46 protein-coding genes, 1 tRNA gene, 2 pseudogenes and 1 CRISPR repeat array are annotated in these 57,671 nt (G+C 63.7%); of the genes and pseudogenes, 14 read left to right on the plus strand and 35 right to left on the minus strand.

Annotated features, from left to right (window positions below; all coding sequences use genetic code 11):
* Positions 1-115 precede the first annotated feature (115 nt).
* From ribD to ABIE58_RS14175, 3 genes are all read right to left on the minus strand, one after another.
* The gene (gene ribD, locus ABIE58_RS14165) at positions 116-1,240 is read right to left on the minus strand and encodes a bifunctional diaminohydroxyphosphoribosylaminopyrimidine deaminase/5-amino-6-(5-phosphoribosylamino)uracil reductase RibD (protein ID WP_502950103.1); all 1,125 of its coding nucleotides are present in this window, start codon (positions 1,238-1,240) and stop codon (positions 116-118) included.
* Positions 1,218-1,691: a transcriptional regulator NrdR gene (gene nrdR, locus ABIE58_RS14170; RefSeq protein ID WP_354545366.1), complete on the minus strand. Its 474-nt coding sequence runs from the start codon at positions 1,689-1,691 to the stop codon at positions 1,218-1,220. The genes ribD and nrdR overlap by 23 nt, the downstream gene beginning before the upstream one ends.
* A gap of 130 nt (positions 1,692-1,821) precedes the next feature.
* Positions 1,822-2,391, minus strand: a complete 570-nt coding sequence (locus tag ABIE58_RS14175) for a hypothetical protein (RefSeq protein ID WP_354545367.1) — start codon at positions 2,389-2,391, stop codon at positions 1,822-1,824.
* A gap of 169 nt (positions 2,392-2,560) precedes the next feature.
* Here ABIE58_RS14175 and ABIE58_RS14180 point away from each other — a divergent pair, with 169 nt between their 5' ends.
* From ABIE58_RS14180 to ABIE58_RS14200, 5 genes are all read left to right on the plus strand, one after another.
* Positions 2,561-3,007: a tellurite resistance TerB family protein gene (locus tag ABIE58_RS14180; protein WP_354545368.1), complete on the plus strand. Its 447-nt coding sequence runs from the start codon at positions 2,561-2,563 to the stop codon at positions 3,005-3,007.
* 694 nt (positions 3,008-3,701) lie between these two features.
* Complete coding sequence (locus tag ABIE58_RS14185) at positions 3,702-7,250, plus strand: Hint domain-containing protein (RefSeq protein ID WP_354545369.1); 3,549 nt, start codon at positions 3,702-3,704, stop codon at positions 7,248-7,250.
* 260 nt (positions 7,251-7,510) lie between these two features.
* Positions 7,511-8,881 (plus strand): DUF2927 domain-containing protein, encoded by a 1,371-nt coding sequence (locus ABIE58_RS14190; RefSeq protein WP_354545370.1) that lies wholly within the window; start codon positions 7,511-7,513, stop codon positions 8,879-8,881.
* 3 nt (positions 8,882-8,884) lie between these two features.
* Entirely contained in the window at positions 8,885-9,052 is a 168-nt protein-coding gene (locus ABIE58_RS14195) for a hypothetical protein (RefSeq protein WP_354545371.1), read from the plus strand.
* Between the two features lie 7 nt (positions 9,053-9,059).
* On the plus strand, positions 9,060-10,244 hold the full coding sequence (locus ABIE58_RS14200) for a vWA domain-containing protein (RefSeq protein ID WP_354545372.1): 1,185 nt from the start codon (positions 9,060-9,062) through the stop codon (positions 10,242-10,244).
* Positions 10,245-10,260: 16 nt separating this feature from the next.
* Here the strand turns inward: ABIE58_RS14200 and ABIE58_RS14205 are convergent, their stop codons facing one another.
* From ABIE58_RS14205 to ABIE58_RS14240, 8 genes are all read right to left on the minus strand, one after another.
* Entirely contained in the window at positions 10,261-11,646 is a 1,386-nt protein-coding gene (locus ABIE58_RS14205; protein ID WP_354545373.1) for an alkaline phosphatase D family protein, read from the minus strand.
* 165 nt (positions 11,647-11,811) lie between these two features.
* Positions 11,812-12,741, minus strand: a complete 930-nt coding sequence (locus ABIE58_RS14210) for an AEC family transporter (RefSeq protein WP_354545374.1) — start codon at positions 12,739-12,741, stop codon at positions 11,812-11,814.
* A gap of 4 nt (positions 12,742-12,745) precedes the next feature.
* Positions 12,746-13,543 carry an MBL fold metallo-hydrolase gene (locus ABIE58_RS14215; RefSeq protein WP_354545375.1) on the minus strand — a complete coding sequence of 266 codons (798 nt, stop codon included), beginning with the start codon at positions 13,541-13,543 and terminating at the stop codon, positions 12,746-12,748.
* Entirely contained in the window at positions 13,543-14,334 is a 792-nt protein-coding gene (locus ABIE58_RS14220; RefSeq protein WP_354545376.1) for a TatD family hydrolase, read from the minus strand. The genes ABIE58_RS14215 and ABIE58_RS14220 overlap by 1 nt, the downstream gene beginning before the upstream one ends.
* 21 nt (positions 14,335-14,355) lie before the next feature.
* The gene (locus ABIE58_RS14225) at positions 14,356-15,486 is read right to left on the minus strand and encodes a DNA polymerase III subunit delta' (protein WP_354545377.1); all 1,131 of its coding nucleotides are present in this window, start codon (positions 15,484-15,486) and stop codon (positions 14,356-14,358) included.
* Positions 15,483-16,109 (minus strand): dTMP kinase, encoded by a 627-nt coding sequence (gene tmk, locus ABIE58_RS14230; protein ID WP_354545378.1) that lies wholly within the window; start codon positions 16,107-16,109, stop codon positions 15,483-15,485. Before tmk ends, ABIE58_RS14225 begins: the two co-directional genes overlap by 4 nt.
* The gene (locus ABIE58_RS14235; protein ID WP_354545379.1) at positions 16,106-17,269 is read right to left on the minus strand and encodes a D-alanyl-D-alanine carboxypeptidase family protein; all 1,164 of its coding nucleotides are present in this window, start codon (positions 17,267-17,269) and stop codon (positions 16,106-16,108) included. The genes tmk and ABIE58_RS14235 overlap by 4 nt, the downstream gene beginning before the upstream one ends.
* A gap of 16 nt (positions 17,270-17,285) precedes the next feature.
* A complete protein-coding gene (locus tag ABIE58_RS14240) occupies positions 17,286-18,182 on the minus strand; it encodes an SPOR domain-containing protein (RefSeq protein ID WP_354545380.1) in 897 nt (298 codons plus the stop codon).
* A gap of 213 nt (positions 18,183-18,395) precedes the next feature.
* Between ABIE58_RS14240 and ABIE58_RS14245 the strand changes: the two genes are divergently transcribed.
* The 3 genes from ABIE58_RS14245 to ABIE58_RS14255 all read left to right on the plus strand — a co-directional run bounded on the left by ABIE58_RS14245 (position 18,396) and on the right by ABIE58_RS14255 (position 20,961).
* Positions 18,396-18,483, plus strand: a tRNA-Ser gene (locus ABIE58_RS14245).
* 325 nt (positions 18,484-18,808) lie between these two features.
* A complete protein-coding gene (locus ABIE58_RS14250; RefSeq protein WP_354545381.1) occupies positions 18,809-19,036 on the plus strand; it encodes a helix-turn-helix transcriptional regulator in 228 nt (75 codons plus the stop codon).
* A 119-nt stretch (positions 19,037-19,155) separates the two neighbouring features.
* A complete protein-coding gene (locus ABIE58_RS14255; RefSeq protein WP_354545382.1) occupies positions 19,156-20,961 on the plus strand; it encodes a DUF927 domain-containing protein in 1,806 nt (601 codons plus the stop codon).
* A 183-nt stretch (positions 20,962-21,144) separates the two neighbouring features.
* Here ABIE58_RS14255 and ABIE58_RS14260 read toward each other — a convergent pair whose 3' ends face one another.
* The 12 genes from ABIE58_RS14260 to ABIE58_RS14315 all read right to left on the minus strand — a co-directional run bounded on the left by ABIE58_RS14260 (position 21,145) and on the right by ABIE58_RS14315 (position 34,117).
* The gene (locus tag ABIE58_RS14260) at positions 21,145-21,936 is read right to left on the minus strand and encodes an alpha/beta fold hydrolase (protein WP_354545383.1); all 792 of its coding nucleotides are present in this window, start codon (positions 21,934-21,936) and stop codon (positions 21,145-21,147) included.
* Entirely contained in the window at positions 21,933-22,631 is a 699-nt protein-coding gene (locus ABIE58_RS14265) for an ABC transporter ATP-binding protein (RefSeq protein ID WP_354545384.1), read from the minus strand. Before ABIE58_RS14265 ends, ABIE58_RS14260 begins: the two co-directional genes overlap by 4 nt.
* A 3-nt stretch (positions 22,632-22,634) precedes the next feature.
* Positions 22,635-23,375 carry an ABC transporter ATP-binding protein gene (locus ABIE58_RS14270; RefSeq protein WP_354545385.1) on the minus strand — a complete coding sequence of 247 codons (741 nt, stop codon included), beginning with the start codon at positions 23,373-23,375 and terminating at the stop codon, positions 22,635-22,637.
* On the minus strand, positions 23,372-24,400 hold the full coding sequence (locus ABIE58_RS14275; protein WP_354545386.1) for a branched-chain amino acid ABC transporter permease: 1,029 nt from the start codon (positions 24,398-24,400) through the stop codon (positions 23,372-23,374). The genes ABIE58_RS14270 and ABIE58_RS14275 overlap by 4 nt, the downstream gene beginning before the upstream one ends.
* Complete coding sequence (locus tag ABIE58_RS14280) at positions 24,393-25,277, minus strand: branched-chain amino acid ABC transporter permease (RefSeq protein WP_354545387.1); 885 nt, start codon at positions 25,275-25,277, stop codon at positions 24,393-24,395. The genes ABIE58_RS14275 and ABIE58_RS14280 overlap by 8 nt, the downstream gene beginning before the upstream one ends.
* Positions 25,278-25,303: 26 nt before the next feature.
* Entirely contained in the window at positions 25,304-26,476 is a 1,173-nt protein-coding gene (locus ABIE58_RS14285) for an ABC transporter substrate-binding protein (protein WP_354545388.1), read from the minus strand.
* Between the two features lie 29 nt (positions 26,477-26,505).
* Entirely contained in the window at positions 26,506-27,306 is an 801-nt protein-coding gene (locus ABIE58_RS14290; protein ID WP_354545389.1) for an enoyl-CoA hydratase/isomerase family protein, read from the minus strand.
* 19 nt (positions 27,307-27,325) lie between these two features.
* Positions 27,326-28,873, minus strand: a complete 1,548-nt coding sequence (locus ABIE58_RS14295) for an AMP-binding protein (protein ID WP_354545390.1) — start codon at positions 28,871-28,873, stop codon at positions 27,326-27,328.
* The gene (locus tag ABIE58_RS14300; RefSeq protein ID WP_354545391.1) at positions 28,866-29,375 is read right to left on the minus strand and encodes a (2Fe-2S)-binding protein; all 510 of its coding nucleotides are present in this window, start codon (positions 29,373-29,375) and stop codon (positions 28,866-28,868) included. The genes ABIE58_RS14295 and ABIE58_RS14300 overlap by 8 nt, the downstream gene beginning before the upstream one ends.
* A complete protein-coding gene (locus ABIE58_RS14305; RefSeq protein WP_354545392.1) occupies positions 29,363-30,190 on the minus strand; it encodes an FAD binding domain-containing protein in 828 nt (275 codons plus the stop codon). The genes ABIE58_RS14300 and ABIE58_RS14305 overlap by 13 nt, the downstream gene beginning before the upstream one ends.
* Positions 30,187-33,147, minus strand: coding sequence for a xanthine dehydrogenase family protein molybdopterin-binding subunit (locus ABIE58_RS14310; RefSeq protein WP_354545393.1), 2,961 nt, complete (start codon positions 33,145-33,147; stop codon positions 30,187-30,189). Before ABIE58_RS14310 ends, ABIE58_RS14305 begins: the two co-directional genes overlap by 4 nt.
* 103 nt (positions 33,148-33,250) lie before the next feature.
* Entirely contained in the window at positions 33,251-34,117 is an 867-nt protein-coding gene (locus ABIE58_RS14315; RefSeq protein WP_354545394.1) for a helix-turn-helix transcriptional regulator, read from the minus strand.
* A gap of 494 nt (positions 34,118-34,611) precedes the next feature.
* Here ABIE58_RS14315 and ABIE58_RS14320 point away from each other — a divergent pair, with 494 nt between their 5' ends.
* The 3 genes from ABIE58_RS14320 (at position 34,612) to ABIE58_RS14330 (ending at position 36,651) form a co-directional block, all read left to right on the plus strand.
* Positions 34,612-35,079, plus strand: a complete 468-nt coding sequence (locus ABIE58_RS14320) for a helix-turn-helix domain-containing protein (protein ID WP_354545395.1) — start codon at positions 34,612-34,614, stop codon at positions 35,077-35,079.
* Positions 35,080-35,165: 86 nt separating this feature from the next.
* Complete coding sequence (locus ABIE58_RS14325; protein WP_502950104.1) at positions 35,166-36,362, plus strand: IS256 family transposase; 1,197 nt, start codon at positions 35,166-35,168, stop codon at positions 36,360-36,362.
* A 97-nt stretch (positions 36,363-36,459) separates the two neighbouring features.
* Positions 36,460-36,651 (plus strand): hypothetical protein, encoded by a 192-nt coding sequence (locus ABIE58_RS14330; protein WP_354545397.1) that lies wholly within the window; start codon positions 36,460-36,462, stop codon positions 36,649-36,651.
* Positions 36,652-37,520: 869 nt separating this feature from the next.
* Here ABIE58_RS14330 and ABIE58_RS14335 read toward each other — a convergent pair.
* Together ABIE58_RS14335 and ABIE58_RS14340 are read right to left on the minus strand one after the other, a co-directional pair.
* On the minus strand, positions 37,521-39,584 hold the full coding sequence (locus ABIE58_RS14335; protein WP_354545398.1) for a hypothetical protein: 2,064 nt from the start codon (positions 39,582-39,584) through the stop codon (positions 37,521-37,523).
* A 170-nt stretch (positions 39,585-39,754) separates the two neighbouring features.
* Positions 39,755-40,267, minus strand: a complete 513-nt coding sequence (locus ABIE58_RS14340; protein WP_354545399.1) for a thermonuclease family protein — start codon at positions 40,265-40,267, stop codon at positions 39,755-39,757.
* 973 nt (positions 40,268-41,240) lie between these two features.
* Between ABIE58_RS14340 and ABIE58_RS14345 the strand changes: the two are divergent.
* Positions 41,241-42,642 (plus strand): annotated as a pseudogene (locus ABIE58_RS14345) (IS256 family transposase).
* 155 nt (positions 42,643-42,797) lie between these two features.
* Here ABIE58_RS14345 and ABIE58_RS14350 read toward each other — a convergent pair.
* Entirely contained in the window at positions 42,798-43,073 is a 276-nt protein-coding gene (locus ABIE58_RS14350; RefSeq protein ID WP_354545400.1) for a helix-turn-helix transcriptional regulator, read from the minus strand.
* A gap of 240 nt (positions 43,074-43,313) precedes the next feature.
* On the opposite strand from ABIE58_RS14350, the gene ABIE58_RS14355 reads away from it, so the two are divergent.
* Both ABIE58_RS14355 and ABIE58_RS14360 read left to right on the plus strand, forming a co-directional pair.
* The gene (locus tag ABIE58_RS14355) at positions 43,314-45,080 is read left to right on the plus strand and encodes a DUF262 domain-containing protein (RefSeq protein WP_354545401.1); all 1,767 of its coding nucleotides are present in this window, start codon (positions 43,314-43,316) and stop codon (positions 45,078-45,080) included.
* Positions 45,077-45,487: a hypothetical protein gene (locus tag ABIE58_RS14360; RefSeq protein WP_354545402.1), complete on the plus strand. Its 411-nt coding sequence runs from the start codon at positions 45,077-45,079 to the stop codon at positions 45,485-45,487. Before ABIE58_RS14355 ends, ABIE58_RS14360 begins: the two co-directional genes overlap by 4 nt.
* Positions 45,488-45,642: 155 nt before the next feature.
* Positions 45,643-47,375: direct repeats of the CRISPR family, unit length 31 nt; unit sequence GTTTCTATCCGCGCCCCCGTGAGGGGGCGAC.
* Between the two features lie 187 nt (positions 47,376-47,562).
* On the opposite strand, the gene cas2 is transcribed toward ABIE58_RS14360, so the two are convergent.
* From cas2 to ABIE58_RS14405, 9 genes and pseudogenes are all read right to left on the minus strand, one after another.
* The gene (gene cas2 / locus ABIE58_RS14365) at positions 47,563-47,853 is read right to left on the minus strand and encodes a CRISPR-associated endonuclease Cas2 (RefSeq protein ID WP_354545403.1); all 291 of its coding nucleotides are present in this window, start codon (positions 47,851-47,853) and stop codon (positions 47,563-47,565) included.
* A gap of 2 nt (positions 47,854-47,855) precedes the next feature.
* Positions 47,856-48,869: a type I-C CRISPR-associated endonuclease Cas1c gene (gene cas1c / locus ABIE58_RS14370; protein WP_354545404.1), complete on the minus strand. Its 1,014-nt coding sequence runs from the start codon at positions 48,867-48,869 to the stop codon at positions 47,856-47,858.
* Positions 48,866-49,558, minus strand: a complete 693-nt coding sequence (gene cas4 / locus ABIE58_RS14375) for a CRISPR-associated protein Cas4 (protein ID WP_502950105.1) — start codon at positions 49,556-49,558, stop codon at positions 48,866-48,868. The genes cas1c and cas4 overlap by 4 nt, the downstream gene beginning before the upstream one ends.
* Positions 49,482-50,396 (minus strand): type I-C CRISPR-associated protein Cas7/Csd2, encoded by a 915-nt coding sequence (gene cas7c / locus ABIE58_RS14380; protein WP_354545406.1) that lies wholly within the window; start codon positions 50,394-50,396, stop codon positions 49,482-49,484. The genes cas4 and cas7c overlap by 77 nt, the downstream gene beginning before the upstream one ends.
* Positions 50,393-52,225 (minus strand): type I-C CRISPR-associated protein Cas8c/Csd1, encoded by a 1,833-nt coding sequence (gene cas8c / locus ABIE58_RS14385; protein ID WP_354545407.1) that lies wholly within the window; start codon positions 52,223-52,225, stop codon positions 50,393-50,395. Before cas8c ends, cas7c begins: the two co-directional genes overlap by 4 nt.
* A complete protein-coding gene (gene cas5c, locus ABIE58_RS14390; protein ID WP_354545408.1) occupies positions 52,222-52,878 on the minus strand; it encodes a type I-C CRISPR-associated protein Cas5c in 657 nt (218 codons plus the stop codon). The genes cas8c and cas5c overlap by 4 nt, the downstream gene beginning before the upstream one ends.
* A gap of 278 nt (positions 52,879-53,156) precedes the next feature.
* Complete coding sequence (gene cas3, locus ABIE58_RS14395) at positions 53,157-55,355, minus strand: CRISPR-associated helicase Cas3' (protein ID WP_354545409.1); 2,199 nt, start codon at positions 55,353-55,355, stop codon at positions 53,157-53,159.
* 178 nt (positions 55,356-55,533) lie between these two features.
* Positions 55,534-56,796, minus strand: coding sequence for a tyrosine-type recombinase/integrase (locus ABIE58_RS14400; protein WP_354545410.1), 1,263 nt, complete (start codon positions 56,794-56,796; stop codon positions 55,534-55,536).
* Positions 56,797-56,999: 203 nt separating this feature from the next.
* Positions 57,000-57,539, minus strand: a pseudogene (locus ABIE58_RS14405) (IS5 family transposase); the annotation flags it as partial.
* Positions 57,540-57,671 lie beyond the last annotated feature (132 nt).

Genomic DNA, 57,671 nt, shown 5'->3' on the forward strand with positions numbered 1-57,671 from the left:
GCTCATCCTCCTCGCCAACACCGTCCTCAAGCGCGACACGCCATGGCAACCAAACCCGCCGTCCTGAGACGGTTGCTTGATTCCGCGCGGGGGACCCGATGGCCCCGCCCCGGCATCACCCCGCTCGCGCCCAGCGGTGCATCACATCGCCGCCAATGGCCCGCGTCTCGATGAGGTCGAACCGCGCCGCCTCGTCGAGCCGCGACAGGCCCAGCGCGCCCAGCCCCGGCAGCCCCTCGGCCCCGATGGCAAACCCGGCGGTAAAGCCTATCAGCTCATCCACCAGCCCCGCGCCCAGCAGCGAGGCCGCGAGCGCGCCGCCGCCCTCGCAGAAGACCCGCGTCAGCCCCGCCGCGCCCAACGCGCGCAGCATCGCGCCCGCATCCACCTGGCCCGCCACCACCGCGCAGGGCAAGAGCCGCGCACCAAGGCCGCGCCACGCCTCGGCCAGCGCCGGGTCAGCCCCGTCACCGTGGCAGAGCCAGAGCGGCACCTCGCGCGCGCTGCGCGCAAGCTGCGACATCAGCGGCAGATCGAGCCTGCGCGACACCACCACCCGCACCGGTTGCCGCGCCACGCCCATGCCGCGCGCGGTCAGCATCGGGTCATCGGCGCGCGCCGTGCCCGCGCCGACCATCACCGCATCGTGGCGCGCGCGCATGGCATGGACCGCGCGCCGCGCCTCCGGCCCCGTGATCCACTGGCTATGCCCCGAGGCGGTGGCGATGCGCCCGTCGAAACTTGACGCGAGCTTGAGCGTGACAAAGGGGCGGCCCAACTCGTTGCGAATAAGGAATCCGGCGTGATCGCGCGCCGCCTCCTCGGCCAGAACACCCGTGGTCACCGCGAGGCCCGCCGCCCGCATCATCTCGAAACCGCGTCCCGAGACGCGCGGATCGGTATCGTCGAACGGGGCCACGACCCGCGCCACCCCCGCCGCGATCAGCGCCTCGGAGCAAGGCGGGGTGGCGCCGTGATGCGCGCATGGCTCCAGCGTGACATAGGCGGTGGCCCCGCGCGCCTGCGCCCCGGCCTGCGCCAGCGCCTGTGGCTCGGCATGAGGCCGCCCGCCGGGGGCCGTTACCCCGCGCCCGACGATGCGGTCGCCCTGCACGATGACGCAGCCCACCGCCGGGTTGGGCGCGCATTGCCCCATGCCCCGCCGCCCCAGCGACAGCGCCAGCGCCATGAAGCGGCGATCGGCCCCGGTCACCGGCTTAGTCTTGGGCGGGCGCGCCATCCTCGGGGCGCAGCTCGCTCACGAAGCGGTCGAAATCATCGGCTTCCTGGAAATTCTTGTAGACGCTGGCAAAGCGTACATAGGCCACGGTGTCGATCCGGGCGAGGGTCTCCATCACGATCTCGCCGATCACCTTGGAGGGGATATCTGTCTCGCCCATGCTCTCGAGTCGCCGGACGATGCCGGAAATCATCTGCTCCACGCGCTCGGGATCAATCGGACGTTTCTGCATGGCGATGCGGATCGAACGCTCAAGCTTGTCGCGGTCGAAATCCTCGCGCCGACCGTTGGTCTTGACCACCACGAGATCGCGCAACTGCACCCGCTCATAGGTGGTGAACCGCCCGCCACAGGCCGGACAGAACCGCCGCCTGCGGATTGAGACATGCTCTTCGGCAGGGCGTGAATCCTTGACCTGCGTGTCGATATTTCCGCAAAACGGGCAGCGCATCCCCCGTCCCCCTTTTCTGTTCTGCCTCTGGGATCATGGGTCTGATGCCCGTTTATCCACAGGCACTATAGGACAGCCGCAAGGTTTTGGGTAGAGGGCATTTGCCGCCCCCAGATCAAGGGGCACGCGCCTATTTGCGCCCGCGCAGCACCGCGCGCGGGGACCGCAGGTCGCGCAGCGGGGCCAAGAGCGCGCGCCACAGGCCGTGCCGAACCGGCTCCGGGTGATGCGCCTGCGGCACACGATGCCAGCCGTCGTCAAAGAGCGGGGCCAGCCTCGCCTCGCTCAGCACCCAGCGCCCGCAGCGCCCCTCTTGACGGTCGGCGCGCTGATAGCCAAGCCAGCGATCGAGCACCGCCCCGCAGGTGAGCCGCGCTGCGGGCAGCGGCAGGTAAAACCCGCTGTTGATGCGCAGGCAGATATTGTCGAGATGCCGCGCGACCGGGCGATACTCCTCGGGCACATGCGGCTTGGGCAGGTAGTTGAACCGCTCGGGCGCGCCGTTGAAAAAGACACAAAGCGCTGCGGCAAGATCGAGATCGCGGCGCGCCATGACCCGCCCCAGCCCCGCGCAGGGGGCCTCTGACCAGTCCAGCGCATCGAGCGCATCGGCCAGCGCCTCGCCCGAGAGGTGCGCGAGCACGTGCCCTTGGGGCCGCGCTCCGCTATGCCTTGGACGCGCCGAATCCGATCTTGCCATGTCGTGCTATCCTCCAGCGGGAATTTCTGCACCCAGAGTCGCGCGTCAAGACGCACTTTCTGAGGAACAATCATGGCAACGTTGCGGCACGGGCACGGGGCGGGGCGGCGCGCGGCGCAGGGGCAATTTTCCGCTTTGGCGCGGCGGTGCCGCTCGCTATGGTCATGTTATGTGGCCCCGTATCCTCCATGCGCTTTCCGCGCCCAAACCCATCCCCCTGCCAGAGCCGGACGAGCGTCTGGCGCTTGGGGCGCTGATGGTGCGTATCGCAAAATCCGACCGCGATTATGCCCTGGCCGAGATACAGCGCATCGACCGGCTGCTTGCCGCGCTCAACGGGATCGGCCCGATCGCGGCGGCGCGGATGCGCGCGGATTGCGAGCGGCTTGAACGCGCGGCCCCCGATACCGATCTTTTCGGCCACATGATCCGCGACCGCGTGCGCATCGACGCGCGCCTCGCCGCGCTCGAGGCGCTGTGGGAGGTGGTGCTGTCGGATGGCGATTGTGCGGCAGAAGAGATCGCGGTGCTCGACGCCGCCCGCGAGGCGATGGGCCTGAGCGAGAGCGACAGCGCGGCAGCGCGCGCGCTTGCCGAAACCCAGGGCCAGGGTTAACGCAACCACCGGGGTAGCGGGCCCGCGAATCAGCGGCTGTGCGACAGACCCGCCGCTCATTACGCGCCATACGGCGACAATGCCCCGTATTGGCCGCCATTGCCCTCGCCGCGCGAACGATCCCGTTAACCCTTTGCCGCACCCGGCGGCAGCCCCGCGATCTGCGGTTGTGCGGTTCGCGAACGGAAACAATTGCCCCCCCCGCGACGCGGTTCATCGGGCAAAAGCCGTGATCTGAGTGCTATATCATGAGTATAAGCGCCATGTTTGCGCAGTTTCAGCGAAACAATGGCCTCCGGCAAACTTGGTGCGTAAAGCGCAATGATGGCAGAAACTGCCCCCATGTCACCGCATCGGTCACATTTGCGTCAAGTTTCCTCTTGGGCAAAATCCGGCAGTAAAGTAAAACCACTGCAAGCCCAACTGGGGGGTGATGTTCATAGGTCACGGGGGCGACCATCATTATCCGCAACGCGATGTATCGCGTGCCGGAGAGATGTTCGCCACGGTGCCGGTCGATGATCCGACCGCACAAAATGCGCGGCGCGTTCGCGTGGCGGGGGCATTCCTCTCAGGCTATTGGGATTGTGAGGGTCGCCCCTGCCGATGCGGCATCATCTGCGGTTTGGGACACTTGATTTGAACACCGTAGAACCGGTCGATCTGGCCGCTTCGCGCATTTGGGAGTTGAGATATGCCTGTGAACAGAGTCGAAGGCGACAATGGTGCCAACCTGATCGACGATGCGTTCCTGACCGACCCGGAGGGCGACCGGATCGACAACAACGACGCGCCCGACGCATCCAACGATGATACGGTCGAGGGCCTTGGCGGCGACGACACCATCGTCGCAGGCGAAGGTAATGACACGGTCTATGCCGGATCGGGCAGCGACTCGGTCGAGGGTGGCGCTGGCAGTGATCTTCTAGTGGGCGATTCGGATAACCCTGCATCCGGCGGTCGCGAGGTATTCGAGTGGTCGCTTGCCCCCGATCCGAACGACGCCGATCCGATCGAGGGCGGCGACGCGATCGCGGGCTTCACCCAGAATACCGGCTCTGTCGATGTCACCTTTGCGGTGCTCCAGGCGACCGGCCCTGTCGATACGCTCTTTGCCGACAACGCGCAGAACGTGGACGGCGTAGTGACCGACGGCACCCCCGCCAATGACAGCAGTTCGCTCTCGGCGGATGTCGCGGCGACCGGCGGTACCGATCTCAAGCTGCAATTTTCGGCGGATGTGACCGATGTGTCCTTCCAGATCAACGATCTTGACGGGCTGGAGGACGTGCAGATCTTCGCCTTCGACGCGGCCGACAACCTCGTGCCCGTCACCCTCACCGGCGGCAGCGCGGTGTCGGTGGTCAGCGGCGAAGAGGCCGAAGGCAGCGGCACCGGCACGGATGCCGACGCGGCCAACAGCCTGACGGTGAGCATTCCCGGCCCGGTCTCGCAACTGGTGGTCCGCTACACCGATCCCGACGGTGCGCAGGATGGCATCAATGTCACCGATGTCTATTTCAACACCGTCCCCGGCACCATCGACACCGGGGCTGCGGGCGATGACACGCTGCTGGGCGGCGATGGCGATGATACGCTGCTGGGCGAGGATGCCAATGACGTGCTGACCGGCGGGGCCGGGGCCGATTCCATCGCGGGCGGCGCGGGCGAGGATACTATCCTAGGCGGCACCGCGGGCGACGTGGCCGATGGCGGCAGCACCGGCATCGACAATGACACGCTCGACCTGAGCGGCTCGGGCCCGCTACGCGTGGCCGAGGAAACCGCCGATCCCGACGGCAACTCCACCTCCGGGCGCATCGAGTTCGTCGATGGCGGCGGCGCGGTCACCGGCGAGATGACCTTTGCCGAGATCGAGACCCTGATCCTGCCCGACAGCGGCGGCGCGCCCGTGACCACCCCGGACACGGCCACCACCGACGAGGATACCGCCGTCGATATCCCGGTTCTCGCCAATGACAGCGATCCCGATGGCGACCCGCTCACCGTGGGCACCGCCACCGCCACCAACGGCACGGTGACGATCAACCCCGACAACACGCTCACCTACACGCCGAACCCCGATTTCAACGGCACCGACACCATCACCTACACCGCCGATGACGGCACCGGCAACACCACGCCGGGCTCGGTGACGGTGACGGTCACCCCGGTAAATGACGCGCCGGTGGCGGGCGATGACAGCGCCTCGACCGATGCCGATACCGCGGTGACGGTCGATGTGCTGGCCAATGACAGCGATGTGGATGGCGACCCGCTCAGCGTGACCGCTGCCACCCCCGGTGCCAACGGCACCACCACGGTTAACGCAGACGGCACGATCACCTACACGCCCGATGCGGGCTTTACCGGCACCGACACGTTCGACTACACGGTCGAGGACGGCAATGGCGGCACCACAACGGGCACCGTTACAGTGGGCGTCGGCGGCGTGGCCCCGCGCGACGGTATCGTGGACGGCACCGCCGGTGCCGATCTCATCGACACTGCCTATGCAGGCGATCCCGACGGTGATTTCGTCGATGCGGGCGATGCGATCCTGCCCGGTGCCGCGCCCGATGATGACAGCATCCGCGCGGGCGATGGCGACGATACAGTTCTGGCAGGCCTGGGCGATGACGAGGTCGAGGGCGGCCGCGGCAGCGACAGCATCGAGGGCGGTGCCGGCAACGACACGATCGATTCAGGTGTGCCCGTGGCCGATGGCCCGCTGCCCGATCTGGGCTTTCCGCCCAACGTGCCCGCCGATCCGATCCCCGGTGACGATCTCGATTTCGTCGATGGCGGCGCGGGCGATGATGTCATCTCGACCGGCGACGACGCCGACACCATCCTTGGCGGCGCGGGCAATGACAGCATCGACGCCGGTATTGACGCCGACAGCGTAGAGGGCGGCGACGGTGCGGATACGATCATCGGTTCCGAAGGCTCGGACACGATCAGTGCGGGCGCAGGCGATGACCTTGTCTTTGGCGGGCTTGACCCGGCCTTCCCGGATGCGCTCAACATCCCCGATGCCACCGATCCGGTGCTCGACAATGGCGATGATCTCCTCACCGGCGGTGCGGGCAACGATACGATCTTTGGCCAGGATGATAATGACACCATTTCCGGCGGCACCGGCGATGATTTTGTCGACGGAGGCATCGACAACGACTCGCTCGAAGGCAATTTCGGCAACGATACCGTCCTTGGCGGCGATGGCGACGATACCATTCGGGGTCTGTTTGACAATGACAGCCTTGAAGGCGGCGCCGGGGCCGATGTCATCAACGGCGGCGACGGGGCGGATATCGTCTCGGGCGGCGATGGCGATGACGAATTGCGCGGCAATAACGGCAATGACACCCTGTCGGGTGCCGCCGGGGCCGATTTCATGGCCGGTGGCAATGATCGCGACGAATTCCTTGCAGTAACTGCGGGCGATGAAATCGACGGCGGCTCGGGCGACAGCACTGCCGACGGGGTCGAGGACGATATCGACACGCTCGACCTGCGCGGCCTTGGCCGGTTCGACATCGTCGGAGAGACGGTGGACGCGGATGGCGATTCGACCTCTGGCACGGTCAACTTCCTTGCCGCTGATGATACCGTCACCGGTGCACTGACCTTTACCGAGATCGAGAACCTGATCCCCTGCTTCACCCCCGGCACGCGTATCGCGACGCCGCGCGGCGAAGTGCTGGTAGAGGATCTGCGCGAGGGCGACCGCGTCATCACCCGCGACAACGGCTTGCAGGAGGTGCGCTGGGTCGGCACGCGCGCGCTTGGCTCTGCCGATCTGATGGCATCGCCGCATCTGCGCCCGGTGCGCATCAGCGCAGGGGCGCTTGGCCATGGCCTGCCCGAGCGCGACATGATCGTGAGCCCGCAACACCGCGTGCTGCTCACCTCCGAGCGCGCCGCGCTTTATTTCGGCGAGCGCGAGGTTCTGGCGGCGGCCAAGCACCTGACCGGCATGGAGGGCATCAGCGAGTTGCGCGCCACCAACGGGGCAACCTATATTCACTTCATGTGCGACCGCCACGAGGTGGTGCTGTCGGACGGGGCCTGGACCGAAAGCTTTCAGCCCGGCGAGCAGGTTCTCGATGGGATGGGCGACGCCTCGCGCGAGGAGATATTTACCCTCTTCCCGGAACTGCGCGACACGACGGGGATCGAGGCCTATCACGCCGCGCGCCGCTCGCTCAAACGCCACGAGGCGCGGCTTTTGGTGGAGTAACCGCCAACCGGCCTGCCCCGGCCCGCGGGGATGCGCCGCACCGGCTCAAAATCGAAACAATCCCGGCCACTCGCCGGGATTGTTTCCGTTTGCGCGGGCAATCCACGCAAACCACCCCGCCCGGCTCAGGCTTGATCGACGACAGGCCCTGTGTCACAGTTTTGCCTTGGCGGTTCCTTGACCAGAACAGGAAGGGCGGCCAGTTCTGGTTCCCGTCGCCCTTGCCGACACTGACCGGGAAACATGAAGACGGGGGAACCATGCGCCGAGTCGTCCTGCCCATCTGCCTCTTCCTCGGGGCCTGCGTTCCGGGCGCCTACCAGTCGAATACCGCCTCGCGCGCGGCCATGCCCGATGACAGCATTCTGCCCCCGATGAAGGGATTTTCCGCGCCAAGCCCGGTGCCGCCGCAACGCGCCAACCGCGACATCCTGCGCGATTTTCTCGATCTTTCCTTCCAGATGGAATCAGGGCGGATGCTGCAACGGTTCTCGCGCTTCGAGGGGCCGATCACCGTGCGCGTTACCGGCCAGGTGCCGATCACCCTGATGGCCGATCTCAACCGGGTGATCCACCGGCTGCGCAGCGAGGCGGGCATCGACATAAGCCGCGTCACCGAGGGCGCAGCGAGTATAACCATCGAGGCGGTGCGCCGCGACGAGATCCGCCGTAACCTGCCCAGTGCTGCCTGTTTCGTGGTGCCCAATATCGACAGCCTGGCCGAGTATCGCCGCGCGCGCGGCACCCGTCTCACCGATTGGACGCGCATCACCCGGCGCGAAAAGATCGCGATTTTCGTGCCAAATGACGCCAGCCCGCAGGAAACGCGCGACTGTCTGCACGAGGAACTGGCGCAGGCGCTGGGGCCGCTCAACGATATGTATCGCCTGTCCGACAGCGTGTTCAACGACGACAATGTGCACGCGGTGCTGACCGGCTTCGACATGCTGATCCTGCGCGCCTATTACGCGCCCGAATTGCGCGCGGGCATGTCGCGCCGCGAGGTTGCCGACCGCCTGCCCGCCATCCTCAGCCGCCTCAACCCCAAGGGCGACGGGATCGCACCACGCTTTGCCGGGACGACGCCGCGCGCGTGGATCGAGGCGATCCAGACCGCGCTTGGCCCCGGCGCGCGCGCGCGCGCGCGCCGCACCGCCGCGCTTGACGCGGTGCGCATCGCGCAGGCCATCGGTTGGACCGATCACCGCCGCGCCTTCAGCCATTTCGCGCTCGGGCGGCTGGCGCAGGCCAGCGACCCCGATTTCGCCCGCGCGCAATTCGCCATCGCCGACCGGTTCTATCAGACGGTGCCCGGCACCGGCCTGCACCGCGCCTATGTCGCGGCGCAGCTTGCCAGCCACGATATCGCGCTCGGGCGCGGCGAAGACGCGCTGGCACGGCTTGGCCCCCATGTCGCCGTGGCCGAACGTTTCGAAAATGCCGCCCTCATCGCCACGCTCAAGATGCTTCAGGCCGAGGCGCTTGACCTTGAAAACCGCGTGGCCGAGGCACAGGCGGTGAGGCTGGACAGTCTCGGCTGGGCGCGCTACGGCTATGGGGCAGATTGGGCGGTGCAGGCCAAGCTGCGCGAAGTGGGCGCGCTCAACCCGCTCAGGGGGCCGAACGGATAAGCGATGATCGTCATTCTTGGTGCGATATTTGGGGCCGCAGGCGGCGGCATCCTCGCCTGGCGGCGCAAGGGAAAACCCGCGGACATGGCGCTTTACGCCTTTGTCTTCGGGCTGCTCTTTGCGATCGCGGGGCTGTTCCTGACCCTGATCCTGCACCGCGCCGCCATGTGAGGCGGCGATGTTCCTGCCCTTCTTCGAAACCCTTCGGGCGGGCGGCGTGCCGGTCTCCTTGCGCGAATACCTGACCTTTCTCGAGGCGGTGCGCGCAGGGCTTGTGACCTATGACATCGAAGCGTTCTACTATCTCGCCCGTAGCGCGATGGTGAAGGACGAGCGCCATATCGACCGCTTCGATCGCGCCTTCGCCCAGAGCTTCAAGGGGCTGGAAAGCATCAGCGCAAGCGAGGTGCTCAACGCCGTGGACCTGCCCGCCGACTGGCTGCAAAAAATGGCCGAAAAGCACCTGACGCCCGAGGAAAAGGCCGAGATCGAGGCGCTTGGCGGGTTCGAGAAATTGATGGAAACGCTCAAGGAGCGGCTGCGCGAGCAGGAGGGCCGCCACCAGGGTGGCTCCAAATGGATCGGCACCGCGGGCACCTCGCCCTTTGGTGCCTATGGCTACAACCCCGAGGGCGTGCGCATCGGCCAGCACGAGAGCCGCCACCGCCGCGCCGTCAAGGTCTGGGACAAGCGCGAATTTCGCAATCTCGACGACAGCGTGGAGCTTGGCACCCGCAACATCAAGGTCGCGCTCAAACGCCTGCGCCGCTGGGCGCGCGACGGCGCGCATGAGGAGCTTGACCTCGACGGCACCATCCGCGCCACCGCCGAGAATGGCTGGCTCGACGTGAAAACCCGGCCTGAGCGGCGCAACGCCGTCAAGGTGCTGCTGTTTCTCGACGTGGGCGGCTCGATGGACCCGCATATCAAGGTGGTGGAAGAGCTTTTCAGCGCCGCGCGGGCCGAATTCAAGCATCTCGAATATTACTATTTCCACAACTGCCTTTACGAGGGCGTCTGGCGCGACAATGCCCGCCGCTGGGATGCGCAGGTACCGACATGGGAGGTGCTCAACACCTATGGCCCTGATTACAAATGCATTTTCGTGGGCGATGCCAGCATGAGCCCCTACGAGATCGCCTATCCCGGCGGCGCGAACGAACATTGGAACGCCGAGGCCGGGCAAGCGTGGCTGGAGCGCGCCCGCGCGCAATGGCCCGGTCACCTGTGGATCAACCCGGTGCCCCGGCGCGAATGGGATTACACCCGCTCCATCGCCATGATCCGCGAGATTTTCGATGATCGCATGGTGCCGATGACCCTCGAAGGGCTGGACCGGGGGATGAAGGCGCTGCTGCGCTGAAATCGCGGCAGGCCAGCTATGGGATCGGCAACGGCGCGCTGCGGCCGCTGTCCTCCAACTCCCACTCTGCCTGCCATCTCCCGGCGCATCGGCTCAGCACCAGGTAATTCCGCTCTGCCACGTAATAGCCGCCCTGCCCCGCGATCCGCTCTATCGTGATCGGATGCCCCGCCAGCGGGGCCTCGCCCAGCCGCGACAACAGGTCGAGCACCCGCGCCCAGAGCCTGGGCGGCGCACGATGCGCGATGCCCGACGCCACCAATTGATGCAGGTAAAGACCGTCGCCCAGATCCATCACCGCCCGCGTAGCAAGGTGAATCTCTCCCGACACGGCAACGATGTCATGGCGGCTTGCGCGTGCCAAGTCGCGCACCAGTTCCAGCATCCGCCGCCATTCGCCGCGATGCGCCCGGCTTTGCCATTGGTCGCGCAGATCATCCTCGTATTTCTGCATTCGCGGCACCAGAACCATCGCCCGCTCCAAAAGCGACAGGCGCGGCCCCAGCAGCGGCACGCTTGACATCAAAAGGCTCTGACCCGTCTGCGTGCGCGCGGCCTCGGCATCCATCATCTGCCAGCCACCCTCGCCCATGATCTGGTGCCGTGTCCGCTCGGACCGCATATCGGGGGCGAGAATACGCAGGTCACCGCGCCGCACCGCCCAGCCCAGATGCGCGCCCTCGGGATCGGCAAAGCGCGCGGGCAGATCGCCATCGCGCGCGGCGTGCTGGAAGATCAGGAAACTCTCGCGCGCCACCTCAAACAGGCATTGCCCCACCGGCGAACATGTGCGCGAACTCGGCAAGGAGCCCCAGCCGTCGCAAATGTCGTGATCGTCCCATTGCATGAGCGAGGGCACCCGCGCCGCCAGCCACGCGAATTGCGGCGCGCGGTAGAGCGCGGCATAGCGCTCGAAGAACCGCGCCCGCAGATGCGCGCGCAAATCTGCCAGCTCGGCGGGGCGCGGCGCGCGTGGGATGCGCTCGGGCCAGCCATCGCTCAGCGGATGGCCCTGTGTCACCTCGTCGGCATAAATCTGGTCGCCACCATGCAGCAGCAACGCGAAGGGTGCGCGCTCATGCTCGGCCTGCAACCGCGCCCACATGGCGTTGCGCTCGGACAGGGCGCGGTCCATATCCCCGGTTTCCTCGCCGTTGCACGACACATAGGCCAGCCGCAGGTCGCCCGAAAAATCGGCGGCAAGCGGGTAGTCCTCGCCGTTCCAGCGATAGCCCGCCCCCGGCGCACAAGCCACGCAGAACCGCGCCCGCCACACGATCCCCGCGCCATAGGCGGCAATCTGCTCGGGGGCGCTCTCGCTGGCATCGGTCCTGACCGGCGGCGGCGTCACCCCCGGCGCGGCGATGAACAGCGCGGCCAGATGCAGGCGCGTCTCGCTCATGTCATCAAGAAGCAGAACCGGGCCTGTTATGTCGTTCTGCATTATCTCAGCATGCCCTTTCCCGGTGACCGTCAGCGCATGACTGCGCGCGATTTTGCCCAAGGTCCAACCGAAGCCGCAGCGCAACCCGCGCAGGCAGGGTGCAGGGGCCCGCATAGCCCGGCATCATGGCAGCACCGACAGCCACAGCCACGCCGTGCCCACCGTCAGCCCCGTGGCAATCAGCACGCTCGACGCCGCCACGCGCCGGGCCTGGCCATACATGTTGGCAAAGATATAGGCGTTGACGCCGGGGGCCATTGCCGCCGTCACCACCGCCGCGCGCAGGCCCTCCACCGGCAGGCCAAGCCCGCGCCCCAGCCCGTAGGTGATCAAGGGATGCGCCACCAGCGACACCGCGCAGACATAGAGGATCACGCGCATATCGCCCTCGGGGCGGTATTGCACCAGCACGCCGCCGAGGCCAAAGAGCGCCGCCGGCAGCGCCGCGCGTACCATCAGGTCGAGCGCGTCATTGACCGGGCCGGGGATCGGCAGCCCTGACAGGTTGACGGCAAACCCCGCCGCGATGCCCATGATGAGCGTGTTGGAAAACATCGCCCGCCCGACCTTGGCCGCGACCCGGCCCGCCGATTGGCCGCGCGCGCGCACCACCTCCATCGCGGTGATGCCGATGCCGTAGCAGAACGGCGAATGCACCGCGATGATGGCGAAATTGGCCGACAGCGCACCGATGCCATAGGCCCGCTCCATGATCGGCAGGCCCAGCAGGACCGAGTTCGAGAACAGCCCGCAAAAGCCGATGGCCACCGCGTCCTCCCACGACCTGCCAAAGATCAGCCGTGCGCCGAAAAGGCCCAGCAGGAACCCCGACAGCGCGCCCGCGTAAAAGCTCAGGAGCAGGCGCCAGTCGAAACTCTGCGCCAGATCAAGTCGCGCCAGCGCCGTGAACAGTAGGCAGGGGACGGCGAATTTCTGCGTGAAGGTCATCAGCCCGTCGACACCCGCCGCGCTGAACCAGCCCCGCCAGACCGCAAGATAGCCGAACCCGATCACCAGAAAGACCGGAACGATGACCTCCAGAAGCGCCTGCACCGGCTTAGACCGGGTAGCGGATCACCATCCCGTCATGGGCGGGGGTGATGTGCTCGGGTGTCTCCGCCGCGACGGTCGCGTAATCCATGTCGATATGCATGTTGGTGAGCACCGCGCGGCGCGGGGCCGCGCGCGCGATCCAGTCCAGCGCCAGATCAAGATGGGCGTGGGTGGGGTGCGGCGTGCGCCGCAGCGCGTCGAGCACCCAGCAATCCAGCCCTTCAAGCATGGGCCAGACCGGCGCAGGGATCTCCACCACGTCGGGCAGATAGGCCAGCCCCTCGATGCGAAAGCCAAGCGCGTCAATCGCGCCATGCCCCACCTTGAACGGGGTGAGCGTGATCGGCCCGCCCGCGCCCTCGACGGTAAAGGCTCCGTCGATCGTGTGCATGTCGAGGATCGGCGGATAGGGGCTGTCCTCGGGCTGGGTAAAGACATAGCCGAAGCGGGAATAAAGCGAGTTTTGCGTGTCGCCATCGGCCCAGACGGGAAGGCGCGTGCGCATGTTGAAGACGATCATCCGCAGATCGTCGATGCCGTGGACATGATCGGCGTGCGCATGGGTATAGGCCACCGCATCGAGCGTGCCGATCCCCGCATCAAGAAGCTGCGCGCGCAGGTCGGGGGTGCTGTCGATCAGCACGCGGGTGATGCCGTCTTCGGTCTCGCGCTCCACCAGCATGGAACAGCGCCGCCGCGTGTTGCGCGGGTTGTCGGGGTCGCACGCGCCCCAATGCCCGCCAAGGCGCGGCACCCCGCCCGACGATCCACAGCCAAGGATGGTAAAGCGCAACTCGCCCATCACAGAACCGCCTTGGTGAACAACCGCTCGAAATTGGCCTCCGTCTGCGCGGCGAATTCCGCGAAGTCCATGCCGAAAACCTCGGCCCCCTTCTGCGCGGTGTAGAGCGTATAGCCCGGCTCGTTGCGCCGCCCGCGATGGGGAGGCGGCGCCAGATAGGGCGCGTCGGTCTCCACCAGGATGCGTTCCACCGGGGCGCTTGCGAAAATATCGCGCAGGTCTTGGCTGCGCGGGAATGTCGCGATCCCCGACATCGAGAGATAAAACCCCAGATCAAGCGCCGCCCGCGCCAACCCCGCACCGGACGAGAAGCAATGCAGCACGCAAGTATAGGCCCCGCCGCGATATTCCTCGGTCAGGATGCGCGCCATGTCCTCGTCGGCATCGCGTGCGTGGATGATGAGCGGCAGGCCGGTCTCGCGCGCCGCCGCGATATGGATGCGCAGGCTTTGCTGCTGCACCTCGGCGCTTTCGGCGGTGTAGTGGTAATCAAGGCCGGTCTCGCCGATACCCACGAATTTCGGATGCGCGGCAAGCGCCACCAGGTCGTCAACCGTCACCATCGGCTCCTCCGCCGCGCTCATCGGGTGGGTGCCTGCGGCGTAGAAGACGTTTGAATAGCTCTCGGCAATCGCGCGCACCTGCGGCTCCTGCCGCAGCCGCGTGCAGATCGTCACCATGCGGTGCACCCCCGCCGCGCGCGCGCGGTCGATGACCGCGTCACGCTCGCCGTCGAAATCGGGGAAATCCAGGTGGCAATGGCTGTCGGTTATGCGGATATCGGTGCTCATGCGTCCCCCGCGCGGGCCGGGTCAGCCCCCGGCGGTCTGCTTCATCCTGAGCACGGTATCTAGGACAAGCGCGGCAGGGTCAAGATTGACCGCCAGCCCGTGACGCGCCCGCGCGCCCACCTCCTCGGCGGTTTGCGCCCAGGCGCGCGCGCGCCCCGCATCAGGGGCCAGCCGCGCCAGCAGGGCGGCCTCGCCTTGGGTGGCCTCGGTCGCGGGGGGGGCACCGGTGGCCCCGGTCCGCGCGAGGCGGGCGAGAAACAGATCGAACAGAGAGAACAGGAGTTCGCGCCGCGCCTCGGCCCCGCGCTGCGCCACGCTGTCGGCAAGACGCAGCGCGCGCGCGCGGTCAAGCCGGGGCAGGCTGTCCATCAGCGCCGCGATCTCGGCATATAGCGCCACGCCATCCAGCGTCACAAGCCGCACCGCCGCGCCCACCGATCCCGCGGCCAGCTCGGAAAGCGCCGCCGTGGCCGCCGGGTCATCGCCGGGGCCGATCCCCGCCGCCGCCAGCGCGCGGGCCATGTCCTGCGGCCCCAAGGGTGCCAGCCGCAGCATCCGGCAGCGCGAGCGGATCGTCGGCAACAGGCTTGACGGCTGATGCGCGACCAGGAGCATCACCGTGCGCGCGGGCGGCTCTTCGAGCATCTTAAGGAGCGCGTTGGCGGCCTGCGTGTTCAATTCATCGGCGGCATCGACGATCACCACCCGCCGCCCGCCATCGGCGGCGGATAGGGCAAAGAAATTGCCCATCTTGCGCACCTCGGCCACGCGAATCTCCTGCGCCAGCCGGTCGCCCTTGTCGTTGGGGCCGCGCCGCAGCAGGAACAGCCCCGGCTCCGACAGCGCCCGCATCCGCCGCGCCACGGGGTGCTCGGGGTCCACCTCGAGGCTGGCAGGCGGGGGCGGCGCGCCGAAAAGGCCATCCTCCTGCGCCCCGCCCCGCGCCAGCAGGAACCGCGCGATGCGCCAGGCCAGCGTGGCCTTGCCCACCCCGCGCGGCCCGGTCAGCATCCAGGCGTGGTGCAAACGCCCCGAGGCATGGGCGTCGAGAAACGCGGCCTCTGCCGCCTCCTGCCCGAACAGCCGCGCGGTCTCGCGCGGGTGCGGCGCGCCCTCGGCGCGGTCCGGCTCTGGCAGGGTATCGCCGCTCATGCCAGCCGCGCGGCGACCACGCGCGCCACCTCCGCCGCCACCACCTCCGGCGCACGCGCCCCGTCGATCACGACGACGCGCCCGGCGGCTTCCTGCGCCAGCGCGAGAAACCCGGCGCGCAACCGCTCCTGCAAGCCCAGCCCGAAGGCTTCGAACCGCGCCTCGCCATCGCCCCGCGCTTCGGCACGCGCCAGCCCGGTCGCAGGGTCGATGTCGATGAGCAGCGTCAGGTCCGGCTCCTGCCCGATGACCAGCCGGTGCAACGCGTCCACCAGCGGGCGCAGATCGGCGCGGCCCACGCCTTGATAGACCCGCGTGCTATCGGCGAAACGGTCGCAGATCACCACCGCGCCCCGCGCCAGCGCGGGCGCGATCACCCGCTCCAGATGGTCGCGCCGCGCGGCAGTGAAAAGCAGCACTTCGGTCTCGGGCGACCAGCGATCCCCCGCACCCGTGAGCAGCAGATTGCGAATCTCCTCGGCCCCCGCGCTGCCGCCCGGCTCGCGCGTCAGCACCACCTCGCGGCCCGCCTCGCGCAGCCGTTCGGCCAGAAGACGCGCCTGCGTGGACTTGCCCGAACCGTCGATGCCCTCGAAACTGATGAAGAGGCCCTGCCCGCTCAAGAGGCCCCCTCGGGGCCCTCGCGCAACCGCTCCAGCACCTGCCCCGCCACCATGCGCAGCCGCGTCATGAACCCGCCCGGTGCCACCGCCTCGGTCGCCACCAGCGGCACCCGCGTCTCGGGCAGGCCCTCGGGCGCAAGCACCAGCTCGGCCAGCGCATCGCCCTTGGCCACCGGCGCGCGCACCGGCCCGGTATAGACCACCTGCGCCGCCAGGCTCTCGCTGGCCAGCACCGGCAAGAGCGTCTCCACATCGGCGGCCGGCGCAAGCCCGACCTCGCCCGCCTCGCCCATCCAGACCGGCGCACGCGCCACCACCTCACCCGCGCGCAGCACCGTCTTGCGCGCGAAATGCCGGAACGCCCAGTTCACGATCGCCTCGGATTCGCGGGCGCGCGCGGCGGCGCTGTCAAGCCCGGTGATGGCAAAGATCACCCGCCGCTCGCCCTGCACCGCCGATCCGACAAGCCCGTAGCCCGCCGCCTGCGTATGCCCGGTCTTGAGCCCGTCGGCCCCGATCCCGAGGCCGAGAAGCGGGTTGCGGTTGTGGACATTGGCAGGCGCGCGCCCGTCAAAGCGAAACTCGCGCTCGGCAAACATCGGGTAGAACGCGGGAAAATCCTCGATGATGTGCCGCGCCAGAAGGCCGAGGTCGCGCATCGACATCACATGCCCCTCGGCGGGCCAGCCGTTGGAATTCTTGAACACCGAATTGGTCATGCCCAGGGCCTGCGCGCGTTGCGTCATGTAGCGGGCAAAGCCCGCCTCGGTGCCGTCGGGGCTGAGCGCCTCGGCGATCACGGCGCAGGCGTCATTGCCCGACAGGACGATGATCCCGCGCAACAGATCCTCGACGCGCACCCGGTCGGTGGTGTCGAGAAACATGGTCGAGCCGCCATAGCTCATCGCGTGCTGCGATACCGGCAGCCGCTCGTCGAGCGACAGGCGGCCATCGCGGACCGCCTCGAAGGCCACGTAGAGCGTCATCAGCTTGGACATCGACGCAGGCGGCAAGGGCGTGTCGGCATTCTTGCTCAAGAGCACCGTGCCTGTGGTCGCATCCACCACATAGGCCCCGCGCGCGCTCGTCTCAAAGGCCAGAGCCGGGACCGCGAGGCCAAGCGCGACAAGCGCCGCCAGACAGCCCTTCATGAATGTCATCACCGCATCCCCCCGTTCAGTTCGTCACCGGATAGGCATCGGCAAATCCGATCCCCTTAATCTTTTTCAGCACGGCGGCGCGATCAGAGGCAGAGGCCGCAGGCCCCACCACCACCCGCCAGAAACGTTTGCCCTGCGAGTTCTGATCGAACACCGTGGGCACCATGCCCGCCTGCCGCAGCGCGGTGGCGGTGTTGCGGGCGTTTTGCTCGACGCTGAATATGCCCACCTGCACGTAGGGCTTGGCAAGCGACGCGGCGGCGCGCTCTGGCCTTGGCGCGGGCGCGGCGGTCTCTGTGGCTTTTGCGGCGTTCGCGGTCTCTGCCGCTTCCGCCGCCTCAATGGCAGCAGCGGCGGTGCCGGTCACCGGGTCAAGATCGCTGGCCTCGACCTCGGGCGCGGACGCGATATCCTGCGGTGCCGCATCCTCGGCTGTCGCGGCCTCCTCGGCCGGGGCCTCCTCGCGGCGCAGCGCGGTCACGTTGAGCTGTTGCGGCGATCCGGCGATCAGCCCCAGCGCCGAGGCCGCATCCGACGAGACCTGAAAGGCCGGTCCCGGCACCTCGCGCTGACGCCGGAACAAGGCACCGATTACAAATTTTCCATCGGCGGTGTTGCGGATGATGACGCGCTCGGGCTCTGTCACGTCCGGATGCGCCACCCAGACGCCGCCGAGCGAAGGCCGCCCGTCCCACAGCCCCATGTCGGTTGCCTGAAACACCTCGGGGGCCTCGACATCGCGCTCCACCAGCCGCGTCGCGCGCGGGCCGTCCCCCGCCGCCGCGCCTACCCCGCCCGCCTGCGGCTGGAGCAGGGTGAATTTGCCGCTCTCGTCGCATCCCGCCACCAGCAGCACCCCCGCCACCAGCACCAGGCCGCGAACCGCGTTTCCGCCTCGTGTCACTCGTCCCATGCCATGCCTCTCGCCTGTGCGCCGCGCGGGCTTGTCGTTACCCGCCTTGTTGCGGCGCAGTCTAGCCTGTCCCGCGCGGCGTGAAAAGCGCCCAGCCCGGCCCTGCGCGGATTTCCACGACGCGGCACGCCATCGCGCAACAACACTTCCAGAATCGCGCGCACGCCGCTAAGGCACGTCATCGCTCGCCCGTCCGCGCGGTCGCGGCGATGCGGAAGGGTGGCAGAGTGGTCGATTGCACCGGTCTTGAAAACCGGCGATGTGAGAGCATCCGTGGGTTCGAATCCCACCCCTTCCGCCACTTAAAGCATATAGCTTACTGTTTATTATTAATTTTAGAGTAATTGAATTTTAGTTCCCACCAAAAATACCACCAAATGGACTGCCTCTTGATGCCTTGTCGCTCCGCCGCGTGCATCGATGTGCCGACCAGCCGTATGTCAGTGTGGAGATCACTGTCCGTTACAGAAATTGACATAAAGTTCACGATTCAGCGCATACTGACGTTTTTAAGCTCTTTCTCGGCTCTTCCGAGGACGGATTGCTATACGTTAGATGGTTGAGCTAAAAGCGTCTTTTGATGCTCTGGGTCAACACGTTTGGACAACACTCGTGGAGGATGGCTCATGACTATCCACAGCAACAATCTCTACCTTTCCGTCGACCAGGTCGCCCAGCGCTTCAACGTGTCCAAGGACTCGATCTGGCGCTGGAAGCGGAACGGCGAGTTCCCCAAGCCCTTCAAGCTGGGCGGTGCCACCCGCTGGCGCCTCTCGGATATCGAGGACTGGGAAAGCCGGCTCACCTGCGGCTTCGTAACCGATCTCGATGTCGGGGCGCTGATGGCCCACTGACGGCCAGCAACAGCTACTCCACCAGACCCTGATGGCCCCGATGCCGGGGCATCAGCCATATCAGCGGCGTGATCTTGATCTCGCCGAACCATCCCGTCATGCAAATTCGAGGTAACGCCATGACAAATCACAGCACCTTCTCCCCGCACGACACCGCACACGAGAACATCGTCACCTTTCCGCATACTGGCAACGCTCGCGGGCATGTTGCATCTGCCATGATCGACGGTCATGGGTCCGACGGTATTCCCGAACGCTTCACCCTTTGCGATGACGGTATCTATGAGTTGCGCTCCGGAGATGAAGAAAACCTGGTGCCGGTGAAGATATGCTCGCCCGTCGTCGTGATGGGACGGTGCCGGACTGCGGCCGGCCATGGCTGGGGCCGCGTGGTCTCCGTGCAGGATCCCGAAGGGACTTGGCATGAGCTGGTCTACGAAGGGCGGCAGCTTTCGCAGTCGCCGAACGTCGCCCTCGCCCCGCTCTTCGACCTCGGCCTTGAGCTGGCACCGGCACGCAAGGCGGCGGAAAGCGTGATGCTGTTGCTGCGCTCGTGGCAGCTCGAGGCAGTCTATCTTCGCTGCCACCGGGTCGGCTGGGCCAGTGACGCGCATGACGCCTTCGTCCTCGGCAACGGCCGCGTGATCGGACATGCCCTTGTGACGACGGACAGCGTCCCGGACGACATGAAGGCGGCGACCAACACGCGCGGCACGCTCGACGCGTGGAAAAACGAGGTCGCGGCACGGTGCGTCGGCAATCCGCTGATGATGCTGGCGGTCTCTCACGCGTTCAGTGGACCGCTTCTGTCCATTCTCGGCCAGACCGGTGGAGGGTTTCACCTGCGCGGCGAGTCATCGCGCGGCAAGTCGACGATCCAGTATGTCGCCTCATCCGTCTGGGGCGCGCCGAGCCTGCTGCAGAGCTGGAACGGCACGCTCAGCGGCCTCGAGGGCGTAGCGGCCGCGTGCAACGACACGCTGCTGAATCTCGAGGAGCTGCATAATGCCGATCCCAGGACTGTCGGAGAGACCGTCTACATGCTGGGCAACGGCAAGGGTCGGAACAGGGCAAAGGCGAATGGGAAGCCGCAATCGGCGCAGCAGTGGCGTGTGTCTATCCTGTCGAGCGGAGAGGTCACGCTCGAAGAGCACATGGCGAAGGCAGGCCGCGAGTTCCGCGCTGGTCAGGCGGTGCGCCTGATCAATATGGAGGCCGACTGCCGGATGCACGGCGCCTTTGATGATCTGCGGGGTGCGCATGATGGCAGCACTTTTGCCGAACAGCTCAATCAGGCGAGCCTCGAGAATTACGGCCATGCCGGTCCGCTCTTTGTCGAGCATGTGATGGGAAACCGCGAAAAGAAAAAGAAGTGGCAGGAGTTCATTGATGACCTCTGCCGCAGCGTGGCAAAGCGCGCAGATCTGTCGCAGAGTAATGGACAGGCGCATCGTGTCCTCAAGCGCTTCGCCATTGCGGCACTCGCCGGGGAGTTGGCCACGAAGGCGGACCTGACCGGTTGGCCGGCAGGTGGTGCGAAAGCGGCGGCGTGGGAGATGTTTCGGGATTGGTTCGATGCCGAGGAGGGCGTGACGACCTCGGAGATCGACACGGCCGTGCAGCGCACGCGGGATTACATTGCAAAGCACCCCGAGCGCTTTCAGATGATCGGGACCGAGGACAATCCCCCGGTCGATGGATGGCGGGACGATCACTGGGTCTACATCCGGACGGAGTGCTGGCAGAAGATTCACGCTCCGAATAATCCGAGTGAAGTGGCTCGGCTGCACGCGGATGGCGGATTCCTGAAGACTCAGAAGAGCGGTGGTTTCCAGGTGCGGATGGGACGGCAGATCGAAGACCGCCCGTGGACCTATGCCGTCAACGCCGCGAAGCTCCGCGAGATAGGTGAGCCTGAGCGATGAGCTAACTCGGGCATTCGACAGCAGGAGGGGCGATAACCCCTCCAGCTAACCTGACCATTTGGACCAGCCGGACCAATCGGGCCAGAGAAATGACGCCTTTTCAGGGCGGTCCAAGTGGTCCGGCATACGCGTTTCCCAGGTGTCAGTAAGATGCAAGTTCGAAGAACAATCTGAAGCGATCGGTCAGCCGCGAAGTCCAGCACTGGACTGACTGCGCTCAGAGATCGCATCGAGACAAGCGGCCAGCACGACCTCGGGATGAGACTTGTGAAGCTCGTGGCCCGCGTCCGCGATCCGGAGCGCCGAAATCGAGGGAGAAGAAACTTTGGTTTCGATCAGGTCGATCTGTCGGAACGTCCCGTATTCATCGCCGCCACCCTGCACGAGCTGAACCGGGCAGAAAATGCTGGGCAAGAGTGGAGTGATATCCCACTCAGCCATGTCTTGGGAAAGCCACAGCGCGCGCCAGGCATTGTAGGCAACGCCGATATCAGCGTGTCGCTGTGCCAGTGCCCGCTCGAAGTCATGGTTGGATCCCGGTTTGGGCAAGGCACGGATGCCCTGCCGCGTGCGCGCCTCAACGATGACATGAGGCGCAAGCGCAGTGATCGAGCGGACGCGATCGGGGTGCATTGCGGCTGCGATCAGGGCGATGCTGCCACCATCGCTGTGACCGATCAGGTCGGCTGAACCGAGTCCAAGCGCATCCATGACTGCGGGCAGCACGATCGTTGCCTCGCGCGTGAGGTAATCAATGGGCTTCGCAGGGGACATCGGTGGCGATCTTCCGCAACCGGGTCGCGAGTATAGAACAAGCCGGTGCTCAGGCAGATGCCGCTCGAGTCTTTCGGCGAGGTTCACAAGCGATAGCCGCGTGCCGAACCCGTGGTGAAGGAAAACGACGGCCGGGCCGTTTGGCGCGCCCATCTCGGTGCAATCGATAGCGCCTGCTTCGGTCAAGAGCAGGTCGCTCATACTGAGAGCTGACCTATCAGCAAATTGCGGTCCTCTGCATCCTCGGGGTCGCCCTCGAGCACGACCCGACCGCGTTCAATGGCAACGAAGCGATCGCACACGGACAGGGCCTCATGGATGTTCTGCTCGACCAGAAGAACGGCTTTGCCGTCGTCGCGCATCTGCCTGATGATCGCAAAGATTTCCGCCACAATCATCGGGGCGAGGCCCTCGGACGGTTCGTCGATCAGCACGACATCCGGGTCTGCGACCATGATCCGTGCCATCGCCAGCATCTGCTGCTCGCCGCCCGATAGCGTGGTTGCGGATTGCCGTGCGCGTTCGGCCAGCCGCGGGAAGCGTTCGAGGACCGGGTCAAGAGGATCGCGCGGTCTTGGTCCACGCAGACCTAACATGCCCAGTTCGAGGTTTTCCTGCACACTGAGGCCGGGAAAGATTCGCCGGTCCTCGGGCACGAAGGCAACGCCCACACGGTTAATGGCATCGGGCTCCCGCCCGCCGATCTCTCGGCCATTGAGCCTGATCGCACCGGATGAAGGAGCGAGCCAGCCCGCGATGGTCTTGAGCAAAGTGGTCTTGCCGACACCGTTGCGACCGAACACGCCCATGACCTCTCCGGGCTGGACCGACAGGCTGATACCTTGGATGACATGGCTCAAGCCGTAGTGGCTATGGATGTCCTGAATTTCCAGCATGTCTTATCCCTGTCCAAAATACGCTGCCTGAACCGCCGGGTCGGCGCGCACCTGAGTGGGTGACCCCTCGGCCAGTTTCTGGCCCTGGTGCATCACCACGACATGATCGGATATCTCCATGACCACCCCGATATCGTGCTCGATCAGAAGGATCGAGACATCCTTTGCCAGTTCACGGACCATCCGCGCGGTGTCCTTGGTGTCCGAATGGCTCATGCCCTGTGTCGGTTCGTCGAGCATCAGGACGCGCGGCTCAGAGGCCAGACACATGGCGATTTCAAGTCGCCTTTGTTCGCCGTGGCTGAGCGTGCCAACCTGTTCATTGGCCTTGGCCCCTAGTTCGAACCGGTCGATCAACTCCGCCACCTTTCGCGCCGCGCGATCGGTTCTTCTTGGCGGCCAAAGCATGTGACGCACTGGTTCCAGCCGCTGTGCCGCAAGGCGCAGGTTCTCTCGCACTGTCATTTCGAAAAAGAGGTTGGTGATCTGGAACGAGCGAGCCAGCCCTACGTGCTGCAATTTGGCGGGAGATCGGCCGGTCACGTCCCTCCCATCCATCACAACCCGGCCATATCCGGGTTTCAACGCCCCCGAGATCAGGTTGAAGAGCGTCGTCTTTCCCGCGCCGTTCGGGCCGATCACGGTCGTGATATTGTTTGCCTTTGCAGCAAGGTCCACGTTCGATACCGCCTTCAGTCCTCCAAAGGAAATACCGAGTCCTTCGGTTTGCAGAATATCAGTCATAGCATGCTCCTGAAGGGGGCTTCGTCTTCTGCACTGTCCGAGCCCGTCCGTGGCGCTAGCATGCGCTCGACAAGCGGCTTGAACAGACCGACAATGCCCTTTGGAAGAAACAGGATGGCCCCTATGAAGATCAGCCCAATCGCGATCAGATGATGTTCGGTCATGCTTCCCATCACCGATTTCAGCATGGTCAGCAGCACCGCACCGTAGAGCGCGCCAGCCAAGGTCCCGGCACCTCCGACGATCACCATGATCAGCGCATTGCCCGACATGGAGAAAAACATCAGCTCCGGCGAGACGAACCCCCTAAGCATCGGGTAGAGTGCGCCGCTGACGCCGGCGATGATCGCGGCAAGAACATAGGCCACCATGCGCGGCCACCATGTCGAGTAGCCAAGAAACGGCACACGCTTTTCGTTTGCCTTGAGAGCGATGATCACCCTGCCGAACGGCGTGGTGAGCATGTAGGCGGCAACGAAATATAGGATGGCGATGATGCTTAGCGTCAGCAGGAAGAATCCGAGTGCATTGTCGGCGGACAATGTGACGAAGCCCAGCGGAATTTCCAGGATCGGTATTCCGATGAGCCCATCCGAAGCGCCAAGCTCGCGGGTGTTGTAAACGACCTTTGCCACGACCTGCGCCATTCCGAAGGTGATGAGCGCAAAGTAGACACCACGCACGCGGTTGGCGATCAGCCCGCCCACGATCCCGGCAATCAGGCTAACCCCAGCTGCGACGCCAAGGGCAAGCCAGAAGGACGGCACGTCACGCAGCACGAGCGCGGCGGTATAGGCACCCACACCGAAATAGAGCGCCTGACCTAGCGACAGAAGCCCGCCGAATCCCAGAAGAATATCCACCGACAGGGCCAGCCCTGCCAGAATCAGCGCCTCGGTCGCCAGCCGAAGGTAGAACACGTCGCCCGATGCCGCCGCCAGCACGCCGAAGATAAGCGCCGCGAGCGCCAGAATGCCCGAGAAGACGTGGTTCGCGCGCATGGATATGTCGAGACGGTCAAGCATGTCCGATCCTCCCGAAGAGCCCCTGCGGCCGCAGCATCAGCACGGCGACCATGACACCGAAGACGATCGGCTCGGACCAGACGGGCGACACGATCAGGCTGGAAATCGCCTGCACCTGCGTCAGCACGATACCGGCAATCACTGCACCCCAGATCGAACCCATGCCGCCGACGATCACCACGGTGAAGGCGATCAGTATGAAATCGCGCCCCATTGTGGGAAACACGGAATAGACAGGGGCCAGCAGCACCCCGGCCAGACCGGCCAGGGCAACGCCGAATGCAAAGGCCCCTGAATAGACCCAGCTGACCCGCACGCCAAGGCTAGCGGCCATGTCGCGGTCGAACGATGCCGCGCGGACCATCGCACCCAGCCGCGTGCGATAGACGACAAAGGCGACGACCAGTATCACTGCGATCCCGATCGCGATCAGGAACAAACGGTAGGTGGGAATGAACACGCCCAGAAACTCGGTCGCTCCGGGCAGCGGGTTTTCGGGCCGATGCGTGTTCGGCCCGAAGATGATCTTGAGCACGTCCTCCAGGATGAGCGCCAGACCGTAGGTCAGCAGCAGTGTCGAAACGTGCCGGTCCGCCCCGTCGTAGACGCGGCGCACCAGATAGCGTTCAGCGACGACCCCCAGCGGGATCATGAGCACCGGAACCAGCGCGACCAGCACCCAGTAATTCACGCCGAACGCGCTCAAGGCCAGCGCACCGAATGCCCCGATGGCATAGAATTCGCCGTGGCTCATGTTGATGACGTCGAGCAGGCCAAAGATGATCGTCAGGCCCAGCGCCACGAGGATCACGGAGATCCCGAGCGCCAGACCGTTGAGCATCTGCGGTGCCAGAACGAATTGGATGAATTCGATCATTTGGGATCTCCGTTCTCCATGACCGCCTAGAAGCGGTCACAGACATCCTCGCCAATGGCGTCCTCGCCGGCGATGCGATCGGCGATGGTGAACGCGCCATCCTTGACCTCCACGACATAGACCGGCTGTATTGCCTGGTGGTCGCCCGCGCGGATTGTCTTGACACCCTGCGGCGTCTCCCAGCTCAGACCTTCGAGCGCTGTGCGCACCGCATCGGTATTCGTGGACCCCGCAGCCTCGACCGCCTTCTTGTAGGCGAAGAGCAAACCGTAGCTGTCGGCGCCATAAAGGTCGGGATCGACCCCGTTGCGCTCGTTGAACGCCTCAACAAAGGCCTTGTTCTCGGGCGTGTCGATCTCGGTGGAATATCCCACACCGGTGATGAACCCCTCGGCCGCATCACCAATGGCCCCGATATTCTGACTGGTAACCGTGCCTGAGGCACCGAGAACGGTCAGCCCGTCCAGCAGGCCGAAGTCCTTTAGCTGGGTGAACAGGCGCACCGTGTCATTGCCTGCCACCGAGGTGTAGAGAACATCGGGGCGCGCGGCGCGGATGCCGCCGAAATACTGGCTGTAGTCCTTGGCATCCAATGGCGCGAACACCTCGTCGGTGCTTTCAGCCCCGACACTTTCGGCATTCTTCCGGAAGGCGGCGACGGTCGAGCGGCCCATCTCGTAATCCGGCCCGAGATAAAAGACCCTGGTGCCTGGACGCTCGCGCTTCAGCCAGACGGCAAGGGCGGCGGATTGCTGCCCGGCCCGGGCATTGACCCGAAACACGTTGGGCGAACATCCCGAACCCGTGATGGCATCCGAAAACGAAACGGTGGTCGCGATCAGCTTGCCCGCTCGTTCGGCAACCTGTCCGACGGCCAGTGTGGCCCCCGAATTGACCGTGCCGGTCAGAAAATCCACATCCGAAGCGGTCATGAGCTTCTCGGCCTTCTGCACGGCGACCGCCGGATTGGCCTCGCTGTCCTCGTAGACCAACTCGATCTGCCGACCGTCGATGCCACCGGCGGCATTGATCTCCTCCGCAGCCATGTCGAGGCCCCAGCTGACCTGCTGGCCGATACCTGCATAGGTGCCCGAGATCGGCGTGACCACTCCGATACGGATCGGTCCCTCCTGGGCCAATGCGGCGGTTCCCGCCAGCGCTGCGACGGCGACTCCGGCAAACAGTTTCTTAACAGACATCATGTTTTCCTCCCTTTTCAAGATGTCACTCAGCGCCCGGAGAATTCCGGCTTGCGCTTTTCGTGGAAGGCATTGACGCCTTCGGCGAAATCGTCTGACTGGCGAAGTCGGCTGTATGCGTGGCCTTCAAGCTCGATGCCGATGGCCACCGTTGCATTCTCGCTGTCATTGATCAGTTTCTTCGCGGTTCGCTGCGCCAGCGGTGAAAAGCCGCGCAGCTCGTCCACAAGGCGTGCTGTGGCCGCGGCAAGCTCGCTGTCCTCGACGACCTCGGTGGCAATACCCCAGTCATAGGCTTGCTGCCCGGTGATCCGGCGCGAGCGCATGACTACATCCTTGGTGCGCGCGATTCCGATGATCGCCTGCAGGCGCGCCGACCCGCCGGAGCCGGGGATTTGTCCCAGCTTCTGTTCGGGAAGCGCGTAGCGGCAGGACTGGGTCGCGATGCGGAAATCGCAGGCGAGCGAAATCTCGAATCCCACCCCGAAGGTATAGCCCTGGTTCGCGGCGATCACCGGCTTCGACGCCCGCCAGGGGGCCGCGACGTTGTCGGCCAGATGACTGACATGCTCCGGCGACGCCTGGAGAAACCCCTTGATGTATCCACCAGAGGAAAAATGCTCGCCTTCGGCGCGCAACACGATCACCCGCACGCGGTCATCGTGGTCGAGCGCCTCAAAGGCAGCGCGAATCTGGTCGCGCTGCCCCATGTTGATGACGTTCATCGGCGGGCGGTCGAGGATGATGTCGCCGCGCTCCGCCGCAGGGTCTGTCTCAACACGGAATCCGTCGAGGGTGTCCAACCGGGGGTCAGGAATGGGGTGGGTCATTGCGTCTCCTTTTCGCCCGTTACCGGGCGGTCTGCTTCGAAATGGATTGCTCTGGCGCATAGTCGCCAGAGACGAGATGCCGCCTGAGCAGCTTGCCCACGGGGGATTTCGGAAGTTCGGCGACGAAAACGAACTGCCGCGGGCGTTTGAAACTGGCGAGATCCGAAGCGCGGCAAAAGCGGTCGAGCGCCTCTGCCGTGACATCGCCACGACGCTTGACGAAGGCCGTGACAATCTTGCCCCACCGCTCATCCGGCAGGCCGACCACGGCACATTCGACAACGCCCTCGTGCATCGACAGGCAGCTCTCGACCTCAACCGGTGAGACGTTCTCTCCTCCGGTGATGATCATGTCGTCGACGCGTCCGGTGACGAACAGATCGCCATCGGCGTCGAAACGTCCGCTATCGCCGGTGAAATACCAACCGTCGATCAACGACTTGGCATCCGCCTCTGGGCGGCGCCAATAACCCTCGAAGGCCTCGTCGCCTGCAAGCGTGGCGATGATTTCTCCTTCAACGCCAGCCGCAACGACGCGCTCTGGATCGCCGCCTCCCATCTCGACGATGCGCAGGTCCTGGTTCAGGCCAGCCTTGCCTGCCGAGCCAGGTTTGGCCGCGGCATTCTGGTCGATCGAAAACGTATAGACCTCCGACGACCCGTAATGGTTGACCAACAGGTCCGGCCGGAACGCCGCTCCGACCCGCTTCAGCAGACCGTCGGTCATCGACGCACCAGCGAATCCCAGACGTCTGACATGGCTCAGATCGGTGCCCGGAAAATCCGGGTGATCGAGCAGGTCGTGATACAACGTCGGCACGAGGTAAAGCGACCCGATCCGTTCCTTCTCGATAAGGCGCAGCGCCCATGCGGAATCGAAGCGTGGCAGGCAGATAAACGCGCCGTCCAGCAGGTGCATCGCGAGAAGCGAGCGCACGCCCATCGTGTGATAGAGCGGCATGACCCCGAGCGTGACGTCGCCCCGCGGCATCAGGTTCTGGGCCACATGGGCAACGGCCGCCGCGCGCTCTGCCCGGTGGCGGCGCGGCACGCCCTTGGGCCTCGCGGTGGTCCCCGAGGTGTAAAGCATGATCGACCAATCCTCCGGACCGGCCATCGCAGGCGTGTCCGGGGCGCTTCCCATCGCGACCTCTTCGACGCATACAGCGCCGTCGAGATCACAGCCGTAGACCCAGCGCGGCAAATTCATCGCCCGTGCGGAAGTGGCAATGGCGTCGCGGCTCGCGCCATCACAGACCACCAGGCTTGCCTCGCTGTTCTCGAGGAAAAAGTCGATCTCTTCGGCCGTTGCGCGCCAGTTAACCGGAACGACCGTCACACCCGCAAGCTGACACGCCCAGTGGAGCCAGACTGCCGCACGGTTGTTCTGAAGCGCGGTAAGGATCCGGTCACCGTGCCGGATCCCGGCGTCTTCCAGACCGGCCACCAGCGCCGATACGCACCGGTAGAGCTGCGCATAGCTCAGCCGTGTGTCGCCATCCACCAGCGACAGCGCATCCGGCGCGCGCGAAACGGTGGCAAGCAGTGATCTTCCAAGATCAAGCATTCTGCGTCTCCTTCCTGAGGGCTCGTGCCGCCTCGACAGCGGCGTCGAGTATCTGGTGATACCCGGTGCATCGGCACAGATGCCCTGAAAGCACTTCGCGAATACGCCCCGCGTCCGCCTCGGGTTCGGCCTGCAACAGCGTGTCGAGCGACATCAGAATTCCCGCAGTGCAGAACCCGCATTGCAACGCGTGATGTCTGCGAAACGCTGCTTGAAGGACCGAGAGCCGCCCTGGCTCGGGTGCCAGACCTTCAACCGTGGTGATGTCTGAACCCTCCACCTGCACCGCGAGCGTCATGCAGGCGCGTGCCATCATGCCGTCGATCCGGATCGTGCAGGCCCCGCAGACGCCATGTTCACAGCCCACATGGGTGCCCGTCCGGCCGAGGACATGCCGTAGGAAATCGCTTAACAGCATGCGCGGCTCGGCCGGCCCCTCGACCGACTCGCCATTGAGACGAAAGCGAACCATGTGGTTTTCATCGGCACTCAGTCGGCGCATGAGCGGGCCTCCCTGATGGTGGTCTCTCCAAGGCGACGCACCAGATCACGGCGGTATCGTGCCGAGGCGTGCATGTCGTCGCGCGTATCGAGCGACCAAGCGAAGGCATTCAACGCCTCGGCCACATCGGCCGGGGCGAGGTTCTCCCAATCGGCAACGACCGGCGTGTCGTTCACCCCACCGACGGCGAGGCGCGTTAAGGAACCCCGCACCACGGTGGCGCAGGACACGATCGCGAAATCACCCTTGCGCCGCCCGACCTCGCGAAAGGCGGTGCCGGTGCCGGGAGGGGTCAGGGGCACGTCCACCGCCTCGATCAGTTCGTCATCGGACTTTTCCGTCACCATCATGCCCAGAAAGAACTCGCGCGCGGGCACGGTCCGGCGCTTGCGACGGCTTTTCAGATGAACCCGCCCGTCCAGCGCGACCAGAACCAGAGGCAATTCCGCAGAAGGGTCGGCATGGGCTACCGACCCGCAGACCGTGCCACGCATCCTTGTCTGGATATGGCCGATCCACGGCGCAGCCTGCGCCAGCAGCGGCACCTCGTGCGCGAGGCTGGCACGGGTGGAGAGTGCCTCCTGCCGCACCAGAGCCGAGATGCGGAGGCGGTCCCTGGCAACCTCGGGACTCCGCGGCCCCGTCGCGTGCAGGATATCGACAACCACGGCGGGTTGCGCGAGCCGCATGTTCATCATCGCCATCAGCGATTGGCCGCCCGCAAGCACGCGCGCGTCATCGCCGCTCTGCGCCAGAATGTCTGCCGCTTCGTCCAGCGTGTCGACGCGGACGTAATCGAACCGGGCCGGCTTCATCGCGCCCCCCCGAACAGCGCTTTCAGGCGCGCCCTGAATCCGTTTGCAGCCGACGCGCCGCCAGCCTTGCGCCCAAGCGCCGCAAAGAACTGCCCGATCACGATGCGCGCCGCGCCGTCCAGCAGGCGCCCGCCCACCGACGCGACCTTGCCGCCGAGCGACGCCTCGTAGGAATACGTGATCTTCGTTGCGCCGTCGCCTTGGGCCGTCAGCGTGACATATCCTGTGCCCTCGCCGGAGCCGAGCGCGCCATTGGCCTTGCCCGACAGGGTCGCGCCATGCGGCGGGTCGAGATCGGAGAGAGCGACCTCGACGCGGTAACGCCCCTTGACCGGCCCGACCCCCAACGTGACATCGGCCAGAAACCGTTTCGGTGACAACTTGCGAACATCATGCGCGCCGGGGATGACCGCCGCCAGCTGATCCGCATCCATCAGGATATCCCAGATCGCCTGCGGCGGTGCCGCCACCCTTGCCTCGCCCTCACCGGTCAGGCCCCGGCCCTCTGCTTTGGGTCTGGTGACCACGTCTTCCGGCGCGGCTGGCTCATCCCCGAGATGCGCGGAAAGGCGCGCGGGTGTCAGCGGCAGCACCAGGTCGGTCCAGCCGCTGAGCGGTGCCAGCGCATCGCCAACGGCATTCGCGATGCAAACGGGCGTAGACATGCAATTTCCCTCGCCCACACCCTTGGCCCCAAGAGGCGTCAGCGGCGAGGGCGTGCAGATGTGCAGGACGTCGAGCTCTGGAATCTCATGAACCGTCGGCACCGGGTAATCGGCAAAGGTCCCGGCGAGAAACGCCCCTGCCTCGTCATAGGCATATTCCTCGTAGAGCGCGGCTCCGAGCCCGTGGACAAATGCCCCCCGGATCTGTCCCTCGACCATGCCGGGATGCAGGATCGTCCCGCAATCGTGCGTCGTCACATAGCGATCGATGCGCGCCTCACCGGAAAGCGGGTCGATCTCCACCCCGCAAAAGTCAAATATGAAGGCATGGCACAGCGAGGAATTGATCCCGTCCGCCTCGGTCGGCGCGGTTAGTTCCGGCGCCGTCCAGATGGCGGTTTCCCGCACCGGGTTGCCGATCCCTTCGGGCAGCGTGGCAGGTGCCCAATGCGCGGCAGAGGCGACCCTCGCAAACGCCAGCCCGGCCTCGGGGTTGCCCGCCGCAAACACGCGGCCCCCATCGAAGCGGATATCCTCGGGCCGCGCATTGATCCGTGCGGCGGCGATCCGGGCGAGCCGGTCGCGCAACCGGTCCGCCGCGATCTTGACCGCGCCCGCCGAGGCACCGGCAAATCGGCTGGCATAGTTCCCGGCCGCGATGGACCAGGCGTCGCGCGCGGTGTCCATCGCCGCGAGCACACGCACCTGGGCGGGCTCAAGGCCGAAGACATCCGCCACCACCTTGGCCGCAACCGTCCGATGGCCTTGCCCCTGCGGCACGGAGTCAAGCTGAACCGTGACGCTGCCCACCGGGTCGATGGCAATGGTTGCCGCACTTTGCGCGCCGTTCTTCGGCCCCGCCTTGGCACGTTCCTGCGGCGTCAGGGCGGTGGACAAATAGCCCATGTTCGACACCGATGGCTCCACCGCCGCCGCAAGCCCGATGCCGTAGAGGCGCCCCTCGGCACGGGCGGCGGCGCGGGCTTCAAGAAGTGCATCATATCCACCCTGCGCAAGCGCGGTCTCCAACGCTAATTGGTAATTGCCAGAATCATAGGTGGCGCCGCTGGCGGTCCGGTATGGAAAGGCGTCGGCGGCGATAAGGTTGCGCCGGATTACCTCGACCGGATCGAGTGACAATTCCTGCGCGATCCGCGCCATCAATCGCTCCAACGCAAAGTAGACCTGGGGGCCTCCAAAACCGCGGTTCAGACCGGTCGGCGTCTTGTTGGTCATCACTATGCGGTTGCGCACCGACAGGTTGGCGATGTCATAGGCCCCGCACAGGTTACCGTGCATCCGGTAGAGCGTCGCCGGTTCCGGCGCTCGGAGATAGGCACCCACATCCTCGACCTGATCCCAGTTGAGGGCCGTGACGCGCCCCTCGCCAGTCACCGCCGCGCGAAGGGTGGTCACCCTGTTGGTGGCCGAGACGCTGGCCGACAGATGCTCCAGCCTGTCCTCGACCCATTTCACTGGCCGGCCGGCCAGCCGCGCACATGCAGCCATAAGGACCATATAGGGAAACACCCCCTGCTTTACGCCGAAGCTGCCGCCCGAATCCTCAGGCGTGCGCAGGCGCAGTCGGTTGCCCGGCACGTTCAGCGCGCGCGCAATCACTGGGTGGATCGAGAATGGCCCCTGGAAATTCGCCAGCACGTCAAAGGCCTCGCCATGCGGATCCCATTCGGCCACCAAGCCGTAGGTCTCAATCGGCGTGCACGAATTGCGTGGATAGCGGATCGTGATGTCGACTGTCCGTTCCGCCGTATCAAAGGTGCTTTCCGGATCGCCATAGCGAAAGGAACGGTCCGCCCCTAGATTCCCGGAAAGCCCGGCGTGAAGCTGTGGCGCATCAGCATTCAGGGCGGCCAATGGATCAAGCACCGGCTCCAACCTGTCGTATTCCACAACGATCCGGTCCAGCGCGTCCTCGGCAAGATATCGGTTGTCGGCCAGCACCACCGCCACCGGCTCTCCGGAGTAGCGCACCTTGTCGCGCGCTATTGGCCAGCACTCTATCGGGATTTTCACCCCAACCATGAGCGGCGCGGCGATGCTGGCATAATCGTCTCCGGTAATAATGGCACGCACACCGGGCATCGCGCGCGCAACGGATGTGTCGACCGACCGGAGGCTGGCATGGGCATGCGGGCTGCGCAGGATGGCCGCGTGCACGCACATCGTCGGCACCGGCAGATCATCAATGAACCGCCCGCAACCGGTCAGGAGAGCCGCATCCTCGACCCGTTCTGCCCCGACCGCCGCGATGTCTGCGCTCTCGCTGGCCATAAAGGCCTCTCCTCTCCTGGCAATTCATGCCCCTCGGAGAAGAGGTTACGTAGGCTTCGCATCGAAAACGATTTCCTAGGGTCGCGTAATTTACCCTCGAGTCTCAAATTCGCAGGATATCCGAGACGTCCCCGATCCTGGAGATCGCGCGAAAACTCGACGGAGTGACTCCAGAATGATCCCGGAAGAAGCGGGTGAAATGCGCCTGCGTGCTGAAACCGAGCCGGTCGGACAGCGCACCGAAGCTCACATCGCTGTCAACCGTCGCACTGACCGCCTGCTCCAACCGCACGACATTGAGAAACACCCTCGGGGAAACCCCTGTGGATTTCTCGAATACGCGAAAGAAATTGGCGCGGCTCATCCCCGTTTCGGCCGCAAGCCTGTCAATGCTGTCCACCCCGCCGGGGTCTTTCCGGATCGTCGAAATTGCCTTGCCGACACGCCAGTCGATCCCGTTCGTCCGCGCTGCACTGCGCAGGCCTGCGCCGACGTTTCGCCAATCCGTGAACCGCTCGATCACGGTGATCATGAGGTCCTCGAGCATGTTCTCATGCTCATCTACAGCAGTAGGCGCATGCACCATGCTCGCCGCCAGTTCCATCGTCATGCGGCGGATCCGCAGCGTGTTTTCCCCGACGATACGGCCAAAGAAACCGCCGCCTCCGCTCGCCGCCCAATTTGACCGCATCTCCGCTAGCCAGATCGGTTCGATATACAGCGCGAGGATGATGGTCCGTGGCCGCAATGGGTCGTGCACATAGGCATGCGGCGTCCAGGCGTTGATCAAAACGGCTGTCTCATCCGTCAAGGGCGCTACGCGGTCGCCCACTAGAAATGAGGTGTCCGCGCCATCGACCTTCAGGAGCACATGACAATGCGGATGCGCATGGCGCACGAGCGACCTGTCCATGTCGAGAAGGGCGACCCGCCCGAATTCTCCATTTCTGATCCTGAGAGCATCTGACATGGGAAGATCCTAACCGGTATTGCCCGGAGCGTCATGTTGATTTGAGCCTGCACGGTTGGCAGCGGCGTTTAAGCGGAAAGTTTGCAGAACATGACGCCTTCGATGATCTTGGACAACTGGTTGTTTGCCCCCTGCACATCCATGCGGGAACGACGATCGGCCTCCCTCCGCTCAAAGGATCATTTGGAGCTGCCGGACCACTCAGGCCAGAGAAACGACGCGTTTTCACGATGGTCCAAGTTGTCCATGCGGTCCAAAATTTTCAATTTGCCTAACAATCTGCGCGATTCCAGTGGTCCAGCCGGTCCGACCGGTCCACGCTGCCAGGACTGCATTGTGCATTGTGATTTTACACCCGACGCTGGCTGCACCTCGCCAGAGCTGCCCGTTGCGCGCGCCGTCCTGCCCGGGAAATGGTGCCGCTAGATTAATTTCACCCCCCGCCCGTTCCCCGTCAGGCCGTTGCTATGAATAAAGCAAGCAGCTGATGCGCTGTGAAACAACTGACTGAAAAGGTGAAGAAAATGCCGAAGAAGCCCTATGCCGATACCCGGCTCGCGAAATACATCGAGAAGCGCGTGATGGAGCTCAAGCCCCGGAAGTCGCAGATCGAGATCGCCGTCGAGGCCGGGTTCGTCAGCGTCAACATGCTCTCGATGCTGAAGAACGGCTCAAGCAAGCTGCCGCTCGATCGCGTGCCCAGCCTGGCGCGCGCCCTCGAGTGCGATCCGGCCTACCTGTTGCGCCTGACGCTCGAGCAGATCCAAGGCGATACCGCTGCGCACGCGCTCGTCGAGATCATGGGCACGCCGGTGACCGGCAACGAGCTTGGCTGGCTGCAGGAGATCCGCGAGGCCTCGGATCACAGCGATCCGCGCATGACCAACCGCGGTCGCGCGGCGATCCGGGGTAGTGCCCCACCGGATGGTGTAAGAGGCCGCGCGCGGAGCCATTTGGTGTAGCGCAGCGCGCGGCCGGGTCTGGCGGCCACCGCGCTTCTTCGTAGTCTGAGGTTGTTCAAAGACCGATGACAACGAAGGAGAGCACGATGACCGAGACCATGATCGACCTTCCGAGCGTGATCGCCAAGAGCGATGATGCCGATTTTCTGCGCGATTTGATCCAAGACGCCGCGCAACGGCTGATGGACATCGAGGTGGCCGCCGTGTGCGGTGCCGCGCACGGCGAGCGCAGCCCGGATCGGGAGAACCAGCGTAACGGCTATCGGCCGCGCCAGTGGGATACCCGGGCAGGCACCATCGGCCTGAACATCCCGAAACTGCGCAAGGGCAGTTATTTCCCGACTTTCCTGGAGCCGCGACGGACTGCCGAGAAGGCGCTGATGGCGGTGATACAGGAAGCCTACATCCACGGTGTCTCCACCCGCGCCGTCGATGATCTGGTGCGCGCCATGGGGCTTACGGGGACCTCGAAGAGCCAGGTGTCGCGGCTCTGCGAGGAGATCGACGAGCGGGTGCAGGCATTCCTGAACCGGCCTCTCGAAGGCGATTGGCCCTTCCTCTGGCTCGATGCCACCTACGTGAAGCTGCGCGAGGGCGGGCGGATCGTCTCGATGGCGGTGATAGTGGCTGTGGCGGTCAACACAGACGGGCGGCGCGAGATCCTGGGGATCACCGTCCTGCCCTCGGAGGCCGAGACGTTCTGGGCCGAGTTTCTGCGCTCTTTGACCCGGCGCGGGTTGCGGGGCGTGCAACTGGTGATCAGCGACGCCCATGAGGGCCTGAAGGCCGCCGCGCGTAAGGTCCTTGGCGCAGGATGGCAACGCTGCAGGGTTCACTTCCAGCGCAACCTTCTGGCCCGCGTAGGCAAGACCCACAAGCCCGTGGTCAGCGCGGTGGTGAAGACCGTCTTCGCCGAGAAGGACCGCGATCAGGCACATGCCCGTTGGCGCGAGGTCGCCGACAGCCTGCGCGAGCGGTTCCGGGATGTCGCCGAGCTGATGGATGACGCGGAGCATGACGTGCTGGCCTACATGGCCTTCGACGAAAGTCTGCGCTCGAAGTTGCACAGCACCAACCCGCTGGAGCGCGTCAACAAGGAGATCAAGCGGCGGACCAACGTGGTCGGGATCTTCCCGAACCGCGAGGCCGTTATCCGCCTCGTCGGGGCGCTCATGCTGGAGCAGAACGATGAGTGGGCCGTCTCCCGCCGTTACATGCCGATGGAAAAGCTGACCGTCATATGCAACGATGACGGTGAGACGGCGATGATCGCCGCTCAGTGAACGAGCAACACAGGCTATGAAGAAGCAGGTGGACGCCAGTTCCTACACCACTTCCCGGGGCACTACCCGATCCGGGCGATCTTCGGGAAGTAGAGGCATGAGCGCCCCCAGCAGCACGTCCGCCGCGGCAGTGCATCCCTGCATGCACCGCCCTGGCTTCGGACCCGAAGAGCTGACCGACAACGAGGTCGCGTGGATGGAGTTCCTGCGGATGATCAGCAATGGCCGCGATCCGCGCCCGACGCTTCGTCGCGTCCAGCTGCTCAGGCGCGTGTGCAGGAAGTTCTGACATCATCGCGCGCGGCCCGTGACGCCGACGGGCCGCGCGTGACGTTATGCGAGATACGTTTCCCCCTTACCTGCATCGATGTAGGGCTGCATGTCGAACCAGGCGGTTCTGCATCGCGATACCAATCCCCGTCCCCCGGCCCCACCGCCGGGTGGTGACCTCATTAGGCGAGCGCCTATGGCTTGTCATAAAGAAGCGCTGAGAGCGGCGATGAGTCGCAGCTTGCGTCGCGGTGCCCCCCCACAAGCCTGAAGCGCCCTTATCAAATTCTGTGAGCCTCTCAGCCACTCTCACAGGGCATCATCTCACGATTGGAGCGCATGACATCGACAAGCCCCGGCGAACGAGCGTCGATGCACAATCAGCAACCCCTCGCATGATCCGCGTGCCAGCCCTTGAACCAGGGCGTCATGAAGACGGGCATAATTAGCTCTTTGCTGCGCTTTTTTGTCGGATAATCTGACCTGCGACGGACGGCAGGGCCAGTGATCGAGCACGCGTGGTGTTCAATAAGCGCTGACTTTAGGCATATCACGCCACTCGGCTCGGCATTCGGCCCGTTGCGCGGCCTTAATGACTGGGGCACCCTCCTTAACTACACCGTCTTATACTCCCCCTCTCCTCCTTCCCTGTCACAACAGCACACCACTGGACAGAGCCAGACTGATGATCTCAGTAGGGAGAGGCCTCAGACCCGGTCAACGCCGTTGCCGAACCCGCTCCCCTCAGGCTGTCGGCTTCAGGCCGCGCCGCCTCCCCCCTCAGCTAGAGCATGTCGCGTTCATTCGCATTCACGCGCCCTGCTCTAACCTATTGATTTCGCATGTTCGAGAAGCTCAAAACCGGTTCCCGTTTTTGAGCAACATGCTCTAGCCCCAGGAAAAGCTGCGCCACCGGCGCGTCAACTCATCTTGCGCCTTGCCGACGACCTCGTTCATCTCCGGCCACGCTTTCAGCCCCAGGCCTTCCCGGTCATTGGTCGGTGTCGCAGTCCGGACCGACGTATGTTGCGCGGCCCTATCTTCGAATGCGCGTGCCCGGTGCCTGAGTTCGACCCCATACACACCACGCGTGTTCTTCTGTGCCTGTGCGTCATCCAGAAGATGTTGCCACAGATCTATCGTGGCCAGCCTAAACGACAGGAATGGTTTCGTCAGCCGTCTGAACGAGACCTTCCGCAGATCATCGATGGTTTCGAGACCGCGCGCTTTCAGAGTATCACTTCCGGATAGCGTGACCTCCACACGGGCGCGGCGCTCACGTTCGGGCAGCACGATCTTCGTCTCTTTCTCGCGGTTCCGTTTGTCCGCAATCTTGTGCTGAACGGTGACATGACTCGACGCACGCTTGCCACCTTTCGCGAGGGTGGAATTGAGATGCAGGTGCTCGCCTGGCTGATCGGTGAGAATGCACTGCCGTATATCCTCTATCTCGATCCTACAATCGGGTATCCTTCTCAAGGACGATCCGTGAGAGAACAGGAAACGCACCTTTCTGCCTTCAGCGCCTTTGTCCGGAGCGTCGAAAATCTGCCGTGCATCGACATGGCGCATATTTTCGATCTCGGTATCCATAAAGCAAGAATGCGGGGTCCAGTGATGGCGTTGCAACAGCCCCACCATCCGTTCGCGTCGCAGGATCGACTCTTCCGGATCCTCGGTTGCAGGATGGAAGTCGACCGCCACCTCGATCATGTGAATCGTGACATCGCCACTGATATCTGGACCATTGCGGATCGACGTCAGGATCTCAGCCAGCATCTCCGCTGCGGGTTCTTGTATCAGGATCCCGAAGTGATACCCGGTGCTCTTGCCGAGCTCGGGGACCGGCAGTGGCTTGCCCCAGGTATCTTCCTTTTTGGGCTTCGTCAGATCCCTGACCATGACGGTTGTGCCGGTCTGCCTCTCGATCTCCTTGCTGAGCGGTTTCTCATCTCTCTTGTGCACCGTGCTGAGCAAAATCACGATTCGATCGACCAGGGCCGTGACTCTGTAGTTACTGCGAATGGTGATGTCCGGTTCCAGCACAAGCTTTCCGGCCAGATCGGAACGCACATTTCCGCCCTGTGACGCCGGGGACGAGGGCACGCACCGATATTGGAGAACAGCCTCGTCCACGACACGTCCGGCTGCCCCCCGATATTCCGATCTCTTTTCCGGAGATGAATAGCGCAGGGAAATCGCGAACGGTGCTGGAGTGGCGGGAATTGGTGCGGGCTGAGCGTGTTGCGGCACAGGCTGCGCATCCTGTGCGCCCCCCTTGCCGGAAATCGCATCGAGCACAGCCTGTATCTCGGGCGATTTCCCGACCCTCTTACCACCACGGATCAGCTTGCCCGACTTCAGATATCGAAGGTAATCGGATAACAGACGCCGCATTGATCTAAGGCGAGAATCGAAGTCTTCTGGCCTCCTCTCAACGCCGAAGACCTCTGGCCAGCGATTTGACAGATCTTGTTTGCTGACACCCGGCTTGCTGATCTTCAATTGAGAAGTCTTCTTCATTGATGAGTCACACGCAACCGCGTCATTGCCTGTTTTTGCCTGATGCAAACGGGCACGTTCGCGCCACGCAAGCTCGATGAGGCACGCCGCAACGCATTTCGTAATCTCGTAATAATCCGGCTGTTTGCCCGGAGTCTTCTTCGCCCCGGATCGACTGTCCAGAAGCAACCAGCGACCGAACAGAACCAGTTCAGCCTCCGGCCTCGCCACTCCATTCTCGCCTCGGACGGCTCTCTCAAGGCTCTTTGAAACGGTTCTGGCCTCGCTGTGACGTCGGGCGTGGACCAGCGTGTTGAGGCGCAGGATAAAGCTCTCCTCATCTTGTGCGGTGGCAATGTTGCCATTTTCGAACAGCTCAGACCTGACCGCCAAGTCTCGAGCCGTCAGGTCCCGAATCGTTTGCGCGCTTGTGTGTTCCGCTGATGCCACTATCCCCTCCTGCAACCGGGCACCTTGTGACAGCATCGAGGTGGTGCGTCCCCTCAGCCGATTTGGGTAACGCCATGGTCGACAGGGTCAACCGTCTGTTTGGCAAGAGTGCGCTGGCGACCCGCTTCAGTGCATCCGGCGCAATACCGGCAATGATCGGAATGACAATCCTATCCGCGCCACCAAGTGCACGCGCCGCTTTTCACCATGACGGAGGCAAGATCACGACCGTCGGGAAAGCGACAGAAGCCGATCCACCGATCATAACTCTTCCGACCGGTGAGGCGACAGGACAGCGTCTTGCCCGATACGAGCGCCCGCATCCGGCGATCAGCCCGCGTTCCGGCGAGCGTGCCGGTTTCCGCGCAATCGAGATTGGCGAAGCGGATAGGACGGCCGGCGACCGCGATCGTGTCGCCGTCCCGCACATGTGTCACGCGCCCGACCACGTTGCCAGAAGTCGACACTGGAACCGATGGCGCCCTGTTCAACGCATTTCCGCTCAATGCATTTCCGCCACGCAACGCCCTGGGTGTGACGGTCCTTTCAGCGCGGTCCACGAAACCAGCCCGGTCGAGGACATGTGGAGCGACCTGGGCGCCGGCCAGCAGCACGACCACGAGAAAGAACAGGGCCAGGACGACGATCTTCGACGCAGATCGACGTGCGCGCCGCCGCTTCATCTTTCGCCACTGTCTCTGGGCCGGGGTCGGTCGTGCCAGCTGTCTCATTATTCAGAGACCAAACACAGGATAGTGGCGATTCTTGGGGCGGCGTTCGACATCTCGTCACGAGAAACCGACCGCGTTTGCCGCGCTCGGTTTGGCTGGCGGGGTCAGGAATGGCTCGCTTTATATCGATACACAGCCCGCCGGATCCCGGCACGCATACGAAGTCCTAGGGAAATCGAGAGTGAGCCATGGGGATGCCCTTTGGTGCCATCACAACCCCGGATTGAAAGCTCCCATATCACCGGACTTAAAGTGCAGTCTCGTCAAACTCTGATTGTGCTGTGCGCCGGTGAGACTGTTTACATACCCGTATCCAAACCCTTCCATATGTAAACATTCACCCTTCAAAAACCCTTACATATGTAAACATTTGAGGCAAATAATACCCCAAGATACCCTTACATCAGCGGATTTTGCAGATGGCAGATGCTTACATATGGAAGGGTCGGTTTGAGTAAAATCAGTTACTTAGCTTCGCGAAACTGGCCGAAAACGGCGTTTTTACCTGTAACGTTGCCCCAGCAGAGGAAGGCACCGACTCGGAGAAGACGCTCAGACGCTCACCTGGTGCGCTTGAGCAGCCCAGATGAACACCGACAGCCGAAAGAACGCGGACAGTATCAGGTGACGCGCACAGCCAGGCACAGAGACATGCCCAGCACATACCGAAGATAGACAGACGCCGAGCCGAGAAACAAATGACAAGGAGAGTGAGGAACAAGGCCACCGTGGAGGTGTCCGTGCCGGAGACCGCAGCGACGATCAAGAGAAGTGTGACAGAGGCCCATGTCAAGAGAAGTGTGACAGAGGCCCATGTGGAGAAGGACGGCTAAGAGAGGATCGGGTTCGCGCCCATCCATCCGAGAGTGTCCGATCTTCTGTGTAACTGGGATTTGGTCCATGCTTCCTGGGAGGAGTAAAAACTATGACCATTTCCAAGGAACTACTGGACGAGTTGCTGAAGGGCTGCGAGCGGCCGGAGGATTTGCTTGGCGATGCCGGGCTGATGAAAGAGCTGAAGATCAAGCTGATGGAGCGGATGCTGGGGGCCGAGTTGACGGCGCATCTGGGCTATGAAGAGGGCAAGGACGCGCCCGTGGGACAGGCCAACCGTCGCAACGGGACGTCCTCCAAGCGGCTGAAGGGGCAGGACGGCGAGGTGCCGATCGCCGTGCCGCGCGATCGGGACGGTAGTTTCGAGCCCGAGCTGGTGAAGAAGGGCCAGACCCGGATCGATGGAATCGACGACAAGATCATCGGTCTTTACGCCGCCGGTCTGACGGTGCGTGACATCCGCGCCCATCTTGAGGATGTCTACGGGCTGCAGGTCTCGCCCGACCTGATCAGCCGGGGTGAGGCGGATCAGAAAACGATCCGGGGGATCGTTTTCCCGCCGAACGATGCTGTGCTGGATGAGGTCCGCGACTGGCAATCCCGAGCGCTGGACCGGATGCATCCGATCGTGATCTTCGACGCGCTCCGGGTCAAAATCCGCGACGCCGACAGCCGGATGGTCAAAAACAAGGCAGTTTACGTCGCTTTGGGCGTCACGCGCGATGGTGTGCGCGAGGTTTTAGGGCTGTGGGTCGCCGATAACGAAGGGGCCAAATTCTGGCTGTCGGTGATGAATGAGCTGAAGAACCGTGGGGTTCAGGACGTGCTGATCGCGGTCGTCGACGGGCTCAAAGGGGCTCCGCCCGTTCTTGCCTCAAACTGTCCCCGGACAGTTTGCCGCTTCGCGGACCGGCGCGAACTCCCCGAGGCCATCACCGCCGCCTTCCCGGAGGCCACCGTCCAGACATGCGTTCGCCATTGTCTCTCGGACCAATGGCGTTCCAATGGCTCACTGCATCTGGTGCGCCATTCGCTGAACTTCTGCGCCTGGAAGGATCGCAAGGCTGTGGCCGCCGATCTGCGCCTGATTTACGGTGCCCCGACCGCCGATCAGGCCGCCGCCGAACTGGACGCCTTTGAAGAGAAATGGGCCGGAAAATACGCCTCGATCGCCCCGGCCTGGCGCAGGGCCTGGGCCGAGGTGATCCCGTTCTTCGCCTTCGATCCGTTCTGCGCTACGATTGATCCCCCGGATCAATCGCTTAACGCTTGAACTCCGCAAGATCATCTACACGACGAATGCCATAGAAAGTCTGAACAGGGTCATTCGCAAGTCGATCAAGACGCGCGGCTCCTTCCCGACCGAGGAGGCCGCGACCAAGCTGATCTATCTGGCGATCCGAAACTTCGAGAAGGGCGGCAGGAATGTCCGGGAATGGTTTGCGGCCCGCAACCAATTCGCTATCATGTTCGACGAACGCTTCAACGCGTGACCGTATCTGAAACCCGCATGGGCCAGCCCAGATACACAGAGTTCATGACACTCCCCGGCAGCATGCTCAGGAAACATGCGCACCGTCTAGGCGACATGTCCGGACCATACCACGGAGCCCTGCATGATGGCGGGCCGTTCACGCGTTCGGCCTTGTTACACGTCGGCAGCAGCGGGATCGCCGTCCGCTGTGTTTGCGTAATGGCGTTCTACCTCGGCAGCGAGATCAGCCATTCGCATATTGAGCCCATGACTGAGGGCGAGCATGGCAGTCAGCGACGGTTGTCGGCGGGCGGTCTCCAGAAGAGACACGAACCGCGCCGACACGTCCGCGCGAGCTGCCAGTTCTTCCTGGCTCAAACCACTGCGTGCGCGCTGTTCCGCGAGCGTCGTCGCAAACGCCACCACCAGTCGCTCGTTCCGTCTCTCCATGCGGACAGCAATTTCGCAAGGCCGCGCACCTCGCCACGAACAGTTGTTCTAGTTGAGCCGGTTTGATACGAGAAACGGACGTGGCGTGCCGAACGATCGACGACCGTGGGAGCATATCAGAAGTGATCATCTCGGATTGAAGCGTGCGTTTGCTCCACCAGAGATGAGTTATGCCGCATGGGTAAGAGGGAGAAACGGCTTGCCGTCGCGAAAGGAATCTGAACACGCGTAAGGACATCCATGAGCTATTCAACCTCGACCATCGGCCACCTTCTTGCCGACGTTAACCACCGGTATTTCCTCCCAGCCATTCAGCGCCCCTATGTCTGGACAGCAGACCAGGTCGTCATGCTGATCGACTCGCTGATGAAGGGATATCCGATCAGCTCGTTCATGTTCTGGGCCGTCGAAGAAGACCTGAAGAAAGAGCTGCGCATCTACAATTTCATCGAGCACTGGCAACCTGGAAAGCAGAACCCTGTCGCGTCCACCGATGGTCGAAATATCATTCTCGTGCTGGACGGGCAGCAACGCCTGACGTCGCTCCAGATCGCGCTGAGGGGCAGCTTCGCAGAGAAGGCGAAATACAAGAGGCACTCCAACCCCGATGCATGGACCGAGAAGACACTTTACCTCGACCTCCTCACCGACGCGGAGGAACCCGGCGAGGAGGAGGACATCGACCTCGGCATCAGCTACGGTTTGCGGTTCCACGCGCACACGCCCCGCAACGACTATCGGCATCACTGGTTCCGCCTTGGCGATATCCTGAACTATGCATCCGAGGAACAGCTGTATGCCCTGATCTCGAGGACGCTCGCCGAACTCCATCAAGGCGTCACCCCGTTTCAGCGCGATCTCGTGGCGTCGACCTTGCGACGGTTGCACGAGGTGATCTGGATCGAGGAGAATATCAATTACTACACCGAGACGGCCGGATCCGTCGATCGCGTGCTCGACATCTTCGTGCGGGCCAATGATGGCGGTGTGAAACTGTCGAAATCCGATCTAATGATGTCCATGATCACGTCGAAATGGCATGAGGGGTCGGCGCGCGACGAGGTCTTCGGGTTCGTGGATCATATCAACAAATCCCTCGGCGTCCCGAATGCGATCAACAAGGACTTCGTTCTGAAATCATGCCTCGTTCTTTGCGGGTTCGATGTGAAATACAACGTCTCGAACTTCACCACCGAAGCAATCCGGACGATCGAACGCAACTGGGCTGCGATCAAGGATGCGATCGAGCGGACGTTCCGCTTTCTCAATAGCCTTGGAATTTCGAAAGAGAACCTGTCGTCACTGAACGCGGTGCTGCCGATCACCTGGTATCTTTTCCACCTGCCCGGTGTCACATTGCGGGGATCGTCCGAGTTCGACCGACAGAACGCTCGCGCCGTTCAGCGGTGGCTTCTCAACAGCCTGCTGATGGGCGTCTTCGCAGGAACCTCGGACCGGACGATCGCCAGGGCGCGAGATACCCTGATCGCCGCTCAGGGCATGGGGCGGGATTTCCCGGAAGAGCAGCTTTATGACGCGTTGGCACTTGGCGGCCGCCAGACGCGACTTGACGAGCGTGCTATCGAGGAGTTGCTGGAGCTGAAATACAGGAAGACGAAAACGTTCCTAGCTCTTTCGCTTCTCTACGATGACATCGACTGGGGTGGAACGACTTACCATGTCGATCACATCATTCCTCAAGATCATGCGAACCGCCGGGTTCTGATGGCCAGAAACCTCCCGGAGCATCGGATACAGGAAATCATCGGAGCCGTGGACCGGCTCGCCAATCTGCAGCTTCTCCCGGCTCAGGAGAACATGGAGAAAGGAGCAATCTCGTTCGACGCCTGGATCACGGGACGAAGTGATGCCTACAGGGATCGGCATTTGATCTCCTACAAGCCCGACCTCTGGACGGCGGCGCAACTCCCCGAGTTCGTGCAGGACCGGGCGCGCCTCATTCGGCAAAGGCTGTCGTCGAAAGTGGGTCGGGAAACAGTCGAATGACGCGCGACGAGCTACGGCAGGCATGCATCGAACGGCTGGATGAGCGCGCCATGGAGCATCCCAGCGGCCATCAAGGAAAACTCGCGGCGCGATACTTGCTGCACACACCGAGCGCAGACGCGGTCGAGTTGATGTTTGAGAAAGGACCGCGATCGGCCCTCAATTTATGGGTCGCCGAACGCTTCGTGGATAACCTTGTTGCCGAAGGGTCACTGGAGTATCGCCATGCCCCGTCCTCCGTGTTGTTTGCCACCAAGGGCGCGAATGGCAAGCGTCGATACGGACGCCATTCGGCACTGAAGGTTATGAACCAACTCTCTCATGCCGATCTTGTCTGTTTTCGGATCAAGAAGCTGGCTGATCTGGACCGGACCCTCGACCATCTGAGCAATTATGGTGCGAGGTGAGACGCACGACACTAGCGGCGCGAAAGGTGCAGGTTCGTGCACCATCTCTGCGGCGGATAGGAGCAGCTTGCCTCGCTTGGTCTGGATTCGCCACGCCGAGCGATCGAAGAACTGGCCTGCTGCCGCTTTCGTGCCGGTCGTCTGCCGTGAGTTGCGTTTCTATCCGCGCGCCCGTGAGGGGGCGACCGCTTGACACGCTCGTGTGCGGGATCGGGATACGGTTTCTATCCGCGCCCCCGTGAGGGGGCGACCCGTGCAGATATTCGGGCATGACCGATACAAGGCGGTTTCTATCCGCGCCCCCGTGAGGGGGCGACCATCACGCGCCAGCCGCCGGGCGCAGGAGGAGGCCGTTTCTATCCGCGCCCCCGTGAGGGGGCGACGCGTGCCGTGGGTGCAACAACGACGTAGGGCATATGTTTCTATCCGCGCCCCCGTGAGGGGGCGACGCGGCCCCGCGCAGCCGCATGGGCAGAAAAACCAGTTTCTATCCGCGCCCCCGTGAGGGGGCGACGTAGCCACGACCTGCGTGGCGAGATCGTAGCGCATGTTTCTATCCGCGCCCCCGTGAGGGGGCGACCGGGGTGCTTGTCGTTGCCGCTGGTGTCCCTCCAGTTTCTATTCGCGCCCCCGTGAGGGGGCGACATGACTCTTTGCCGGAGCCTTCTCTCCTGCCGCAGTTTCTATCCGCGCCCCCGTGAGGGGGCGACTCTTGGCTCAGGCCCGGATGACGCGCGGACATGGGTTTCTATCCGCGCCCCCGTGAGGGGGCGACCCCCGGCGTCGGCTGATATGTGGCGACCGGGAAGTTTCTATCCGCGCCCCCGTGAGGGGGCGACCCGGTGCCGTCGGGCTGCGGAGCGCTCATCACATCGTTTCTATCCGCGCCCCCGTGAGGGGGCGACCCCTACTGAGTAGTTTCCAGAGAACCTAAAGAGCGTTTCTATCCGCGCCCCCGTGAGGGGGCGACGGGGCAGCATGGCTTGGTTGGCGTTTTTGGAAAGGTTTCTATCCGCGCCCCCGTGAGGGGGCGACCACCGTCACCTCGCATGTCGCATCACGCCAGGGGTTTCTATCCGCGCCCCCGTGAGGGGGCGACTACCGCGCCATCCGACAAGTCAAAGGCCTTGAGCAGTTTCTATCCGCGCCCCCGTGAGGGGGCGACGACGCCCGTTGTGGATGAGAATACGGCCCAAAGTGTTTCTATCCGCGCCCCCGTGAGGGGGCGACCAGCGCCGCGAGATGGAGGCGCGTCAGCAGCAATCGTTTCTATCCGCGCCCCCGTGAGGGGGCGACTGCACGAGCGGGGCGGTGATGCCTTCGTTCGCGACGTTTCTATCCGCGCCCCCGTGAGGGGGCGACATTGACAGGCTCCACGTAGGTGCCGCTGAAATAGTTGTTTCTATCCGCGCCCCCGTGAGGGGGCGACTTCCCGTGTCATGGTCAGTGCCTCCGCACGCTGTGGTTTCTATCCGCGCCCCCGTGAGGGGGCGACTATCGGCGCGCTGTTGATCAAGGCGACAACGAAGGTTTCTATCCGCGCCCCCGTGAGGGGGCGACATCCGGCCAAGAAGCGCACATGCTTCTGGACGCAGTTTCTATCCGCGCCCCCGTGAGGGGGCGACGATTAACGGCTCATCGTTTTCGCGCAGTTGTGCGAGTTTCTATCCGCGCCCCCGTGAGGGGGCGACAATTCGCCCGCCGCTATTACGCAGGCGAAACGCTGGTTTCTATCCGCGCCCCCGTGAGGGGGCGACTTTACAACGACGCTGCGTCACAAGTCGGGTGGCCGTTTCTATCCGCGCCCCCGTGAGGGGGCGACGCGCGGCGCGGTCCTACAAGGACACGTGCGCCAAAGTTTCTATCCGCGCCCCCGTGAGGGGGCGACCCCTAAGACGTAAGGCATTACACCGCAAAGGGAAAACCCCAATCAATTGCGAACCGCGCGCGCCGCGTTGCTTGGCGGGGTCAATGCGACCAGGTGCCATGACAATTTCATCACGATTTCAAAGAGCTTTGCGCTGTGCGAACCCCGGCGGATATCCGTGGGTGCTCCAGGTTCGCACCCGCCGAACTCAGAATATCAGCGGGCCGTCGAAATCGGTGTCCGGTTTTGATCCGTGGTGCTCGACGCGCCGCTTCCAGTTCGCACCCAGCATGTAGAATCGCAGACTGTCCTCGTCTTCCTTGAACTCCGACAAAAGCCGGGATCTCAGCCCAGTCCATTGCGCCGGGTTCACGTCGCACTCGAACACCGAATACTGAACGCGCTGGCCGAAATCCTGACATGCCCGAGCGATCCGCCGCAAGCGCTTGCGGCCCGCTGCCGACTCGGTTTTCACATCATAGGTCACAAGCACCAGCATACCTACCTCCAGATACAGGCGGGATAGCCATCGAGATCGCCGCGCAGATGACCAGCGAGGAGTTGCGCCTGTGTGTGGGGAACAAGGCCAAGCGGCATCTTTTCCGAAAGGAAAGGGTGTGTCACCACAACGCGCTTGCGCTCCTGCCAGGCCGTGAGCACGCGCTTGCGCGCTTCGTCCCGGAGAAAGACCCCGCCCGTCTCTTCGTGCCGGAAATCGCCCGTGGCAAGCTGGCCGCGATTGATCAGCGTCAGGCAGCAGCGATCCGCGAGCGGCGCGCGAAACTCTTCCATCAGGTCTATGGCAAGGCTCATGCGACCGGGTTTGTCGCGGTGCAGGAATCCCATCTGCGGATCGAGCCCGACGGTTTCGAGCGCGGCGCGACAATCGGCTGTCAACAGCACGTAGAGAAAGGACAGAACCGCGTTGACCGGGTCGCGCGGCGGGCGGCGCGTGCGCCCGTGAAAGGACATGGAGCGTGCGCGCAGCAGCTTGTCGAACACCGAGAAATACGCGTTCGCCGCGTCTCCCTCGACCCCCCTCACCGCCTCGAGGTCATCCGAGTCCAGCGCAACGCGCGCGCTGCGGTTCAGGCGCCGCTCCACTCCGCCGAGAGCCCCGTCGGGATCGCCATAATCGCGGATCGCGCGGCGGATCACGCCACGCTGATTGGCGATCTTGGCGGCCACGATCGCCCGCGCGACGTTCACAGGATCGTTGGCGGTTCGCGCATGTTGGGCGCGCCGGAGCAGGACATTGCCGCTTTGCGGCCCCTCGACACGGGCGAGAAAACGGCCGGACCAGCCGAGAAAGGTAATGCTGATGCCGGCTTCGCTGGCGGCGTGCATCAGCTGCGGCGAGATACCAACCTGCCCGAAACAGACGATCGCGCCCAGGAGGTGAAGCGGCGCGCGTCCGCGCTCCGCCCCCTCGATCTCGACCACGACATTCGCGCCGTCCTTGCGCAGCCAGGCCCCCTCGGAGGTGACGTAGAGCGTATTGAGCAACTTCTTCATTGCGGGGCTTCCACCTGATCGAGTGCCCTGGCCAGCCACTCTGCCACGCCGCGACGACGACGGCCCAACCGGGGACGGCAGAGATCGAACAGCGAGCACCGGTCGCAACGCACCTTGTCATAGACCGGTTCGGGCAGCGCTTGCGCCGCGCGGCAGGCACGGATTTCGTCGGCGCAGGCCACGGTAAGATCGCGGAGGTCCGCGTCGATGGCCACCTTTGTGCGACGGCGCGGCGTGCCGTAGAAGAGCGCGCCTTCCTCGATCTTGCAGCCGAACATCTCTTCGAGGCAGAGCGCCTGCGCGCAGAGTTGCACCTCGTCGGCGCGGTGGGTCTTGGGTTTGCCGCGCTTGTATTCGACCGGGTATGGGCGACCGCCGCGCAGTTCGACCACGTCCGCCACGCCGTGCAGCCCGTGCCGGGCGGAATGGATTTCCACACTGCGCAGGATACGGATGCCAGGGCGGCTCTCGGGCTGCCCGGCGTCGCTGCGCTCGTGCAGGACGCGCCCCTCGGCGGTGAAGACATTCTCGGCCCAGACCCGTTCGATATGAATCAACGCATACTGGCGAGGGCAGAACAGCCAGTGTTGCAGGGCCGAAATCGGAATGTCTTCAGAAGGGCTCAATGATCTCAATGCCCCCAGGAAGGTTCTCTTGATCGAGCGTGATTTCGTAGTCGCCAAAAGCACGGGCCGGGGGAAGATTATGAGTGCGCGGATCGCCCACCGGGATCAACTCGTCTCCGCTTCGACGGTGCACCGAAACCCGCTCGAAGAGCTTGTGCGCCTGCGCGTTTCCAAGCGCGCTATCGTGGCGGAAGGCAATCAGGCGGCGGACCGACATCTCGCCGCGCGCGGCGGAACGGTCGAGGTCGAGCATATCGCGCAGCGCGGTCCAGAGCGTTTCCAGGTCCGCCTCCGAGAAGCCGGTCTTTTCCGCGAGCTTGGCATTGATAAAGCCATGCGCGCGGTAGAGCCCGTAGGGAACGATATGCTTGCGGCCCATCGTGCGTTCCTTGTCGCGGTCCTTTTCGTTGGTGACCGAGGATCGGGTAATCGAGATTTCCAGCGGCAGGACGGGTTCCTCTGACCGAGCGAAGGTGATCTGCACCGGGCCGCGCACCTGACCGCAATTGACGCCGGTGGTCATGACAGCTCCGAAGGTCCGAATGTCGAAAAAGTTTGCGCACATCCAGTCGGTCAGCTTGCGTGCCTCGGCCTCGTCCCGAGGCAGATGGGAATAGTCGTTCTTTTTGGTTGGTTCCGCGCCGGTCTGCTGCCAAGCCTCTTGGTGCCGGTCGTTCAAAACGGCACGTTCGCTCATGTAGATGCGGTGTCCGGCATCGCCGCCATGAGACGCCTCGACATAGTTCCTGATCTTGCGCTTGAGCGCCACGTCAGACACTAGCCCCTGGTTGGTTTCGGGGTCCATGCGCGGCAGGTTCCCGGCATCCGGATCGCCATTTGGATTGCCGTTCGTCACATCGAAGAACAGGACGAAATCGTAGCGGTTTTGCAGGATGGTCATTGATCTTGCTCCTCGATGGTCAGAACTTCTTCAGCGGCGGACTCTGCCGCCGTCTTGTCGGCCTTTGTCCATCGCTGATGATAATATCCGGCGATGAACCGCCCCTGATCCTCAAGCGGCAGCGAGCGCGGCATATCGGCCTCCAGACCCAGCCAGATCGTGCCCAGCTCTTTCTCGAGCCAATGTCCCAGCCCACCATTTTCCCCTTTCTTGAGAAGCGCCAGATGATGGGTGGCGTTTTTGACCAGAAGCGGAAAGACGCGCGCCGGTGTCGATGAGGCGGCGGCGAAATATCTGTCCTTGATGGTCGCGTTCAGGCCCGGCAGCGCGGCGGACTGGGCGCGTTCGAGCACGGCAAAGAGCCGCCCGAGGCGATAGGCAGGGTTGGTATTGTCAGGGTCGAGGCTCACGGGGATTTCCTCCTCTGTGGTGGGGCGGGTGGTCGCCCGGTAATCATCGGTTTTCAGGTGGCTGTTGATCACTGCCTTGCAGATCGCGGCGCGGCGGCCGCTGATGTCGCCATCAGCGCGGATGCGGGCGATGACCCCAGACAGGAGAGTGCGTGGCAGGCGCTGTCCTGTAAGCACCGCGCGCATGAGCTGGCCGCCCAGAAGCGGCGGAATCGTATCGGCCTTGGCCTTGCCGCCGACGCGGATGGCGGTCTCGTAGAGCAGTGACCAGGCGGCGGGCGCGCCTTTCCAGGGGGCCGGTTCCATCTTGAGCAGGTTCCAAAACCGCGCGACATGGCGGGCGAAATCGCCGAAGGTGCCGGGATGCCAGAACCGCACCGACAGACGCGCGGCATTGGGCGCAAGGCCCAGGATGTAGACCCTGGTCGCGGGGTCGAGGTCCGGCGCGGCGGGGCGTCCGCTTGCCACGTCTTCTATCGCGGCGCGCAAACGCGTGAGTTCGGCCGCTTCATCCGGTGGGTTGAATGCCCCGGCCATGAGGTCTTCGACGGTCCGGGCACCCGAGCCTTCGTCAGCCTCGGCCCAGAACACGACCGTTGTATCGCCGACCCGCAGGTTGCGCCGAGAGTCGCGCGCCAGAAGCGCGTTGAGCGCCGTGCCATAGGCAAAGGCGGCGCGCTCGGAGACGGGGGCGTTGTCGCCCTGCGCCTTACCGAAGGACTCGTAGGCGTCATTGTTGAAGGAAACGAGCGAAGCACCAGAGCTTTGCGCACCCATCACCCCCTTGATCTTGGGATGCAGCCGCTCGATCACCGCCTCATTTCCGGTGACAAGACACAGGCCGCGCTGTGCATCGGATGGAACGGTGACCAACTCCAATGCCGCCGGGCGGTCGTGCAGGAATCCCGGCCCGCTGCCGTCATCGAACTCGAAAACGATGTTCTGGTCGAGCGCGTCGGATGTGAACCCCAATTCAGCGAACATCTCGGGCCGCCAAATCTCCATGAACCGTCGCAACGCAACGAGCCCCGGATCGATAGCCTCGGCCAGAAGTGCCAGATGCGTTTCGGTGAACGCGGCGTGTTCCTGCGCCGTGCGTTTGCCCTGACCCGGGGCAATGCGATTTTTGCCGTTCTCGTCCGTCTCTTCGACGGCGATCACGCCAAAGACATAGGCCGTCTTGTCCCACAGCAGGTTGGGTTTGATACCGGAGGTGCGGCTGCCCGCAGGCACGTTCATGGATACGGGTGTCGGCTTCTTGCCCGCATGGCTGCGCTTGTCGGCCAGCCGGGGCGGTGAGCCGTCCGCGTCAAGCACCAGGGCAAAGGAAATGCGCTCGTTCGAATAGCCGGGGCGCGGGGCTTCGCCGTTGTCTGCCATCCGGTCATATAGCTGCGCCAGCGCGCTCAGGATCGTCATCGCATCAGCCCCCCGGCGCGCGCGGCGGCCACGTCTACCATCCCGTCCACCATTTCCGCGCGGAAGAATTGCGGCGTGCGGTCATTGGCGAAGTCGATGTCGTAGAGCATCCAGCCGAGGTCTTGCCGCCCCGATAGCGGCGAAGGTGGCACCTCGTCGAGCCACTCGAAATCCGCCGCAAATTCGCGCAGGCCAAGGGCCGGCCGGTGAAAGCATTGCCCTTTTTCTGCGCGGCGGCGAAAGGTGTCGTAATGCTTGGCGGGCGTGTCGTCACCCGCCTTGTCGGTCATTTCGAAATGCGCCTCGATCACGTAGGCCACATCGCGCAGCGCCAGGGTGGCGCGCTGCTGGCGGTTGTCGTCCACCGCCATGTGCAGCCCCGACAACTCGCCCGAGGTCATCGCCGTTTTCGCGTTCCGGGCGGAAATCTTGGCCCCCACCTCGTTCTTGCGGATGTTCTCGAACCGGACGGGTTTGAGCACATGGAGACGGTCCACCACCCAGCGGATCGCCGGCTTCCAGTGGACCGCCTCGATAATGCCGCGCGCCGCCGACGGGGTGATCACGTCATAAGAGACGCGCTCGACCTTCATTTCCGGGCGGGTAAAGCAGGCGTAATCGCCCCAGACATGCAGTTTAACGCCGTAGCTCAAGACTTCCTCCCTGAACGGCGGGGCCTAACGACCCCGCCGCGTTCCGTTCCACAATAAGATCCACTCGAGTGTTTCAATCCGCACCTGTTAGCCAAGTGACACTGCCCTTACCTGAACAAGCCGACGAGCAGTAACAGCAGTCGCAAACACGCCTCCACAAGATTGATCCATGATAATGGCTCCTTAGGTGGCTTGATCATGACACGCTCCGACTATGCTGCAAACCTGAGCATACTCTGAAACATCAATTTGTCAACTTCACTCGCGTGGAACTTAAATCAGAACATCATCACTCCCAGCTCCTCCGCATTCTCCGGCGAGAACCCGGCCTCGTCATCATAGAGCCGGGCATTGTCCAGGACCACGAACTGATCTCCGAACTCGTCGGGGCGCACCACATGCGCGGCCCCGACCCGCACCAGCCCGTCACGGATGCGCGGCAAGACCGAAACCGTGTATCGCTGCATCGCGCGCGCGATCGCGCCCGGATACTGGCTGTATTCCAGAAGCCGCCGCGCCCCGGCATCCATGCCATAGGGGCCGGTGCCTATGATCAGCGGCAGCGTGACCTCGTCGATGAGACGGAAATCATCGGCGATATCGGCAAACGGAAAGTCAAAGCGGTTCCCCGTCTCTTTGATCTGCCGGAGGATTCCCCTGCTGTCGAGATCGGCGTCGCGATCCCAGTAGAGCCGCTGGAAATAGGCGCGCACGGCCTCGGGGCTGAGCGGGTCATGCGCATGGGTTTTCAGGATGTCGCGGGCGATATCGGCGTTCAGTCGCAACTCGTGCGGCGGAGAATAGCCATGCTCGGGCTCGAAAATGCGCACCTCGCCCAGCCCCTCCATCATGCCGTTGCGGTTGCAGCGCCCCGCCGCCTGCACGACGGAATCGATCCCCGCCACCGCGCGCCAGACCTGCGGGAAATCGAGATCGACCCCCGCCTCCACGAGTGCGGTTGAAATCACCGGCCCGTCGAAGCCGTCCCTGATGCGCGCGAGCACGTCGCGGCGATGCGTGGCAGTCATGTTGGCGCTCAGGTGAAGGGCGTGTCCCCGGCCCAAAAGATCGTAGAGCGCGCGGGCGTGACGCTTGTTGTTCACGATCACCAATGCCTTTTGTCCAGCCACCCGTGCCGCCAGATCGGCATTGTTCACAGCGCCAACGAATTGTGCCTCCACGCGCTTGAGACGCCGATACAGTTCGGGAGGGTTCGGCGCGATTTCGCGCGTGGCCTCCGCGGGGATGGCCTCAGCGCATCTCAGCCCGTCCTCATCGCGCACCGCCGGTGGCGTGGCCGTGCACAGCACAACCGAGCAACCGTAGCCGCGCACCAGTTCCTTGAGCGCGGCCAGGCAGGGGCGCAGATAGGTGACCGGCAAGGTCTGTGCCTCGTCCAGCACGATAACCGAGCGGGCGATATTGTGCAGCTTGCGGCACTTCTGCGTGCGGTTGGCGAACAGGCTCTCGAAGAATTGCACCGCCGTCGAGACGACGACGGGGCGGTCCCAGTTCTGCGCCGCCAGCTTCATCTGTTCCGCGCGGGTTTCGTCTTCGGAGGCGATCTCGGCATCGAAACCGGAATGATGTTCGAGCACCGCATCGTCATCGTCGAGATACCTGCGGAACTCGTCTGCCGTCTGCTCGATGATCGCCGTGAAGGGCACGACGTAAATCACCCGGCACAGATCGTGGGAAAGCGCATGGTCGAGAGCGAATTTCAGCGAACTCAGGGTCTTGCCGCCGCCCGTGGGGACAGTCAGCGTGAACAGGCCCGGCTCCTTTTCTGCGGCGTCCGCCGCCGCGGCCAGAACCTCGGCACGAAGTCGATTGACGGGCGTCCGCGCCGGGCCGAACCCTTCTAGTCGGCGGTCGAGCGTCGCGCGCAACCGGGGCAGGTCCGCATCGGGCGCGTGGCGCAGGCCCGGCGAATAGAATTTCTCCGTTTCGACGAAATCGGCATCGACAAGGGTAGAAAAGAGCATCCGCGTGAAGAACTGAACCTCGAAGCAGTTGAAAGCGGTGTCAGCATTGAATGTCAGGCCCGACAATGGGGTCGGGGCCGTTCTCAATTCCGGAATGTCCACACCTGGCGGCAGCGGGATGGTCTCGCTCTGGGCAAGCCGCTTGAGAAGTGATGTCGCGGGCCGCGCGTGCGCCTCTGTCGCGCCGTTCGGCAGGCCGGAGTGATGACCGGCGATGCAGAACGCCATGAGCTTTCCAAGGAAAGGAAAATGGCCATGGGCGTAAAGCGCCCCTTCTCCGCTGTGAGTGACCTTTTTCGGTGCCCCCCGAAGCCGTGCCTGAAAATCAGGTTTGACTTTCCCGATATCGTGAAGCCAGCCTGTGACTTCACCTACATCAGCGGCCCCAAGAATTTCCGCCTTACTCCGGGCGGATGCTGCCACATTCGAGAGATGCCGTGAAAGCGGCTCCCAAGCGTCTTCGGATAATTCGGGTAGCGAGTGTGCAAACAAATGGAAAACCCGAGCTTTCAGAACGTTGTTCGGGAAGAGTGCTTCACTCTAGCACGTAATTGCAACCCTTGAGGTAGGCGACTGTTAATTGATTTTTGCGGTCTTGCCTAGAGTGACAGTGCGGCCGCTAAACAACTTTGCCCACTGATCCTTCGTGGTTACTATATGTGGCCCGACGTTAATGATCCGGGTCTAGAGCGAAAAGAAAGTCGGCCCAGTCCTCCATCATCTCGCGCCGTTTCTCGACCATGTCACCGCGCCTGTAGGCCCGCTCGACATCGCTGCCAACGGTGTGTGCCAGCGCCATCTCGGCCATTTCGCGCGGGTAGTTCGTGCGCTCGGCCGCCCAGTCTCTGAACGTCGACCGCAGCCCGTGCGGCACTGCCGGGTTGCGCGACTGAGGGTCAAGAAAGCCTTTGCGCCCTGCCCTCTCCTCGTCCGCCTGCATCCTGCGCATCACGGCCGAGATCGTCATGTCGGACATCTGCCCGCTCTTGGGCGATGGGAAGACATAGGGGCACCCGAGATATCTCGGATGAGACTCAAGGAGACTTGCAGCTACCGAGGGCAACGGCACGCGATGTTCGCGTCCCGCCTTTGTGCGTTCCGCAGGGATGATCCAAAGCTGCTTCGTCAGATCGATCTCGTCCCAAGTCGCGCCGCGTATTTCACCCGACCGCGTCGCCGTGAGTGCGAGGAATTCCAGGGCGCGCGCCGCCATTCCTTCTCGCCTCTGCAGTGCCTTGAACCAGTGGGCGACATCATCCAAGGCGATTGCCGGCTGGCGACGGCCAGACTTCTGGATCTTGCCTCGAGATGGGAGAACCTGTTGAAGGTTGCCCTTCCACCGAGCCGGGTTTTCGCCCTCTCTAAATCCCATGGCCTTTGACCAGTCCAGCACAGCCTCGATCCTTTGCCGCACCCTAGATGCCGTCTCGTTCTTCGTGCTCCAGATTGGACGTAGAACAGCGAGAATATCCTCCATGCTGATCGAGGAGACTGGCTTATCCTTAATCACTGGAAAGGCGTAGGAGACGATCGTCGACTTCCATTGTTTGACATGTTTGGGATTGGAACGCTCAACTTGAACCTTTTCTTCGAAATAGCGCCGGAACGCTCCCTCGAAAGTGGTTTGCTCCCGAACTGCGGCCGCGCGTGCAGCGCGTTCGGCCTTTCGTTCTTCGACCGGGTCACGTCCCGCCCGGATCCGGCGGCGCATCTCTGCTGCCTGTTCCCGAGCCTCTGCGAGGGATACCTCGGGGTAAGGCCCCAAACCGATATGACGTCGCTTGTCCTGCACCGTTGTGCGGAGTATCCATGACCTCGCACCGGCCTCAGTGATGTTCAGGGATAGCCCGGCAACCCCACCAACAGCATGCAGTCCGGGCGCGGACAGGTTCTTGACCTGAATTGCCTTGAGTTCTTGTGCCTGTTTGGGCATTTCTTGCTATCAACCTTCCCACCAACGCGACGCTCTATGAAGTGCATCCACGTGCAATTAGGTTCAACCAGGAATCTACTATTATCCATGTATGACATTGTTTTTGAATTATTATTTTCATCTCACTGAGATAAGTTGCAGCTTATTAACAGCAGACACCCCTTCCGCCAATATAGGCGTAATGGTCCCTTTCCCCGGTGATTTCAGGTGACGCGCACGATCTCGGCAGTGCCGAGTGGGTTGAAGCGCTTCATGAGGGCGATGCGGATATGGATTTCGGCGATCTGACGGCCGGGGTCTCGTGCCGCGATGCGTTCTCCGAAGGCCTTGAGGCACCGCATCTTCGCCTCGATCCGGCTTCGAGCGTGGTATCCGGTCCATCGCTTCCAGAAGGCTCGGCCATAGTAGCGGGTGGCACGCAGGATTTCGTTTCGGGCGATTGCTGCCGGGCAGTCCTCTTTGCAGGGGCGTCCGTTCTTGCGGATCGGGATGACCGCGGTGGCCTCGCGGTCGATGATGGCGGTATGACAGCGGCGCGTGTCATAGGCACCGTCAGCGGTCACGGTGCCGATCTCTTCGCCCTCGGGGATCCGATCGAGCAAATCCGGCAAGACCGGGCTGTCACCGTCGCTGCCGGGCGTGAATTCCACGGCCCGGATGTCCGAGGTGGCTGTGTCCATGGCCAGATGAACCTTGCGCCATTGACGACGGCCCTGAACGCCATGCTTGCGCGCCTGCCACTCGCGGTTGTGTCTCGAATCTGGTGGAAATTCTGCGGCAGCGTTCTCCGGGTGGGTTGATTTGGGCCTGATCAGGCTGCGAGGTCATGGGTCGATTGGCTTGTCGAGGGTTGGCCAGCTCTCTCCATGCGTATC

Source organism: Roseovarius sp. MBR-78 (genome assembly GCF_040547535.1).
Classification (GTDB): domain Bacteria; phylum Pseudomonadota; class Alphaproteobacteria; order Rhodobacterales; family Rhodobacteraceae; genus Roseovarius.

Excerpts from the sequence above, each read along its gene's own strand:
- ribD (WP_502950103.1), bottom strand. The coding sequence starts at position 1,240 with ATGGCGCGCCCGCCCAAGACTAAGCCGGTGACCGGGGCCGATCGCCGC.
- nrdR (WP_354545366.1), bottom strand. The coding sequence starts at position 1,691 with ATGCGCTGCCCGTTTTGCGGAAATATCGACACGCAGGTCAAGGATTCA.
- ABIE58_RS14175 (WP_354545367.1), bottom strand. The coding sequence starts at position 2,391 with ATGGCAAGATCGGATTCGGCGCGTCCAAGGCATAGCGGAGCGCGGCCC.
- ABIE58_RS14180 (WP_354545368.1), top strand. The coding sequence starts at position 2,561 with ATGTGGCCCCGTATCCTCCATGCGCTTTCCGCGCCCAAACCCATCCCC.
- ABIE58_RS14185 (WP_354545369.1), top strand. The coding sequence starts at position 3,702 with ATGCCTGTGAACAGAGTCGAAGGCGACAATGGTGCCAACCTGATCGAC.
- ABIE58_RS14190 (WP_354545370.1), top strand. The coding sequence starts at position 7,511 with ATGCGCCGAGTCGTCCTGCCCATCTGCCTCTTCCTCGGGGCCTGCGTT.
- ABIE58_RS14195 (WP_354545371.1), top strand. The coding sequence starts at position 8,885 with ATGATCGTCATTCTTGGTGCGATATTTGGGGCCGCAGGCGGCGGCATC.
- ABIE58_RS14200 (WP_354545372.1), top strand. The coding sequence starts at position 9,060 with ATGTTCCTGCCCTTCTTCGAAACCCTTCGGGCGGGCGGCGTGCCGGTC.
- ABIE58_RS14205 (WP_354545373.1), bottom strand. The coding sequence starts at position 11,646 with ATGAGCGAGACGCGCCTGCATCTGGCCGCGCTGTTCATCGCCGCGCCG.
- ABIE58_RS14215 (WP_354545375.1), bottom strand. The coding sequence starts at position 13,543 with ATGGGCGAGTTGCGCTTTACCATCCTTGGCTGTGGATCGTCGGGCGGG.
- ABIE58_RS14220 (WP_354545376.1), bottom strand. The coding sequence starts at position 14,334 with ATGAGCACCGATATCCGCATAACCGACAGCCATTGCCACCTGGATTTC.
- ABIE58_RS14225 (WP_354545377.1), bottom strand. The coding sequence starts at position 15,486 with ATGAGCGGCGATACCCTGCCAGAGCCGGACCGCGCCGAGGGCGCGCCG.
- ABIE58_RS14235 (WP_354545379.1), bottom strand. The coding sequence starts at position 17,269 with ATGACATTCATGAAGGGCTGTCTGGCGGCGCTTGTCGCGCTTGGCCTC.
- ABIE58_RS14240 (WP_354545380.1), bottom strand. The coding sequence starts at position 18,182 with ATGGGACGAGTGACACGAGGCGGAAACGCGGTTCGCGGCCTGGTGCTG.
- ABIE58_RS14250 (WP_354545381.1), top strand. The coding sequence starts at position 18,809 with ATGACTATCCACAGCAACAATCTCTACCTTTCCGTCGACCAGGTCGCC.
- ABIE58_RS14255 (WP_354545382.1), top strand. The coding sequence starts at position 19,156 with ATGACAAATCACAGCACCTTCTCCCCGCACGACACCGCACACGAGAAC.
- ABIE58_RS14260 (WP_354545383.1), bottom strand. The coding sequence starts at position 21,936 with ATGAGCGACCTGCTCTTGACCGAAGCAGGCGCTATCGATTGCACCGAG.
- ABIE58_RS14265 (WP_354545384.1), bottom strand. The coding sequence starts at position 22,631 with ATGCTGGAAATTCAGGACATCCATAGCCACTACGGCTTGAGCCATGTC.
- ABIE58_RS14270 (WP_354545385.1), bottom strand. The coding sequence starts at position 23,375 with ATGACTGATATTCTGCAAACCGAAGGACTCGGTATTTCCTTTGGAGGA.
- ABIE58_RS14275 (WP_354545386.1), bottom strand. The coding sequence starts at position 24,400 with ATGCTTGACCGTCTCGACATATCCATGCGCGCGAACCACGTCTTCTCG.
- ABIE58_RS14280 (WP_354545387.1), bottom strand. The coding sequence starts at position 25,277 with ATGATCGAATTCATCCAATTCGTTCTGGCACCGCAGATGCTCAACGGT.
- ABIE58_RS14285 (WP_354545388.1), bottom strand. The coding sequence starts at position 26,476 with ATGTCTGTTAAGAAACTGTTTGCCGGAGTCGCCGTCGCAGCGCTGGCG.
- ABIE58_RS14290 (WP_354545389.1), bottom strand. The coding sequence starts at position 27,306 with ATGACCCACCCCATTCCTGACCCCCGGTTGGACACCCTCGACGGATTC.
- ABIE58_RS14295 (WP_354545390.1), bottom strand. The coding sequence starts at position 28,873 with ATGCTTGATCTTGGAAGATCACTGCTTGCCACCGTTTCGCGCGCGCCG.
- ABIE58_RS14300 (WP_354545391.1), bottom strand. The coding sequence starts at position 29,375 with ATGCGCCGACTGAGTGCCGATGAAAACCACATGGTTCGCTTTCGTCTC.
- ABIE58_RS14305 (WP_354545392.1), bottom strand. The coding sequence starts at position 30,190 with ATGAAGCCGGCCCGGTTCGATTACGTCCGCGTCGACACGCTGGACGAA.
- ABIE58_RS14310 (WP_354545393.1), bottom strand. The coding sequence starts at position 33,147 with ATGGCCAGCGAGAGCGCAGACATCGCGGCGGTCGGGGCAGAACGGGTC.
- ABIE58_RS14315 (WP_354545394.1), bottom strand. The coding sequence starts at position 34,117 with ATGTCAGATGCTCTCAGGATCAGAAATGGAGAATTCGGGCGGGTCGCC.
- ABIE58_RS14325 (WP_502950104.1), top strand. The coding sequence starts at position 35,166 with ATGACCGAGACCATGATCGACCTTCCGAGCGTGATCGCCAAGAGCGAT.
- ABIE58_RS14330 (WP_354545397.1), top strand. The coding sequence starts at position 36,460 with ATGAGCGCCCCCAGCAGCACGTCCGCCGCGGCAGTGCATCCCTGCATG.
- ABIE58_RS14340 (WP_354545399.1), bottom strand. The coding sequence starts at position 40,267 with ATGAAGCGGCGGCGCGCACGTCGATCTGCGTCGAAGATCGTCGTCCTG.
- ABIE58_RS14350 (WP_354545400.1), bottom strand. The coding sequence starts at position 43,073 with ATGGAGAGACGGAACGAGCGACTGGTGGTGGCGTTTGCGACGACGCTC.
- ABIE58_RS14355 (WP_354545401.1), top strand. The coding sequence starts at position 43,314 with ATGAGCTATTCAACCTCGACCATCGGCCACCTTCTTGCCGACGTTAAC.
- ABIE58_RS14360 (WP_354545402.1), top strand. The coding sequence starts at position 45,077 with ATGACGCGCGACGAGCTACGGCAGGCATGCATCGAACGGCTGGATGAG.
- cas2 (WP_354545403.1), bottom strand. The coding sequence starts at position 47,853 with ATGCTGGTGCTTGTGACCTATGATGTGAAAACCGAGTCGGCAGCGGGC.
- cas1c (WP_354545404.1), bottom strand. The coding sequence starts at position 48,869 with ATGAAGAAGTTGCTCAATACGCTCTACGTCACCTCCGAGGGGGCCTGG.
- cas7c (WP_354545406.1), bottom strand. The coding sequence starts at position 50,396 with ATGACCATCCTGCAAAACCGCTACGATTTCGTCCTGTTCTTCGATGTG.
- cas8c (WP_354545407.1), bottom strand. The coding sequence starts at position 52,225 with ATGACGATCCTGAGCGCGCTGGCGCAGCTATATGACCGGATGGCAGAC.
- ABIE58_RS14400 (WP_354545410.1), bottom strand. The coding sequence starts at position 56,796 with ATGCCCAAACAGGCACAAGAACTCAAGGCAATTCAGGTCAAGAACCTG.